The following is a 57,671-nucleotide window of genomic DNA, read 5'->3' as shown; positions in this document are numbered from 1 at the left end:
TAGAGGGTTGAATTGTTTCAATCGGTGTCTGCCATTACTGGCGAAAGAAACTTGATCGCCCGGTCCAAAAGCAGTATGTCCTTGTCGTTTAAATCCACGCCCGCCATTGCTGGCGGACGAACCCCAGCGAAATAACACATCGCGGCGACGTACCAGATGTTTCAATCCACGCCCGCTATTGCTGGCGGACGAACCAGAGGCGGGAAGGTCACTCCCTTGAGCCACAGCAGTTTCAATCCACGCCCGCCATTGCTGGCGGACGAACCGCCTTGCCCGGTGCGTAGGGCCTCGAAGCTGACGCGTTTCAATCCACGCCCGCCATTGCTGGCGGACGAACCCACCGATGGCAACGGCACCACTGGCGGGCATATTGTTTCAATCCACGCCCGCCATTGCTGGCGGACGAACCACTGATGGCTCGGTGGGCACGCGCATGGTTCTGAAGTTTCAATCCACGCCCGCCATTGCTGGCGGACGAACCCGAGAAGCTGACCGAGTACATCAAAGACCTGTACGTTTCAATCCACGCCCGCCATTGCTGGCGGGCGAACCCTTTCAGTCACGACCCGGAACAGTTGGCGCTGTTGGGGTTTCAATCCACGCCCGCCATTGCTGGCGGGCGAACCGATGCGGACTGGATCACCTTTATGCGCCAACTCGGGTTTCAATCCACGCCCGCCATTGCTGGCGGGCGAACCAGCCGAAATGTCCCCTTTTTGATCCCCGAAGGTGGGTTTCAATCCACGCCCGCCATTGCTGGCGGGCGAACCCAGATTGGCAGGTGCCGTTCAGCATCGCTGTATTGGTTTCAATCCACGCCCGCCATTGCTGGCGGGCGAACCACCACCCACACGGGCGTCATCGCGCCCACGGTGTTGTTTCAATCCACGCCCGCCATTGCTGGCGGGCGAACCTTCGGGGTGCCACCTCCAGCGTCTGGCCCGTCAATGTTTCAATCCACGCCCGCCATTGCTGGCGGGCGAACCTTGGTGCCAGCACGCCGCGCCATCCAGTCAAAGGGTTTCAATCCACGCCCGCCATTGCTGGCGGGCGAACCCACGCAAAACGTTACGAACAACACCACTAAAACGGTTTCAATCCACGCCCGCCATTGCTGGCGGGCGAACCGGCGCGGCGCGATGGCGCGGGCCAGCACGGCATAGTTTCAATCCACGCCCGCCATTGCTGGCGGGCGAACCCCGTTGCGCCGTGTTATACATATTGGACTGAGCCGTTTCAATCCACGCCCGCCATTGCTGGCGGGCGAACCTTGGTTGCGCCGACCTTGGAAACCAGGGGGACCGGGTTTCAATCCACGCCCGCCATTGCTGGCGGGCGAACCAGGCTTGTCCGGCACCCTGACGTAACAGGCCCGAGAGTTTCAATCCACGCCCGCCATTGCTGGCGGGCGAACCAATCACCACGGCGCCGCTCCCGGGCTATGCGGTTGTTTCAATCCACGCCCGCCATTGCTGGCGGGCGAACCGCCGCGCCACCCGGCGCCGCCAGCGGCGCGAAGAGGTTTCAATCCACGCCCGCCATTGCTGGCGGGCGAACCCTTTGCGCAGGAACTTGTCGACGCTCAGGTGGGGGTTTCAATCCACGCCCGCCATTGCTGGCGGGCGAACCTGCTGTAGTTTTGGACCGTCAGCCGCACAAATCCGTTTCAATCCACGCCCGCCATTGCTGGCGGGCGAACCCAAGCTCTTTGCACCACCCTTCTGCTGATGGTTGGTTTCAATCCACGCCCGCCATTGCTGGCGGGCGAACCGCCGACAACAACGCGGGCGAATCCTGCGGTTTTGTTTCAATCCACGCCCGCCATTGCTGGCGGGCGAACCGCCAGATCACCGAGACAGCCCCGGCTTGGTGGGTGGTTTCAATCCACGCCCGCCATTGCTGGCGGGCGAACCCGGCCATCAGGCCATAAGTACGCAGTTTCATATCGTTTCAATCCACGCCCGCCATTGCTGGCGGGCGAACCCCCGCGTCCTGGCTGAGCCTGCTGCCTCTCAAGGGGTTTCAATCCACGCCCGCCATTGCTGGCGGGCGAACCCCGGATTTAGCGGCAACGGAATCGACAAACTCCTGTTTCAATCCACGCCCGCCATTGCTGGCGGGCGAACCGAATTTATTAATCAACAAAGCTGCATCAATATACGGTTTCAATCCACGCCCGCCATTGCTGGCGGGCGAACCATCAGCGGAACGCCGTTCGCCTGTACGATTTGTGGTTTCAATCCACGCCCGCCATTGCTGGCGGGCGAACCCGCGCCCTTTTTCCGAGTTTCACTCGAAAGGGCTTGTTTCAATCCACGCCCGCCATTGCTGGCGGGCGAACCCAAGTAAACGCGGCTAAGTTGCCTGATTTTCAAAGTTTCAATCCACGCCCGCCATTGCTGGCGGGCGAACCGGCCACACTCAATGACGTTTTTGCAGGCCACAGTGTTTCAATCCACGCCCGCCATTGCTGGCGGGCGAACCCCCCCAGGTATGGGAACTGCAAGACAGCTACCTGGTTTCAATCCACGCCCGCCATTGCTGGCGGGCGAACCCGTTTTGTGGGTTTGTTACCCATGCTGCCAATTTGTTTCAATCCACGCCCGCCATTGCTGGCGGGCGAACCCACCAAGGTTATACATACGGCACAACACGTAGAGGTTTCAATCCACGCCCGCCATTGCTGGCGGGCGAACCTTCATTGGAGATACCCCCCGATATAGCCCAGGCCGTTTCAATCCACGCCCGCCATTGCTGGCGGGCGAACCATGATCCGTGATTTTTGTTGGACCATCAATAGACGTTTCAATCCACGCCCGCCATTGCTGGCGGGCGAACCGGCTTGCGAGCCACCCGACCAACCAGCTGGCGGAGTTTCAATCCACGCCCGCCATTGCTGGCGGGCGAACCCCCATCAATCGCCCCCTCTCGCACCAAGCAGGATGTTTCAATCCACGCCCGCCATTGCTGGCGGGCGAACCGTTTTGGCTGAAAATGACAGTCGTCAAGATCAATGTTTCAATCCACGCCCGCCATTGCTGGCGGGCGAACCAGCCCTTCACGACCTGCACTGCTACTACCTGGGGGTTTCAATCCACGCCCGCCATTGCTGGCGGGCGAACCGAGAGCGTAGTCGGTCAAGGCTGTTACTCCATCAGTTTCAATCCACGCCCGCCATTGCTGGCGGGCGAACCCCGACAGTCGTCAAGATCAATAAACGTATCGTAAAAGTTTCAATCCACGCCCGCCATTGCTGGCGGGCGAACCCTCAGGCGATTCAGTGGCTGGAGAGCCAACTGAAGTTTCAATCCACGCCCGCCATTGCTGGCGGGCGAACCCACAGTTCTTTTCTCCGGTTTTCCTTTCTACTGGCGTTTCAATCCACGCCCGCCATTGCTGGCGGGCGAACCCTGGCGTGCGCCACTGCTGCGGATCAGTATTAGGCAGTTTCAATCCACGCCCGCCATTGCTGGCGGGCGAACCAGGCCATCACGCCAGCGATGACAGCAAAAACGATGTTTCAATCCACGCCCGCCATTGCTGGCGGGCGAACCTTCGGCGTTGCTCCTGATGCAACTGGCCCGGCAATGTTTCAATCCACGCCCGCCATTGCTGGCGGGCGAACCACCCGAACCTTTACAAACCTTCCCCCCACATCCCGTTTCAATCCACGCCCGCCATTGCTGGCGGGCGAACCACCAAGCCGGGGATTTTGCGTTTCTGCTTGGTGTGTTTCAATCCACGCCCGCCATTGCTGGCGGGCGAACCGCCTGGATCGCAACCGCTGTAGTTCTTTTTCTCAGTTTCAATCCACGCCCGCCATTGCTGGCGGGCGAACCGAGAGCGTAGTCGGTCATGGCCGCTACTCCATCAGTTTCAATCCACGCCCGCCATTGCTGGCGGGCGAACCCCGGCACAGCTGGTAACTGTCCGGGTCGTGACTGTTTCAATCCACGCCCGCCATTGCTGGCGGGCGAACCAAAGCGCAACAGGCCAGAGCATTCACCGAGAGGCTGTTTCAATCCACGCCCGCCATTGCTGGCGGGCGAACCTAAGCAGGACGTCAACGTTGTAGTGCCGGTGCATTGTTTCAATCCACGCCCGCCATTGCTGGCGGGCGAACCTCCCTGATACGTGGGACGTCTCCCTGTTTGAGGTGTTTCAATCCACGCCCGCCATTGCTGGCGGGCGAACCTCAACAGGTTGATCATTTACGACCCCAGGCGCGTGTTTCAATCCACGCCCGCCATTGCTGGCGGGCGAACCACGGCCCGGCAACTTGGCGTTACCGATGAGCTCCAGTTTCAATCCACGCCCGCCATTGCTGGCGGGCGAACCCCGTGACACTGGTTGGCTCGGGCGCCACTGGTATGTTTCAATCCACGCCCGCCATTGCTGGCGGGCGAACCCTCGCGTGCGGGGCTCAAAGCGGATGACGTTTGAGGGTTTCAATCCACGCCCGCCATTGCTGGCGGGCGAACCCGCAAGCGATCTAGACCAGTTTGCATAATCGAGCGTTTCAATCCACGCCCGCCATTGCTGGCGGGCGAACCCTCCAAGCCCATCGAAACACCGACAGCAGTTGCCGTTTCAATCCACGCCCGCCATTGCTGGCGGGCGAACCCGTGTGCCGCACGGTTGAATCCATGGGTCAGCCAGTTTCAATCCACGCCCGCCATTGCTGGCGGGCGAACCCGCGTGCGGGGCTCAAAGCGGATGACGTTTGAGGGTTTCAATCCACGCCCGCCATTGCTGGCGGGCGAACCTCCAGATCGTAATCTTTTTGTTGCTTACGGTGTGTTTCAATCCACGCCCGCCATTGCTGGCGGGCGAACCTTGGCTGCAAAACGCTTGATGATGTGCCAGACGATGTTTCAATCCACGCCCGCCATTGCTGGCGGGCGAACCCCTGATTTGCTGGCGATGGCATCGGTGAGCTCTTGTTTCAATCCACGCCCGCCATTGCTGGCGGGCGAACCTACCTGTTCCATTGGCAACACCATAGCCGCCAAAGGTTTCAATCCACGCCCGCCATTGCTGGCGGGCGAACCGGGGTTTCTGTTTCTATGGCTTCGGTCAAAGACCGGTTTCAATCCACGCCCGCCATTGCTGGCGGGCGAACCCTGCGGGTAGCATGGACCTCGCACAATCCGAATTGTTTCAATCCACGCCCGCCATTGCTGGCGGGCGAACCTACATCACCCCGGATTAACGCCCAGAATTTTGGTCGTTTCAATCCACGCCCGCCATTGCTGGCGGGCGAACCCAGGAGCCGATCAAGAACAGGCCGTTTCTTGATTGTTTCAATCCACGCCCGCCATTGCTGGCGGGCGAACCCCACCACCGTGATAGCTCTTGATGGCGAACGACTGTTTCAATCCACGCCCGCCATTGCTGGCGGGCGAACCTTTTGCTTTTGCAATCAACATTGGTAGATCAATAGTTTCAATCCACGCCCGCCATTGCTGGCGGGCGAACCGCAAACAGTGCGGCCAGTGCGTTACAGATTGATAGTTTCAATCCACGCCCGCCATTGCTGGCGGGCGAACCGACGGCCAACCACCTTTAGACGCCACATCATCAAGTTTCAATCCACGCCCGCCATTGCTGGCGGGCGAACCGGCCGGATGTTTGCGTGAGTCCAATCACCACCAGTAGTTTCAATCCACGCCCGCCATTGCTGGCGGGCGAACCGACATCGGCAAATACCTGACCGGGCGCGCAGAAGTTTCAATCCACGCCCGCCATTGCTGGCGGGCGAACCGCGAACCGCTGCGATCAACGCCGCCATGGGCTACCTGTTTCAATCCACGCCCGCCATTGCTGGCGGGCGAACCCGCCTATGCCGTAGCGGACTTTGGCGTGAAGATGGTTTCAATCCACGCCCGCCATTGCTGGCGGGCGAACCCACGCGCAGCCCGCGACGGCAAGACGCCGACATCGTTTCAATCCACGCCCGCCATTGCTGGCGGGCGAACCTTCCGTTGGTGCCCAAAGTCTCGCGCAGCATGGATGTTTCAATCCACGCCCGCCATTGCTGGCGGGCGAACCAACCATCAACTCAGCCAAGGCCAAGGCGGGTGAGGTTTCAATCCACGCCCGCCATTGCTGGCGGGCGAACCTTCGCAAGGTCTGGGACTGGGTGCTGACCAGCGAGTTTCAATCCACGCCCGCCATTGCTGGCGGGCGAACCTCCGCGCATCCAACGCCTTACTGGTCAACGATTTTTTCGTGCATTTCCGCGGACCTGGCGATGACGACATGTGTCTGCAAAAAATTCAACCTCAAAAAAATCAAAAAACCATTCAAAACAAAGAATTGCAAAGGGCGCGAACCTCTGGGTGACAAAGCCATCACTTGGGGTTCGCGGAGGTAACCATACCATGGCAAAACTGGCATGGGCCCTGGTGAACGGCGCTTAAAGCACCAGCGGCCCGTCAAAATCCACGGCCTTGAAGGTGCCGTGTTCGATCACCTCAAAACCGCGTGTGCCGGGAATGCGGTACAGCCGCAGGCAGTCCATGCTGGGATCGATTTCGGCCAGCAGCTCGCGCTCCAGGGTTTCAAACCTGGCCACGTCCAGTTGGCACTCAAACACCGACTTTTGCACCCGCTGCCCGGTGCTCTCACACACCCGCGCCACGCGGCGCAAACGGCGGCGGCCGGCCTTGGTTTCGGTGCTCACGTCGTAACAAACCAGTACCAGCATGATGGCCCTTTACTTCGCCACAAAGGGCACATAGGGTGCGCCGTCTTCACGCAGGGCGCGAGCCATCAGCCTGGCTTGCACCAGCGGCACCAAACCCAGCGGCACGGATTGCGCCAGCAGCGGGTGGTTGATTTCGTCCTTTTTGCGCTCCTGAAAGGCCACCACCACGGCCTTGCGAGCATCGGGCTGCAGCGACACGCCACCGCCTTCGCGCAGCACAAAATCGTCCGCACTCAACTGGCCCCGGTTGATGAGGGTCAGGGCCAGCCGGTCGGCCCAGGGGCGGAACTCTTCCATCAAGTCCAGCGCCAAAGCGGCGCGGCCTGGCCGCAAAGCGTGCAAGAAGCCCACCTGCGGGTCCAACCCTGCTGCTTCCAGCGCGCTGCGGCAATCGTTCATCCACATGGCGTACATGAACGACAGCATGGCATTGAAGCGATCTCGCGGTGGGCGGCGGCTGCGGCCATCCATGGCAAAGGCAGCGCGTTGGTCAGGGCGCACCAGCAGGTTCAGGCCGCTGAAGTATTGGCGTGCGGCTTCACCTTCGACGCCACGCAAGCTGTCCAGGTTGGTGACCTCGGGCAAGGCGCGCAGGCTGGCGGCCAGATCATCTGCTAAACGTGTCAAGACCTTGGCCTCATCCTCAGACTTCGCTTCGCGGGCACCGCGCTGCAAGACTTGCCGGGTGTTTTTGATCTTGCCCGCCACACTGGCACGGGCCATGTCGAGCGTGAAGGCAGGGTCGGCTACGCGCTGAAACTGGGCCTGGCGCAGCAACACATTGCCACTGACAGCACCTTCTAGACGCGCTTTGAAACGGCCGTTGTCGTCAAGCAGCACCAGTGCCACGCCACTCTCTGCCAACCGGTGCATGAGTGGGGCCGACAAACCAGTGTGGCCAAAACACACCACCGCGCTCAGGTGGTGCAGCGGCACGCGCAGCCGCGTTTCGCGGTCTACCTCCACACGCAGGGTGTCGTTGTCCAGCCGCAGATAGGTGTCGGGCGTGGTGACGTACAGGGTGTTGAGGAGTTGCATGGGTAAAGGCTTTCAGGCCACGCTATGCGTCAGGGTCAAACAAGGCGGCGCGGGCAGAGAGCAAGCCCGCATGGGTGGCTTGCGGCTGGCAACGCTCTTGCAGCGAACACGCCTTGCAGCGTCTGGCGGCTTGCTCACCGCTCAGGGGTGGTGGCAGCGTGCCGCTGGCCAGCATCTGGCGGATGGCCTGCGCGGTTTGTGCCACGTCAGTCTTCAACTGCACGGTGATCGGCACCACCCGGCGGCGCTTAGAGGTGGCGTAGTACAGCGCACCTTCGTTCACCGGTTTGCCGGTCATGGCTTCCAGGCACAGGGCCTGCGCGGCCAGTTGGATGTCGTCACACGCGGCAATGTCGGCGGCTTTATTGCGGCTGCCGTGTTTGTATTCCACTGGGTAGGGCACACCACCGGCCAAAAACTCCACCACGTCTGACTTGCCGATCAGCCCCAGCGCGTCATGCCACAGCGGCAAGGCGCGCTCCACGCGCACACCCTTGGCGGTTTCCACGCCGGGCTGATCCGCCTTGGCATGCACCGCCTGACCACGCAAGGTGTGCACGTTGTCGTCAAACACCTGCTCCAGATGGATCAGACCGCACTGGCGCGGGCAGTAGTGCCAGTGCTGCAGGGCGGACAAGGGAATGGGTTCTGCCGTTTCCATAAGAGATTTGTGCCTCTAGCCCTTGTCTAATCTTGACCTTTAACTATCTTTTTTGCAGTAACTGGTAAGAAGTTCTCGCCGGACACCACGGACTTACCGGTTTGGCTCTCCAACTGGTGACGTGCTTGGCGGGCAATGCGCCCACCCGCTTTGGCAGCCGTCTTGTTTTCTGCCATGCCAATGGCTTCCACACTCTGCGCGATCTGGCGGGTGGACAGTTCGGCCAGCGCGGTGAAGATCAGCTCCGCCTCGCTCATGTGGTCGCGCAGGTTGTGGCTGGTCAGACCCTTCATGCCTTTGTGCTCGGCCACGCTCAAGCCCGCCCATTCCTGGTGAATGATGTTGGTCAGGATGGCAAATTCGCTGCCCTTTTTGATGTCGTGCGCGCTCCAGTAGTCGGTGAGCTTGTTGCGGGTTTCCTGCCCAGTCATGCGCTGCTGAATCCACTTGTCGCTGCGGCCATGCTGCTGCCAGGTCTGGCGGGCGCGGTCGAGCGACAAGGCCGGGTCGGCCAGCTCTTGCATGCGCTCGTAACCCACCTTGGCCAGCCAGAGTTTGATGGGCTCGGCTTTGGGGCTGGGGACAGATTGCACCAAGCGCAGCAGGGTTTCGGCGGTGGCTACGTCGGTCAGACGCTGCTTGCCATCGGCAGCGGGCATTTTCAACTGGTGACAACTTGTCACCAGTTGACTCCCCTCATTGGCAAGCCGCCGTTTGAGCTGGTTCCAATACTTTCTGGCGGTCAGGTCATCCACTTGCTGCGTGAGCACTTGCACCACGTCAATCACCGAAAACCACCAGGTTTCGGTGTCTTCGTCGTACACGCGGCGGATGGACTGACCGTCGAAGTCGGTGGGCAGGATTTTCATGCTCGCTCCAATCAGCAGCGCCGAGTCAAAGTCACGCCAGGCGCAGGTTGAACGGATTGCCCAACCGCCAGACTCTGACCATCAAACGCCACGGCGTATGCGTCAAAGCTACGGGCCACTTCGCCCTCGGACTTGGGTTCTACCTTGAGGCGGTCAAACAAAGCGTGGGCCGGGGCGTTGCCCAGCTCGCTGTCATGCTTGAACACGTAAAGCCCACGGGTGGACATTTCGCCGCGAGCGGCAGAACGGTCATGCTCGAACATTTGCGCCAGGGCCTGGAACACCAGTTCCAAGTCATCCTCACCAAACCCGGTCTGTTTGGCCAGGAACGACGACACAAAACCGTGGGCCACATACACGCCGTAGGGCACGGTGTGCTTGCGGCCCATGGTGCGCTCTTTCTCCAAATCCTTTTCGTTAGTAACGGCCATCCTGGTAATGGAATGCTCCAGAGCAACGATCGGCTCGACTGATCGTGCAAAAGTCAATTGAACCGGTCCACGAACCTGCCCAGCAGTTTTTTTCAACTTGCTTTCTGCATCCTCATCACCGGTACTCATGACGGCACCGAATGTACGCACGTCGAAAAAGTTGTGACACATCCAATCACGAGCGATGTCTTCGTAATGCCTAGGAGGTTTTTGATTCTTTTTCTTATCCTTTTGCCAAGCCTTCCATGCCTCCATTGCAGATTGCACTTCTGGGCTCTTCTCATAAGCACGCTCAATAAGTTGGTTCAATACCGCCTTCTCTTTAATGAAAATATCAAATCCAGTCTGTTCGCCTTTGACGAGCCCAATAAAGTTACGCACCTTGCGTTTGAGCGACACATCGGTCACCAGTCCATGACCTGACTCCGCGTCCAGACGCGGCATGTTGCCTGCATCGGGGTCACCATTGGGGTTTCCGTCCTTCACATCAAAAATCAGAACGAAGTCGTAGCGGTTGGCGAGTGCTTTATCGGTGCTCATGCTGGGGTTCCTTCCTTGGAGGCAGTTGTGATGATGGAGTCGTCAGGTTTTTTGGTAAAAAAGTCTTGTCGCTGGTGGTAGTAGCCCAGCGCAAAGCGGCCCTGGTCTGGGAGTGGTAGCTGTCTTGGGATATCGGGTAGCTCGCTCAGAATCCCCCCAATCAACTTGTCAAACCACTCCTTTTGTGCCCAAGGTAGCTTCTTTAAATGCGAGGTTTTGAGGTTATCCAGCGTTGGAAAAACTATCCCAGGCGAACTAGCCATCGCACCGTAGTATTTATCTCGAATCGTTGAATTCAACTTTCCACCGCCACCTGCGGAGGTCTCTTGCAATCGTTCTAGGACAGCAAACAGCCGACCTAAAAGGTATCCCGGATTGGTATTTGTGAGATCAAGCATGGGTAGGAACTCCTTTTCATGTAAGTGGTCGGGTGCTGAAAGATTTGTTCTGCGTATTTGTCGATTGAGACAAGCTTTAATCACCGCGGCCCGGGCGTATGGGACGTTTTGAGCTTGCGTTCCCTGCTGCGTTTTCTTCGCTTGCTCTGCGCGGCAGCGACCTACCGCCGCGTTAAGCCACAACGCCGGATACGGAGTGTTTTCACTCTCAAAAATAGCGTCCACAATGGCACCGCCCAAGTTCGGGGGAAGCCGGTCAATGTCGCCAAAGGGTTGACTGCTGGTGGCTAGACAAACCGTTTGAAGCAATCGCTTCAAACTTGGATATTGCGGGTCATACGACCCTCGCGCCAGTTCCAAGTCCTTAATGTGCTGAGCGATGCGCTGGCCCAGCTCGCCCAGGGTTACGCAGTGATAAAAGCGGATGCTGATGCGCGCCGCGTTGGGGGCCAGACCCAAGACATAAAAGCGCGTGTTTTCATCAGACGAACCCCATTTGCCACTGTGCACCGCATTCAGCACGGCCTGTACCGCGCGAGTACTTCGGTCTGGGTCGTCCTTGGGTGGGTCACCAAAAATATCAACGACGGTCGTCTCAAAGTCCGAATCACGCTCAGCCCAAAACACCGTGGACGCATCTCCCACCTGAATGCGTTGGGGCGAGTCCTTGCGCAGCAGGTGGTTTAGCGCAGTGGTGTACGCGAAGACAGCAGGTTTCCCAACTGGAAAAATGAAACCTTGATCCTTACCGTATGAAGAATAGGCTTGCGCTTCCTTTGAATTGGCTGCAGCAAGCGCAGTCGGTTTTGAACAGACTCGGTAGATTTTTGGATGCAATCGTGCAATTTCTGCGAGATCACCAGTAACTAGACACATGGCTGACTTTGGTACAACAAAATCTTCAGCATCTTCATCTGCAGTGGCGCTCGTCGAAACAATGTCTCGTACCCATTTTTCATGAAGGATCGGCTCGATTTCACCCACCAGCCGAAACGTCATGTTCGCGCCTGCGATCCTCACAATTTCGACAGCATCAGGCCTAGCAAAGACTTTCTTGTATTCACCACTCGCATAAAACTTTGATATCGAGGCCAACCCCCTCGACTCTGGATATCTCACCAGCAGTGATTGAATGCGCGCAACGAATGCACCAAGCTGCTTTGCCGCCTTCTCATATGAATCTATTGGGTCAATGTCCCCGTTAGGTTTTCGCTTGGGCTCACCCAAAACAAATCCGTAGTGATCCCAAAGTAGATTGGGCTGTGCCCAAGCATTTTTCCCCGATCGAATCTCCGACTGAGGAACCAAAATTTGACTGCCACGTGGATTGGCTTGATCAGCGCGCGATATCACGCTAACCACTTGACCATCAAGATCAAGAACGATAAAGAACGGTATCGCCTTTAATTCCCATCCAGGTGGTGAAAGTTCCGCACGGCGGTAGTAGTCGGTCAAGGCTTGCAAAATCATCCGCGTGACTCCTCAAATGGGGGAACCTGCACCACACCTTTGTCCAGCTTGGCATTGAAAAAGCGGGGCTGCGGGTCAGAGGGGTGAGCGAAGTCCAGGTCATGCAGCATCCAGCCTAGCTCGCGGGTGTCTCCAATCGGCGTAGCGGGGGGCGTATCAGCGGTGACCAAACGGAAGTCCGCAGCAAACTCACGGCAGCCCAGATACGGCTGGTTCACACACTGGCCTTTGCTGGCCCGGCGGGTGAACATCTCGGTGTATTTCATTAAAGGCTCGGTGCAGCCCGGGGCCAGCGACAAATTGGCATGGATGCGGTAGACCACGTCGCGCAGAAAGTAGCCTGCACGTTGCTGGCGTTCGTCTTCGATGTACAGCCCCAGCGTGCCGCTGCCTGCCGTCATGGCATGCTGCACATTGCGGATGGACACCACGGCGCTGACTTCATTGCGCCGCAAGTTGATCCAGCGGATGGGTTTGAGCACCTCAATGCGATGCACCCGCCATCGGATGGCTGGCTTCCACAACACGGACTCAAACACGGCGCGGGCGGCAGACGGGGTCATCACGTCATAAGAGACGCGCTCCACCTTCATCTCCGGGCGGGTAAAACAGGCAAAAGGGCCTGAGACTTCGAGGCAAAAACTGGGCATGGTTTTCCTTCAAATAGCAAAGCCACCGGGGTTGAAAACAGCGTCAATCGGATTCAAACCGAGCATGGGGTCATAAAGATTCTCAGCGTTCACTTGCACATAGAGCCCAGGCATGGGCAAGGTCAAACTACCTTGCACCAGCATCTTGTCTGCCACCCGTTTGTGGATGCTGACGGTGTAACGCTGTAGCTTGCGCATCAGCCAGCGCTGCGGGCCTTCAGCCGCCAATTTCAGAAGTAGCTTTTCAATCTCGTCACCGTGCTCTGCGTAGCGAACGACCACCGTGGCGTTGTCTTGGTCGTCAATCAGGCGAAACGCTTCAGCTGCAGTGCGGAACTGGACACTCAGGGTTTTGCGGTCGTTGATCGTGAGTAGTCTGACTACTCCCTTGGCATCCAAATCCACCGAGTTGTAAAACTCTTTGAAATAGCGATCAAACAAGGTGCGAGCCAGCGGGTCGTGCGCCTGACCGTTCAGAATGGAGATGCAGGCATCGGCACCCTTGCGCAGATGACCCAGGGGCGGCCGCTCTGGTGGCACAAACACCACCACGCGGCCCTTGCCGTTCATGCGCCCTTCGCGGTTGCAGCGGCCAGCCGCCTGGGCGATGGAGTCGAGCCCGGCCAAGGCGCGGTAGACCACCGGGAAGTCAATGTCCACACCGGCTTCCACCAACTGGGTCGAGACGACGCGCAGAGGCCGCTGGTCGCGCCCCTCACGCTTGGCCTTCAGGCGTTCTTTGATCTGGGTGATGACGTCTTTGCGGTGTGCGCCACACATCAAGGCGGACAAATGCAAGGTGTCAACAGGCATCAGTCGCTGCAATTCGCGAGCGGCCTTGCGAGTGTTGACGATGGCCAGCACGCAGTCTTCGGCACTGAGCTGTGTGGCAATGTCGGCCCAGGCGGTGCGGGTGGTCCAGTCAGGTGGCAGCACCACATGGACGCGCTTGAGCGCATCAAACAAGGCGTCGGGGTCGTCGATGATCTCGCGCACGTTTTCCAAGCCACGCAAGTTCTTGCTGGCATCGAAATAGGTGGTGCTGCTCAGCGCGGGCTGGGTGGCGGTGCACAGCACCACGGTCACGCCGTAATGCGCCACCAGCAGATTAAGCACGTCCAGGATCGGCTGCAAGAACTCGGGGGGCAGTTGCTGCGCTTCGTCCAGCACGATGACGCTGCCCACCAGGTTGTGCAGCTTGCGGCAGCGCGAGGTCTTGGCGGCGAACAGAGACTCGAACAACTGCACATTGGTGGTGACCACCAGCGGTGCGTCCCAGTTCTCGCAGGCCAGGCGGCTGCGCATGGTTTCGTCCTTCTCTGCGGCATCGGCCTGGCTATGGTGCTCAATCAACACCTCGTCGCCCAGTGCTTTGAACACGTTGCGAAATACATCTGCCGTCTGCTCAATGATGCTGGTGTAGGGAATGGCGTAAATGATGCGGCGCTTGTCATGGGCTTGGGCGTGCTCCAACGCAAACGCCAGACTGGAAAGCGTCTTGCCACCGCCCGTTGGCACGGTAAGCGAGAAGAAACCCGCTGGCAGTGCCGCCTTGGCACGGCACTGGCGCAGGATGTTGGCGCGCAAAGTGTTGACGGGGGTGTCTACCACCGGCAACGCGGCCATGTGGGCATCAAAGACCAAGCGCATTTGTGCAAGCGTGGGAAAGCCTTCGCGGCGGGCGGGTTTGCCAGCATCAAAGTGCGCTTCGGTGTCCAGAAAGTCAGCATCGACCAGACATGAGAACAGCATGCGCATCCACAAGGCAAAGCCTGCTGCGCCACCGGGTAAGTAACGCAAGTCAGGAATGAAGGTACCAGCACTCAAAATGCTGGCGGGTGGGGTAGCTTTTAGAGCCGTACTTAACTCGGCTTGTGCATCTTCACCTTGCAAACGCCACGCGAGCCCACCACCCTCTCCATCCCAGTTGTCCAACCCCGCATGATGACCCGCAATCAGGTAGGCAAGGACGTTGCCGTAGGGTTTGGGCAATTGCTGCATGGCCCACAGTGCGCCAGCAGCTGAATGGGTCTTCTCGCGCCCACCTACTTTGCCTTCGATGTGCGCATCCGGGTTATCTGCCAGCCGAACATAGCGCTGAAAACCAGGGCGGTATTTGCCAAGGTCATGCCACAAGCCCGCCAGATAAGCCCAGCGTAATGCGGGTTCGGCAGCATCAAATGCCTTGGAAAACTCGGCCGCCAATTCAGCAACCTTTTCCAAATGCATGGCCAACAAGTGCCCACCCGAATGAGCCAATGCGTCTGACACGATGACTTCCCCCGCGAATATTGTTGATTTGCAGCCAGCTTACCCGCCCAAAGGTCCACCAGATGACCCTCTGCTCACCCCCTCAGAAATATTTTTCACCCAGCTTTTTCACCTCCTCCGCGACGACTTTGCGCAGCGAGGGCGGCCCCAGCACTTCGCAGTGGGTGCCGTGTTTGAGGATGTCCATGATCAGCTCGCGGTGGTCGGTGTAGGGCAGGCGCAGCAGGTAGCTGCCGTCGCTCTCGAACTTGCCGCTTTGCTCGGTGTGCCACTGCTCTTGCGCCACCCAGCGGGCGCGCTCGGGGCTAAAGCGCAGGCGGGCCCAGCGCAGCTTGCCGCCTGAAAAAATGCCGTAGCCGGGGCCGAAGGTGGCGCTGAGTTGCGCGGGGCTGACTTCACGCGCAGGCTCGTTGAGCGGCTCCAGCCGGGTGATGGCGTCCAGCGCAAAGTTGCGCAATTGCTGGCGGTAATGGCACCAGGCATCCAGGTACCAGTTGTCGCGGTAGTGCACCAGGCGCTGGGGCGAGATGTCGCGCTCGGTGGTGTGGCCGTTGCCGCGTGCGGTGTAGGCCATGTGCAGGCGCTTGCGCTGGGCCAGGGCGGTGGCGACTTGCTCAAAGTGGCGCGGGCGCACGCCGCGTTGCGCCAGGCGGATGATGCGCACACGCTGGCGCAGCTCGGTAGCCTCGGCATTGCCTTCTGGCCCCAGCAGGGCGTTCAGACGCGCCATCAGCGGGGCGATGTGGCTGGTCAGGAGCCCACCCGGGTCCAGCCCGGCCAGCAGTTGCTGCATGGTCAGCAGGGCGTGGATTTCGGTGGGAGAGAACCACAGCCCGGGCAACTCGTGCGCGTGTTTGTCGGCTGGGTCAGGGGCCGCTAGCTGGTAGCCGCCGCGTTGGCGGTTGTAGACGATGGGGTTGTGCAGGCGGTCGCACAGGTACTTCAGATCACGTTTGAGGGTGGAGCGGGAGGTCTCCAGCGTGGCCAACAACGTGGCAAAGCTGATGACCTTGTTGGCGCGCAGCAATTCGCTGATTTTGTAGAACCGTTCGGTTCGATCCATGGCATCCCCCTGAAGGATGCCGATGGCTTGTTTTTAAATGACGTTGCGGCTGCGTAGGCCAGCAATCTGTGCGGCATCCAGCCCCAATTCTGCCAGCACTTCTTGCGTGTGCTGACCCAAGGTGGGTGGTGCACGGCGCAGCACCGTGGGCGTGGCGCTAAGGCGCATGGGGTTGGCCACGGTGCGCACCTGGGTGGCGGTGCCAGCGGCCGCCGCAGGGGGCAATGCACTTCGAAAAGCTGCGCTATCGGTGGCTTCCAGACGTTTTGGTGACATGCCTAGTGTTTGATTCAGCACCAAACCCCGGGCCAAAATCTGGGGGTCAGCAAAGGCCTGGGCCAGGGTGTTGATCGGGCCGCAGGGCACGGCTTTGTCTTCCAGCAGTCTGGTCCAGTCCGCCGTGCTGCGGGTGCGGGTGACGGGCAGCATCAGGGCCACCAGGGCTTCCCGGTTTTTGACCCGCAGGGTGTTGCTGCGAAAACGTTCGTCCTGCGCCCACCCAGGTTGACCCGCAGCGTCGCAGAAACGCACAAACTGGCCGTCGTTGCCAATCGCCAGCAACATGCTGCCATCCAGGGTGTCGAAGGTCTGGTACGGCGCCAGACTGGGGTGGGTGTTGCCCTGGCGTTGCGGCACCTGGCCGGTGTTCAGGTAACCAGCGGCCTGATTGGCCAGCACCGCCATGCCGACATCAAGCAAGGCCATGTCGATGTGCTGGCCAGCACCCGTTTTGTGGCGTGCTTCGACCGCAGCCAAGATGGCGCTGCAGGCGTAAATGCCGGTCAACACGTCGATCAACGCCACACCCATACGCATCGGGCCGCCGCCGGGTTGCTCATCGGCGTGGCCGGTGATGCTCATGAGGCCACTCATGGCCTGGATCATCAGGTCGTAACCGGCGCGCTCGGCATACGGGCCGGTCTGGCCGAAGCCGGTGACCGAGCAGTAGATCAGGCGTGGGTTGATGGCTTTCAGGCTCTCGTAGTCCAGCCCGTATTGCGCCAGGCCGCCCACCTTGAAGTTCTCGACCAGGATGTCGCTGCCAGCGGCCATCTGGCGGATCAGCGCCTGGCCTTCGGGCTGGGCCATGTCCAGCGTGATGGCGCGTTTGTTGCGGTTGCAGGCGGTGAAGTAGGTGGCTTGCGCCGTGTCGTTGCCGTCGGCATCCTTGAGGAAGGGCGGGCCCCAGTGGCGGGTGTCGTCACCGGCGCCTGGACGCTCCACCTTGATCACATCGGCGCCCAGGTCCGCCAGCATTTGGGTGCACCAGGGGCCGGCCAGCACGCGCGAGAGGTCCAGAACTTTGAGGTGGCTGAGGGCGGCTTGGGTTGTCATGGTTTTGTTGTTGGGTTTGAAGTCAGGGGGTCAGCCGTTGACGGATCGGTGTTTGTGGCTGGCCACGCGGGCTTGGGCAGGGTGCCTCAACGCGCTGCGCTTTGCGAAGTCGGCCCCCTGCCCAAACCCGCATGGCCTGAACGGCGGAAGGGTTCGTCGAGCAGGAAACCAGATGCAGGCGGACTAACGGTGTTGTTTGGCCCTGTCTTAGGGTGTTGGGGTGACGTATACACCGGTGACGCATTGGCTGACTGCCTTGGTATTGAAAGCTCGCACCCTGCAATACATGCAGCAGCGGGCGGGCTGTGGGAACCCGCCGACTTCGCAAAGCGCAGCGCGTTGAGGCGGGGGCCCACAGCCCACCCGCTGCCACCACAGGTGCCCGCGTCCTCACGGTCGGGTGTCTGGCAGTTCCCAAACGGCCGCCCTATTCAGCAAAACGCCTGAATCCCCGTCTGCGCCCGCCCCAGAATCAGGGCGTGGATGTCGTGCGTGCCTTCGTAGGTGTTGACCACCTCCAGATTCACCAGGTGCCGCGCCACACCAAACTCGTCGCTGATGCCGTTGCCACCCATCATGTCGCGCGCCAGACGGGCGATGTCGAGTGCTTTGCCACACGAGTTGCGCTTCAAGATCGAGGTGATCTCGACCGACGCCGTGCCCTCGTCCTTCATGCGGCCTAGGCGCAGGCAGCCCTGCAGGCCCAGCGCAATTTCTGTCTGCATGTCAGCCAGCTTTTTCTGGATCAACTGGTTGGCAGCCAGCGGGCGGCCAAACTGCTGGCGGTCCAGCACGTACTGGCGTGAACGCAGCCAGCAATCCTCGGCCGCACCCAAAACACCCCAGGCAATGCCGTAGCGGGCGCTGTTGAGGCAGGTGAACGGGCCTTTGAGGCCTTGCACCTCGGGGAAAGCGTTTTCTTCGGGGCAGAACACACCGTCCATCACGATCTCGCCAGTGATGCTGGCCCGCAAGCCCACCTTGCCGTGGATGGCCGGGGCGCTCAAGCCTGGTGCGCCCTTGTCCAGCACAAAACCACGGATCGGCCCCACCGTACCGTTCTCCGTCACCTCTTTGGCCCAGACCACAAACACGTCGGCAATCGGGCTGTTGGAAATCCACATCTTGTTGCCGCTGAGCTTGTAGCCGCCGGGCACCTTGACCGCACGGCTCAGCATGCTGGCCGGGTCGCTGCCGTGGTTGGGCTCGGTCAGGCCAAAACAACCAATCCACTCACCAGTAGCCAATTTGGGCAGGTATTTCTGGCGCGTGGCCTCGTTGCCAAACTCAAAAATCGGCACCATCACCAGTGAACTTTGCACGCTCATCATGCTGCGGTAGCCGCTGTCCACGCGCTCGACTTCGCGGGCGATCAGACCGTAGGCCACGTAGTTCAGCGCCGGGCCACCATAAGCCTCGGGGATGGTTGGGCCCAGCATACCGAGTTCACCCATCTCGCGAAAGATGGTGGGGTCGGTCTGCTCGTGGCGAAAGGCCTCGATCACGCGTGGCTGCAATTTGTCCTGGCAATAGGCAGCTGCGGCGTCCTTGACCATGCGCTCATCATCGCTGAGCTGCTGTTCCAGCAAAAAAGGGTCTTGCCAGTTGAAGGACGCTTTGGCCATGGGTGATCTCCTGAAAGGGTGAGCAAAAGTGGATGGCTGCATGCTAACTGGCATGGCAGGGATACAGGTGTCATACAGCCAGCGGCGGATCGCCCGCCAACCCACATGCCCGTGCTAAGCTGGCAGCATTTTCCCAAAAATGACAGGAGCGCTTCCCATGCCAGCCTTGCTTTCCAACATTGACCCCGACGGCCTGCTTGAGTTTTCTGTGGTCTACACCGACCGCGCCTTGAACCACATGTCCAAACGTTTTCAGGGCGTGATGCGTGATATCTCCGCCACGCTCAAAGAGGTCTACCACGCCCAAAGCACGGCGCTGGTGCCCGGCAGCGGCACTTTTGGCATGGAAGCAGTGGCGCGGCAATTTGCCACCGGCAAGAAGGTGCTGGTCATCCGCAACGGCTGGTTCAGCTACCGCTGGACACAGATTTTTGACATGGGCAAGATTCCGTCCGAGTCCATCGTGCTGAAAGCCCGCCGGGTCAATGACAGCCGCCAGTCGCCCTGGATGCCGTGCCCGGTGGACGAGGTGGTGGCCAGCATCCGCGCCAACAAGCCTGACGTGGTGTTTGCCCCGCATGTGGAAACCTCCAGCGGCATGATGCTGCCCGACGCCTACCTGCGTGCCGTGAGCGACGCCGTGCACGAGGTCGGTGGCCTGATGGTGCTGGACTGTGTGGCCTCGGGTGCGATCTGGGTCAACATGGAAGCCACCGGCATCGACGTGCTGGTGACTGCGCCGCAAAAAGGCTGGAGCGGCTCACCCTGCTGCGCCATGGTTGCCTTAAGTGCGCGCGCGCGCGCCGCCATCGATGGCACCACCAGCAGCAGCTACGCCTGCGATCTCAAGAAGTGGCTGCAGATGATGGAAGCCTACGAAGGCGGTGGCCACGCCTACCACGCCACCATGCCCACCGACGCGCTGGTGCGCCTGCGCGACGTGATGCTGGAAACCCGCGCCGACGGCTTTGACAAAGTGTGCGCCCAACAAGCCGAGTTGGGCCAGAAGGTGCGTGCATTGTTTGAGAGCCGGGGCTTGGCCAGCGTGGCGGCCGATGGCTTCAAGGCACCGGGCGTGGTGGTGAGCTACACCACCGACCCGGAAATCCAGAACAGCAAGAAGTTTCTGGCCATCGGCCTGCAAACCGCCGCCGGTGTGCCGCTGCAGTGCGATGAGCCGGCCGATTTCATGACTTTCCGGGTCGGGCTGTTTGGCCTGGACAAGCTGCGCAACGTGGACGACACCGTGGCCACCTTGGCCGGTGCCTTGACCGAGCTGGGTTTGAGCGGGCATCGGTAAAAACCCTATGCCAAAAATTGTCATTGCAACTATTGTCTGACAAATGATTGCATAGGCAAGTATATTTCGGGGTGTGAACACCACCACCCCACCTTCTTCCTTCGACCCCACCGCCCCCGGCGCGGCGGTGGATTTTTACCAGGCAAGTGACTACCGGCCCAGCGAGAGCGTGGGGTTCATGATGCGACGCATCGTGAACCACATCTCACGCGAAGTGGACCGCGAGATGGAGCCGCTGGGCCTGACCAACGCGCAATGGGTGCCGCTGTTCAAGCTGCACCTGGGTTGTGGCTCCACCGTGGCCGAGTTGGCGCGCGAGTCGGATCTGGACGCGGGCTCGATGACGCGCCTGCTTGACCGGCTGGAGGCCAAGCAGCTGTGCCGCCGGGTGCGCTCGCTGGACGACCGGCGCGTGGTCCACATTGAGCTCACCCCCGCGGGCACAGCCGCAGCCAAGCAGATTCCCGCCGTGCTGAGCCGGGTGCAAAACACCCACCTGGCGGGCTTCAGCACGGACGAATGGCGCACCCTCCAAGGCCTGCTGCGCCGCGTTCTCACCACCGCCGAAGCCCTGCGTGACGCCAAAGACCAGCATGCGCCATAACACCCCCTCCTCTTTTGCCGTGCGTCGGGCATCCGCCGGCACACTGGCCGCCACCCTGATCGCGGGCTTGCTGGCAGGCTGCGCCGACTTTTCCGGCATCCAACCGCAGGCGCAGTTGCGCGATGTGGCTTCGTTGGGGCTGACCACAGCCGCCGCGCCGCTGGACGCCCAGTGGTGGCGCGCCTTGGGTGACGACACGCTGAACCAGCTGCAGGCACAAGCGCTGCAGGCCAACCCCAGCCTGAAGCTGGCCCAAGCCCGCATCGCCGCCGCGCAAGCCGCTGCGCAGTTCAGCCAATCAACCACCCGGCCGCAACTCGGCGCGCAGCTCAACGCCACCCGCCAGCGCTACACCGCCAACGGTGCCATCCCGCCACCGCTGGCCGGTGCGGTGGAGAGCGGTGGCACAGCACAACTGGCCGGCAGCTGGGAGCTGGACTTTTTTGGCAAAAACCACGCCGCGTTGCAAGCCGCGCTGGGCAACGCACGCGCCGCCCAAGCCGATGCCCAAGCGGCCCGCGTGTTGCTGACCAGTCAGGTGGCGCACACTTACCTCAGTTGGGTTGGACTCAACGAGCAGCGCAGCCTTGCCAAGCGGATGCTGGCCCAGCGCGAGGAAACCCTGACACTGGTCCAAGCGCGTTTTGACGCCGGACTGGACACCCCGCTGGACCTCCGCCAAGCCCAGGGCGCCCTGCCCGAGGCCAGGCTGCAACTTGAATTGCTGGACGAACAAATCGCCCTGACACACAACGCGCTGGCCGCGCTGGTTGGTGAACCCAATCAACCTCTGGCGCTTGTTTTCAAAGGGCAAGAAGCCTTGCATCCCCTGCCGCTGGAGACGGCCATCCACGCCAACCTGCTGGGCCAGCGTGCCGATGTGGCGGCGGCACGCTGGCGTGTGCAAGCAGCCGAGCACGGCATGGCAAGCGCCAAAGCCCAGTTCTACCCCAACATCAACCTCACCGCGTTTGTCGGCTTTTCCAGCATCGGACTGGGCCAGCTGCTGCAATCGGGCAGCCAGCAGTGGGGCGTGGGCCCGGCGCTGAGCCTGCCGCTGTTTGACAGTGGCCGCCTGCGCGCCAACCTGGGCGCCACCACCGCCGAGCGCGACGCGGCGGTGGAAAGTTACAACGCCACGGTGATCAACGCCATCCACGATGTGGCCGACCAACTGGCGTCGCGCCAGGCCATTGCGCGCCAGCAGGCCGAACAACAGCAAGCCGCCCTGGCCGCGCAAGCCACTTACGCGGCAGCACAGCAGCGCTACCGCAGCGGCCTGCTCAACGCCCTGCAGGTGCTCAATGCCGAGACGGCGATACTGACACAGCGCCGCCAGAACGCTGACCTGGCCACCCGCGCGCTGCACAACCAGGTTGCGCTGGCCCGCGCACTGGGCGGGGGCTTCACCGCCCACACCGCGCCAGACACCCGCGAACTGCCCGCTCCATTGCCCGCTCTTGAATAGCCATGGCCTTGATCCAACCAGCGCCACCGGCCGAACGGCATATGCCACCTACCAGATACCGACAGGACACCACAGCATGACCGACCGCCCATCCACCCCCCCGCACACACCCAGCACCCCCGCCAGCGCCAGCGGCAACCCCAAACGCAAACAGGGGCTGACCATCCTCGCCACCGTGGGGGTGGTTGCAGGCCTGGGTTGGGCCGCCTACGCATGGTTGGTGGCCAGCCACTATGAAGACACCGACAACGCCTATGTACAAGGCGACGTGATCCAGATCACCCCGCAAATCGGCGGCACGGTGCAGGGCATTCTGGCCAACGACACCGACTTCGTCAAAGCCGGGCAAGTGCTGGTGCAGCTGGACCCGGCGGACTCGAAGGTCGCACTTGACCAAGCCCAGGCCGCGCTGGCGCAGGCGGTGCGCCAGGCGCGCACGCTGTACGCCAACAACGCCACGCTGCAGGCCCAGATTGCCCTGCGTGAGGCCGATATCAGCAAAGCCAAGGTCGAGGTCGAGCGCGCCAGCGACGACCTGAAACGCCGCCAGTCGCTCAGCGGCAACGGCGCGGTGTCACAGGAAGAACTGCAACACGCCCAACAGCAGCTGGTCAGTGCCCAGAGCACCCTGGCCGCCGCCCAGGCCGGTGTGGTGACCGCACGTGAACAGCTCAACAGCAATCAAACGCTGACCGAAGGCGCCAGCGTCGAACAGCAACCCAGTGTGCAGTTGGCCGCCGCCCGGTTACGCGAAGCCTTCCTGGCCACCCAACGTACGGCGCTGCTGGCGCCGGTCGACGGTTATGTCGCCAAACGCACGGTGCAACTGGGCCAGCGCGTCGCCGCAGGCGCGCCGCTGATGTCGGTGATTGCGCTCAACAAGGTCTGGGTGGAGGCCAACTTCAAGGAAGTGCAGTTGCGCAACATCCGCATCGGCCAGCCGGTGACGCTGGTGGCCGACCAATACGGCAAAAAAGTCAGTTACAGCGGCACGGTGAGCGGGCTGGGTGCGGGCACGGGTGCGGCGTTTTCGCTGCTGCCCGCGCAAAACGCCACCGGTAACTGGATCAAGGTGGTACAGCGGGTGCCCGTGCGCATTGCGCTGGACGCCAAGGAACTGGCCCAGCATCCACTGCGTGTGGGTTTGTCGATGACGGCCGAGGTGGATGTGCGCCAGACCGATGGCCTGGCGCTGGCCGATGTGCCGCGCGTGGCGGTGGCACCGCCTGCCGCTTTGCCGACGGATGACGCTGCCAATGCGCTGGTGCAGCGGGTGATTGCGGCCCATCTGGGGTCCGCGGGTGGGGCCAAGTCGCATCCCAAACTGTGATTATCACCACCCCATGTCACACGCCACCCCCGCCGCAGACTACCGTCACCCGCCACCTTTGACCGGCTCGGCCCGCTTGTGGGGCACGCTGGCGCTGTCTGCGGCCACGTTCATGAACGTGCTCGACACCTCCATTGCCAACGTGTCGCTGCCCGCCATCGCGGGCGACCTGGGGGTCAGCCCGAACCAGGGCACCTGGGTCATCACCAGCTTTGGCGTGGCCAACGCCATTGCCGTGCCGCTGACCGGCTGGCTGGCGCAGCGATTTGGCCAGGTGCGCCTGTTTGTCACCAGCGTCATCCTGTTTGTGCTGGCCTCCTGGTTATGCGGGCTGGCCCCGAACATGACCACACTGATCATCTTTCGGGTGTTGCAGGGTCTGGTGGCCGGACCCATGATTCCGCTGTCGCAGGCGCTGCTGCTCTCCAGCTACCCGCCCGCGCTGGCCGGGGTGGCGATGGCGCTGTGGTCCATGACCACGCTGATCGCCCCGGTGCTGGGGCCACTGCTGGGCGGCTGGATCACCGACAACATCTCCTGGCCGTGGATTTTTTACATCAACATTCCGGTGGGTGTGGGCGCAGCCTTCATCACCTGGCGCATTTTTCACAAACGCGAAAGCCAGACGCGCAAGCTGCCGATTGACTCGGTGGGTCTGGCGCTGCTGGTGATCTGGGTCGGCTCCTTGCAAATCATGCTCGACAAGGGGCAGGAGCTGGACTGGTTCCATTCGGGCGAGGTGGTGGCCCTGGCCGTGGTGGCGGTGGTGGGGTTTCTGGCGTTTCTGATCTGGGAACTGACCGAGGAACACCCGGTGGTGGACTTGACGCTGTTCAAGCGGCGCAACTTCTGGGCCGGGGTGCTGGCGCTGTCGGTGGGCTACGGGCTGTTTTTTGGCAATGTGGTGTTGCTGCCGCTGTGGCTGCAGCAGTACATGAGCTACACCTCCACCCAGGCCGGCATGATTCTGGCGCCGGTGGGGCTGATGGCGCTGATCTTGTCACCGCTGGTGGGCAAAAACATCGCCAAGTTTGACCCGCGCCACTTTGCCGCCTTTGCCTTCATGGTGTTTGGCCTGGTGCTGTGGATGCGCTCGAACTTCAACACCCAGGCCAACTTTGGCACCATCATGGTTCCGACGCTGATCCAGGGCGTGGCGATGGCGTTTTTCTTCATCCCGCTGATGACCATCACGCTCTCGGGCCTGTCGCCGGACCGGATTGCCGCGGCCTCGGGCTTGTCGAACTTTGTGCGCATCACGGCGGGCAGTTTTGGCACCTCGATCGCCACCACCCTGTGGCAAGACCGTGCCGCGCTGCACCACGCGCAGCTCAGCGACTACGTCAACGCGGGTCGCAGCGCCACGCAAGACGCACTCAGCGGGCTGGCGGCAAGCGGCTACACACCGCAGCAGGCGCTGGCCGTGGTGGACCGGCTGACCAACCAGCAGGCCTATATGTTGGCCGCCAATGACATCTTTTTTGCCTCGGCGCTGACCTTTCTGGCGATGATTCCGCTGGTCTACCTCACGCGCCATGTGCGCGCTGGGGCGGCGGGTGCCAAGGCGGCAGCGGGGGCGCACTGAGCCCACCCCTGGCGTGGCCTGACGGCGCGGCTGACCCAGGCCACAACCCGCGGGTTTGACACCACGGCCACCAGGTTATCGCCACCGCATCACAATCGCAGGCCATGTCTTGCCAAAACACCCCACCCAAACGCCCACGGGACGCGCGCCGTTTTGTCGAAAAAACCAGCTGGCTGCGGCCCTACACGCGCTGGGCCACGCGGGTGTCGCTGAATTCTCCGGGCTGGCTGCCCAGCGCCGTGCGCAACGCCCCTTTGAAACTGTCGTCGCTGATCCTGCGCGGCTACCACCAGGTGCTGAAGTAACCGCACGCCGCCTCGGCGGCACAGCCCGGCGACGGGCGTTTCAGCCTAAAACACCCCGGGCACAAAGCGTTTGCACTGCCGGCAGTACGCAGCGTACTGAGGGTAGTGCTCACGCAAGCCTTGTTCTTCCACCATGGCCTTGGCCAGCAACACGCCAAACAGCGCCAGCCACACCCCCCATGCCAGCCCCTGCGCGCTCACGCAGGCCAAAGCCGCGGCCGCCAGCAACACGGTGCTGTACATCGGGTGGCGCACCCACCGATAGGGCCCGCTGGTGACCAGCACACCGCCGGCCTTGGGCTGCGGGTGCACGTTGAAGTTGCCCAGCCGGTTGTGCAGCAGCGTCCAGCCACCCAGCCCACCCGATAGCCCCAGCAGCAGCCAGCAAGTCAGTCCCACCTGACCCAGCCGCAACAGCGGCAGCGCCAAAAACCCCAACCCGGCAAGCAGCCCGAACTGCAGCAGCACCAGCCCATAGCCGGTGCGCGAGCGCCTGTGCGGTGCAAACAGTGACATGGCAGGCCCCAATCCGTCGCGGTGAAAGTGCGGCATTGTCACCGAGACCGCCTCTCATGGTTAACCCGCGGCCACCCCATTTTCTGGCACGAAACTCGCTTTGAACCCTAGAATAAATTGACCAATTGGTTAGCTTCTTGTGGGCAAGGCCGCTTTTTGGTGCAACTCTCCCTTTATCTGTGCCCATGAACCACCCTGAAGACACGTCCATTCTGTCCAAGCTCCAGCCGCCTGCCGGTGGGCGACTGGCCATCGACATTCGCCAGGCCAGCGTGGTGTATCCCACCGCCGATGCCCCGGTGCATGCGCTGGACAACATCGATCTGAAGATCCACGAGGGTGAATTTGTCTCGCTGATCGGCCCCTCGGGCTGCGGCAAGACCACGCTGATGCGGGTGATTGCCGATCTGGAGCCGATCAGCGCGGGCCAAGTGCTGGTCAACGGCGTCACGCCGCATGAAGCGCGGCTGGCACGCGCTTACGGTTATGTGTTTCAGGCCCCGGCGCTGTTCCCATGGCGCACCGTGCTGGCCAATGTGACGCTGCCGCTGCAGATTCAGGGCCGCCCCCAGGCCGACAGCAAAACCATCGCCATCGAACACCTGGAGCGCGTCGGCCTCAAGGGCTTTGAGAACAAATACCCGTGGCAACTCTCAGGCGGCATGCAGCAGCGGGTGTCGATTGCCCGCGCCTTGTCGTTTGAGCCGAAGATTTTGATGATGGATGAGCCGTTTGGCGCGCTCGATGAAATCACCCGCGACCGGCTCAACGAACAGTTGCAGCAGCTCTGGCAGCGCGAACGCCGCACGGTGGTGTTTGTCACCCACTCGATTGCTGAGGCGGTCTACCTCTCGACCAAGATTGTGGTGATGTCGCCGCGCCCCGGGCGCATCGTCAAGGTGATTGAGTCGCCCTTGCCCAACGAGCGGCACCTGGGCCTGCGCGACACGCCCGAATTCATGGCTGTGGCGCATGAAGTGCGCGAAGCCCTGGCAGACGGTCACCATGACTAAAGTGGTTTCCCCCGGCACCTGGCAACGCCTGCAGCGCGACGTGGTGCCGGTGCTGGTGATCCTGCTGGGCGTGGTGGCGCTGTGGTACGTGGGTGCGGTGTGGATGAATGCGGCGGGCGCGATTGAGCGCGTGTTGCCGTCAGATGCGCCATGGACCTGGCCCCAGCTGGTGGCGGCCACGATGGACATGCAGCGCCCGGTGCTGCCCACGCCGCATCAGGTGGCCAAAGATTTTTGGAGCAGCCTGGTCGACTGGCCGATTGACTCACCGCGCAACCTGCTGTTCCATGTGGCCGTCACGGCTGAATCCACGCTGTGGGGTTTTGTGCTGGGCACGCTGCTGGGGCTGGTGCTGGCGGTGCTGATCGTCCATTCGCGCACGCTGGACCGCGCCTTGCTTCCGTGGATCGTGGCCTCGCAAAGTGTGCCGGTGCTGGCCATTGCGCCGATTGTGTTGGTGATTCTGGGGAGTCTGGGTTTTTCGGGCGTGGCGCCCAAGGCGGTGATTGCCATGTATTTGTGCTTTTTTCCGGTGACGGTGGCGATGGTGCAGGGCCTGCGCTCGCCGCAGAAGATCGAAACCGAAATGCTGCACACCTATGCCGCCAGCAAGTGGCAAGCTTTGTGGCTGTTGCGGCTGCCCGCCTCCCTGCCATTTTTGTTTCCGGCCTTGCGCGTGGGCATTGCCGCTGGGCTGGTTGGCGCCATGGTGGCCGAGCTGCCGACGGGCGCGGTGGCGGGCCTGGGCGCGCGGCTGCTCACCGGCTCGTATTACGGCAACACGGTGCAAATTTGGTCGGCGCTGGTGATGTCGGCGCTGCTCGGTCTGGCACTCACCCTGGCCGTGGCGGGGGTGGAGAAACTGGTGCTGAGCCGCCGTGGAGGTCAGGTTTGAAAGCGCCATTGGTCAAAGCCCTGGTCTTTGCGGTGTGCAGCCTGGCGGGGGCGTGTCTGGTGTTCATCCATCCGGCAGCACAGGGGGCGTTACCTGAGGGCGACTCGCCGGGCTTTCTGTTCTGGGGTGCCACGCTTGTGATCGCCGCGCTGGCCGTGCAGTCGGTACGTCGGCTGGCCGCGCTGGATGGCCGCCGCTGGCTGGGTTTGGCCACGGCGGCGCTGTTTGGCCTGTGGGTCCTCTACTTCTGGCAGTTGCTGGTGGTGGCGTTTGACGTGCCGCGGGTGTTGTTGCCACCGCCGGGCCTGATCCTGCAGTCCCTCGGTGAGCACAGTGAGGTGTTGTGGGGTGACTTTGTGCAGACCGTGCTCAAAGCGGTGCTGATCGGCTGGGGCTTGGGCTCGGGCCTGGGGTTTGCCGTGGCGGTGGCGATTGACCGGCAGCCGTTTTTGCAGCGCGGGCTGCTGCCGCTGGCGTCCCTAACCAGCACCGTGCCGCTGGTGGCGGTGGCGCCAATCGCTGTCATGTGGTTTGGTTTTGAGTGGCCGTCCAAGGCCGCGGTGGTGGTGCTGATGACCTTTTTCCCGATGATGGTCTCGACCCTGGCCGGGCTCAAGGCCTCCGGCAAGCTGGAGCGCGAGCTGATGTACAGCTACGCCGCCAGCTACACCCGCACGCTGCTGGCGCTGCGCCTGCCGTCTGCGCTGCCGTTCATCTTTGGGGCGCTCAAGGTCAATGCCACGCTGGCACTCATTGGGGCCATCGTGGCGGAGTTTTTTGGCTCACCCACGGCCGGGCTGGGGTTCCGGATTTCGACCGAAGCCTCGCGCATGAACATGCCGCTGGTGTGGTCAGCGATTGTGGTGGCTGCGGTGACCGGTTCGCTGGCTTATGCGGTGCTGGTCCAGTTGGAGCGGCGTGCGGCGTTTTGGCACCCCTCGGTTCGAGGCAAGTAGCGTGTCACCCCTTTTGTCACCGGTCTGTTTGTTTGTCCACCAACCCTAAGGAGCTTCCCCCATGACTCGTTCTTTTAAGTTCTCCAGCAGCCTGATGGCTGCCGTGCTGGCGGTCTGTGGCGTCACGGCCAGCATGAGCGCCAGCGCGGCCGACAAGGTCACCGTGCAGCTCAAGTGGCTGCCGCAAGCCCAGTTTGCAGGCTACTACGTGGCGCAAAGCAAGGGCTATTACAAGGCCGAGGGGCTGGACGTGACGATCAAACCCGGTGGCCCCGACATTTCGCCCGTGCAGGTGATTGCCGGCAATGGCGCCGACGTGGTGGTGAACTGGATGCCCGACGCGCTGGCCGCGCGTGAAGCCGGTGTGCCGCTGGTCAACATCGCCCAGGTGTTCAACCAGTCCGGCCTGATGCTGACCTGCAAAAAGGCCAGCGGTGTGAGCAGCCCGAAAGACTTCAAGGGCAAAACGCTGGGTGTCTGGTACGGCGGCAACGAGTACCCGTTCCTGAACTGGATGGCCAAGCTCGGCTACAAACCCGGCACCGACATCAAGATCCTCAAACAAGGCTTCAACGTCGACCCACTGTTGCAAAACCAGGCCGCCTGTATCTCGACCATGATCTACAACGAGTACTGGCAGGTGGTGGACGCAGGTGTCAAAGAAAGCGATCTGGTCACCTTCTTCTATGAAAAAGAAGGCGTGGCCTCACTCGAAGATGGCCTGTATGTGATGGAAGCCAAACTCAAAGACCCCGCTTTTGTCGCCAAGATGGGCAAGTTCCTCAAAGCCACCTTCAAGGGCTGGAACGACGCGGTGAAAAACCCGGCCGAGGCCGCCAAGATTGTGGTGGCCAACGACATGTCGGGCAGCGCCTCTGAAAAAGTGCAGCAACGCCAGATGGAAAACGTGGCCAAGCTGATCACCAACGCCAGCACCGCCAAGATGGGCTACCTGGACCCGGCCGCCTATGAACGCACGGTGAAGGTGCTGCTGGCCGCTGGCAGCTCGCCAGTGATCAAGAAAGACCCGGGCAAAGCCGCCTACAGCCACGTGGTGTGGGAAGCGTCGGCCAAGTAAACGGCCACCCCCAACCCCAAGGGTCTTGTCCTGACGGGTGAGGCCCTTGTTTCATCATGACACCACTCCAACGCAGTCAGCGCACGCCCGAGGTTGACGACGCCAGCAAAGGCCAGATCCGCCAGGCCAACGAGGCGCGCATCCTGGCCGCTGCCGAGCGGGTGTTTGCCGGTGCCGGGTTTGGCGGTGCCACCATGGCCGCCATTGCCGAAGCGGCCGGGCTGCCCAAGGCCAACCTGCACTATTACTTTGGCGCCAAACAGGATTTGTACCGCGCGGTGCTGGCGCAAACCCTGCAAGATTGGCTGGCGCCCACCGATGTCATCACACCCGATGCGGACCCCCAAACAGCCATCGAGGCCTACATCCGCGCCAAGATGGCCCTGTCCATCACGCGCCCACACGCCTCGCGCGTGTTTGCCAACGAACTGCTGCACGGTGCACCGGTGGTCAAAACCCTGCTGGCCACCGACCTGCGCGAGCTGGTACTGGCCAAGGCCGGAGTCGTCGCCCAGTGGGTGGCGCAGGGCCGCATGGCGCCGGTGGACCCGGTGCACCTGTTTTTCACCATCTGGGCCGCCACCCAGACCTACGCTGACTTTGAGGTGCAGGTAGCCGCCGTGTTGGGACACACCGAGTTCACCCCCGCCGACCAGACCCGCGCCACCGACCATGTGGTGTCGCTGTTGCTGCGCGGCTGCGGCTTACAGGGGAACGTCTCGGCGACGGCCTGATTCAAGGCCGGACTGATGCGTTGTCAAGAAAGCCTTATGGACCGGCAGGCAACCGGCAGCCCCATGGCAGAGATGCGACTGTGCTTTTTTCTGGTGTTACTCTTGCCGTGTACCCTTCTTTGACCTTTGAAAGTTGCTTCATGCCAGCCCGGACATCCGTTTCCCTTCGAATGAAAGTCTTGCCGTTGATTGCGGCCATTGTTCTGGTGGCCTTCGCCCTGACCATTGGTTTGCTGACCTACCAGGCCAGCACACTGCAAAAAGCGGTGGTTCTGCGTTACACCGAACAGCTGGCCCGTACCCATGCCAGCCAGACCTCGGCGCGCATCGAGATGGCCCTGGATTCGGCCCGCGCCATGGCGCATGCCCTGCGCGGTATCAAATCGGTCGGTTTGACCGACCGGACGGCCACCGAGGCCATGCTCAAAAGTGTGCTGGAGGGAAATACGAATTTTCTGGGCGTCTGGACCTGCTGGGAACCCGACGCGTTTGACGGCAAAGATGCCGACTTTGCCGGCGCGCCCGGCCATGATGCCACCGGCCGGTTCATCCCCTACTGGAACCGGGGCGCGGGCAACCTTGCCATCGAACCCCTGGTGGACTACGAGAAGCCGGGTGTGGGTGACTACTACCTGCTGGCCAAACAATCCGGCGATGAGACCCTGATCGAACCCTATGCCTACAAGATCGCGGGCAAGGACGTGCTCATGACCTCGGTGGTGGTGCCGATCCAGGTGGACGGCAAGTTTGTTGGTGTGGTTGGCGTCGACCTGCCGCTGGACGGTTTCCAGGCTGAGGTGCGCAAGATTCGTCCTTATGACACCGGCTTTGCCTCGCTGATCTCCAACAGCGGCCTGTATGTCGCTGATGTGGACGACAAAAATGTCGGCAAAGACTTGGGAACAACGGCCACCGACCTGGCCACCAAAGCGGCCATCCAGGCGGGTGAAACCCACGAGTTGCACTTTTTCGACGACCAACTGCAAACCGACATGACCCGCTTTTATGTGCCGGTGAAGGTGGGGGCCACCAAGACCTCCTGGTCATTTGCCGCCACCGTGCCGGACGACAAAGCGCTGGCCGGGGTGCACCAGCTGCGCTACATTGCTGCCGGCTTGGGCTTGCTCAGCGTGCTGGTGGTGACCCTGGGGCTCAATGTGCTGATCAACCGGCTGGTGCTGCGCCCGCTGGGGGGCGAGCCATCGTCTGCCGCCGACATCGCCGCACGGGTCGCTGACGGCCATCTGGACACACCCATCGCCCTGGCCGCCCACGACACCAGCAGCCTGATGGCGCAACTCAAACACATGCAAGAGAACCTGGCTCGCGTCGTGACCAAGGTGCGCGCAGGCTCACACAGCGTGGCCACCGCCAGTGCAGAAATCGCCCAAGGCAACCACGACCTGTCCTCGCGCACCGAAAGCCAGGCCAGCGCGCTGCAGCAGACGGCGGCCTCCATGGAGCAGCTCAGCGGCACCGTCAAACAAAACGCCGACAGTGCGCGCCAGGCCAACCAGTTGGCCCTGAACGCCTCGACGGTCGCTGTCCAAGGCGGTGAAGTGATGCACCAGGTGATCACCACCATGAAGGACATCAACGATGCCTCGCGCAAGATCTCGGACATCATCGGCGTGATTGACGGCATCGCGTTTCAAACCAACATCCTGGCCCTGAACGCCGCCGTGGAAGCCGCCCGCGCCGGGGAACAGGGTCGTGGTTTTGCGGTGGTGGCCAGTGAAGTGCGCAGCCTGGCCGGACGCTCGGCCGAGGCGGCCAAAGAGATCAAGCGGCTGATTGGCGCCAGCGAACAGCGGGTCGATGAGGGCTCGGCGCTGGTGGATCAGGCGGGCAGCACCATGCTTGAGGTGGTCAACGCCATCAAGCGGGTGACCGACATCATGGGCGAGATCAGCGCCGCCAGCAGCGAACAGGCCCTGGGTGTCAACCAGGTGAACCAAGCGGTTTCGCAGATGGACCAAGTGACCCAGCAAAACGCCGCCCTGGTGGAACAAATGGCTGCCGCTGCCAGCAGCTTGCAAAGTCAGGCCGACGAATTGGTCAACACCATGGCCGTGTTCCATCTGGACAACAACGCACCCATGGCCGATGCCCAACTTGCGGCGCCCGCAGCCGCGCCGGTGCGCTTGCTGACGCGCCGCTGAACACCAGCTGGCCACGTTGCAACGTGCGCCAGAGCGTCCGCCGATGGGGGAGCGGACAACCAAGTTGGGCCATCCACCCGGCCGACAGGCCTCCGTCCAGGCGGGCGGAAGGCTCAGACGCCCCTAGAGCCAACCCGGCTGCAAGCCGGGTGGCGGTGGGCTTTGCCATCTCCGCGCCAGGTGTTGTAGCGTCTGTCAGGCCTTGAGCGCTTTGGCGACGCCGGTTGCTTGCCTCGGACCGTCTCCAGCGCGTTTTGTACCAAACAGTACAAACCCTCAATACGTACGTTAATCGCTCATTGACGTTCGATTAACGCGCAAAACACGCAATTTTGGGTTCTCAAAACCAGGCCCGCTCGCTAAAGTCGCCACCGATACCGCAGAAACACGGATTCGCAGACGCCCCGTTGCGCGACCGGCCACAGCCTTTTAGCCGAAAAGGCACCCACCCCTGGAGACACCATGCAAGCACTGATTTCCCACCAATTGGTCAAATACCTCGAAGACCGCGGCGTTGAACATCTGTTTGGCTTGTGCGGCCACACCAACATTGCGGTGCTGACCGCGCTGGAAGGCAGCAGCATCCGGTTCATCAACACCCGCCATGAACAAGTCGCCGCCCACGCGGCCGACGGCTACGCCCGCGCCAAAAAAACCACCGCCGTGGTGCTGAGCCACCTCGGCCCCGGGCTGACCAACGCCGCCACCGGTGTGGCCAACGCGGCGCTCGACTCGATCCCGATGGTGGTGATTGCCGGTGACGTGCCCAGCCATTACTACGGCAAGCATCCGCACCAGGAAGTGAACCTGCACAGCGACGCCTCACAAAGCGAGATTTATCGCCCGTTCTGCAAACGCGTCTGGCGGGTCGAGCGGCCCGACCTGTTCCCGGAAATCATTGAAAAAGCCTTCCAGCTGGCCGAGACAGGTCGCCCCGGCCCGGTGCTGTTGTCGGTGCCGATGGACATCTTCTCCAAAGAAGTGGATGTGGAACTTTTCGCCAAGCTCAAGGCGCACACCAAAAAGCTGCATACCCCGAGCATCGACGATGACGTCGCGACGCAAATCATTGAAGCGCTGGTGGCCGCCAAAAGACCGCAGCTGCATGTCGGCGGCGGCATTGTGCTGGCCGATGCCACCGCTGAGCTGCAGGAATTTGTTGACCACATGAGCCTGCCGGTGTCACACAGCCTGATGGGCAAGGGTGTGCTGCCGGACGACCACCCCTTTGTTCTGGGCATGACCGGCTTCTGGGGCACCAAGTTCATCAACGACAAATGCCTGAACGCCGACCTGGTGCTGGGCCTGGGCACGCGGTTTGCCGAAGCCGACTGCAGCTCCTGGGAAAAGGACTACACCTTTGACTTCAGCCAGACCAAGCTGATCCACATCGACATCGACCCCAGCGAAATTGGCCGCAATTACCCGGTGCAGATCGGCGCCGTGGCGGATTTGAAGCAGGCGCTCAAGGTCTTGAACCGTGTCGCCAAGAAGCTCTACCCAGAAGGTTTCAAAAACGAGACGCTGAAGCTTGAGATGGCGGCCAACCGCACCGCGTTCAAAGCAAAACTGGTGGCTGCCCAACAAAGCGACGCCTTCCCGATGCGCCCCGAGCGCATCCTGGCCGACGCGCGCGCCGTGTTGCCGCGCGACGTGATCATCACCACCGATGTGGGCTGGAACAAAAACGGCGTCGGCCAACAGTTTGACATCTTCACCCCCGGCAGCATCCTCACCCCGGGCGGCTTTGCCACCATGGGGTTTGGCGCCCCGGCGGCCATCGGCGCCAAGCTGGCCTGCCCCAACCGGGTGGTGGTGTCCCTGGTGGGTGACGGCGGTTTCGGCCAGAACCCGGCCATGCTCGCCACCGCGGTCGAGAGCAACGTGCCGGTGATCTGGGTGATCATGAACAACTGCGCCTTTGGCACCATTGCCGGGCTGCAACTGGCGCACTTCGGCACCACCACCGGCACGCTGTTCATGAAAGACGGCGCACCGTTCCAGGCCGACTTTGCGGCCATTGCCCGGGCTTACGGCGCCGAAGGCGTGCGCGTCACCAGCGCGGCTGAATTCAAACCCGCGCTGGAACAAGCCATGGCGGCCAACCGCCCGTTTGTCATCGACGTGGCGATGCAAAACGCCCCGGTGGAAACCGCGGGCCACTGGAACATCATGGACATCTACTCGCCCGGCAAAAAGGTCCACCACGCCGACACCAGCGCACTGCAAAACAGAGCCTGAAGCGTCACCAACAAGAGGGCCAGAACATGAAACACCTGTATTCCCTGGCGCATTTAAGCGCCATCAGCCTGCCGCCGGTGGACCTGATCGAGGTGGCCGCGCGCACCGGTTACGACTATGTGGGCCTGCGCCTGACCCGCGTGACTGACACCGAGCCGCTGTACCCCATCATCACCAGCACTGCGGCCATGCAGGCCACCAAAGCGGCACTGGCCCAAACCGGTGTGCGTGTGTGGGACGTGGAACTGGCTCGCATGGACCCCGCCCACACGCCCGAGATGTACCAGCCGCTGCTGGACGCCACCGCCGAGCTGGGCGCACGCCACATCATCGCCCAGCTGCCCGACCCCGACCGCGCGCGCGCCCACGACCGCTTTGCCCGCCTGTGTGAACTGGCCGCGCCGCTGGGCATCACGGTGAATCTGGAGTTCCCGTGGTGGACCGACACCGGCAACCTGGCCACCGCCACCGCCGTACTCGAAGCCGCCCAGGCGCCCAACGCGGGGATGTTGGTGGACATGCTGCACTTTGTCCGCTCGCGCTCCAGCCTGGCTGACCTGGCCGCGCTGCCGCGCCAGTGGTTCAACTACGCCCACCTGTGTGATGGCCCGGCGGCCATGCCCGCTGACCTGGCCGCGACACTCTTTGAAGCCCGCAGCTGCCGCGTGGCGCCGGGTGAAGGCGACTTTGGTGTGGCCAACATCCTGGCCGCCATGCCGCAGGATTTGACCTACGTGCTGGAGATTCCCAACGACCCGGTCTGCGCCGAAATCGGTTTTGAAGGCTGGGCGCGCCACATCCTGCAAACCGCCCAACAGCATCTGGATACCGACCCCGCCACCAACACCACCACTGACACCAACACCCGCCAGGAGACAACCGCATGAACCCCACCCCGCCCGAACTCCAAAAGACCGAGATCAATGCCGAGCAACGCGAAGAGCTGGATGCCGCCTTTGCCAAGGCCCGCGCCGCGCTGGCCATCATCGAAACCTATGACCAGGCGCGGGTGGACCGCCTGTGCCAGGCCGTGGCCTGGGCCGTGTCGAACAAAAAAACCTTCACCCGCCTGGTAGCACAAGGCATTGCCGAAAGCCGCCTGGGCGACCCGGACAGCCGCATGGGCAAACGCATGAAAATTCGCGGCATTTTGCGAGACGCACTGCGCCAGAAAAGCGTGGGCATCATCGAAGAAATCCCGGAAAAAGGCCTCGTCAAATACGGCAAACCCGCCGGTGTGGTGGCTTGTATCGTGCCCACCACCAACCCCGACCTGACGCCCGCTGGCAACGCCATTTACGCCATCAAGGCGCGTGACGCGGTCATCTTTTCGCCGCACCCGCGCGCCAAGAAAACCAGTTTTGAGACGGTTCGCCTGATGCGCGAAGCGCTGGAAAAAGAAGGCGCACCACCCGACCTGCTGCAGTGCCTAACCAAGGTCAACATCCCGATGTCGCAAGCGCTGATGGCCCAGGCCGACCTGGTGATCGCCACCGGCGGCCAGCCGATGGTGCGCGCCGCCTACAGCTCGGGCACCCCGGCTTACGGCGTGGGCGCGGGCAACTCGACGATGGTGATCGACGAAACCGCCAACATCGAAGAAGCGGCTTTGAACACCCGTCTGAGCAAGACCAGCGACTTTGGCTCGGGCTGCTCGGCCGACGGCAACCTGATCATTCAGGAAGGCATTTTTGACGCGCTGCTGGCGCAACTGGTCAAGGAAGGCGGCTACATCGCCAACGACGCGGAAAAAGCCGCGCTGCGCCAAGCCATGTGGGACGACGAAGGCCACCGCCTGGCCGACACCGTGGCCGTGGCGCCGCAAAAACTGGCCGAAGCGGCGGGCTTCAGCATCCCCGCAGACCGCCAATTCATCATCGTGCACGGCGACGGCATTGGCAAAGACCACCCGTTCTCGCGTGAAAAACTCACCACGCTGCTGGCGGTTTACAAGTACGGCACATTTGACGACGCCTTGACCATGATGCGCGCCGTGTACGAGGTGGGCGGCAAAGGCCACTCCTGCGGCATCTACTCGTTCAACCCCGAGCACATCCACCAGCTGGCTTTGGCCGCGCCGGTGAGCCGCATGATGGTGCGCCAGCCGCAAAGCAAGGCCAACGCCGGTGCCTTCAACAACGGCATGCCCATGACCAGCAGCCTGGGCTGCGGCACCTGGGGCGGCAACATCATCAGCGAAAACGTCAGCCTGAAGCACTACATGAACACCACCTGGGTGTCGGTACCGATCAAGGAGGACAAACCCTCCGACCAGGAACTGTTTGGCGACTTTTACGACCCGGCGCTGGAAGAAGGCAGCTTCACCGCGGATGACATGGCCAGCGCCTGCTAAAACGACACCCAACATGGCGTAAAGTGCCTGCTATGCGCCCCAAGGCGCTGGCAGGTTTTTTTATTTGGAACTCTCACCATGCAAACCCCCAAAACGATCGATCTCCATGGCCAACCCATCGCGGGTGGCAAATTCCCGCTGATCTGCACCCCGCTGGTGGGCCGCACGTTGGACAAGCTGCTGGCCGAGCTGGACGTGGTGCTGCCCAAACAGCCCGACGTGCTGGAGTGGCGGGTCGATTTTTTTGAGCAGATCGGTGACGCTGGCGCCGTCATGGCAGCCGCACGTGCCATCAAGGCCCGAGCCGGCAGCATCCCGGTGCTGTTCACCCGCCGATCCACCCTGGAAGGTGGTGAGAAGATTGCATTGAACGAAGGCCAGGTATTGAGCCTGTATGAGGCGGTGTGCGCCAGCCAAAGCATCGACCTGATCGACTACGAAATGGCCAACGACCCGGCCAACATCGTGCGCGTGCGCAGCGCCGCCAGGTCGCACGGCATCAAGCTGGTGCTGTCGTTCCACAACTTCTCCTACACGCCCAGTCTGGAAAGCCTGGTGGGCAAGTTCCTGAGCGCCGACCAGCTGGGCGCCGACGTGGCCAAGGTGGCGGTGATGCCGCGCGACATGGACGACGTGCTGACCCTGCTGACCGCCACCCGGGAGGCGAGCAAAAAGCTGCGCATTCCGCTGATCAGCATGTCCATGGGCCCGCTGGGCGCCATCACCCGCATGATTGGCGGCGCGTTTGGCTCCAGCTTGAGCTTTGCCGTGGGCGCCGCCGCTTCGGCCCCGGGTCAGGTGCCCATCGAAGAGCTCAACACCGTGCTGGCCATTGTCAACCAGGCCATGGGTGTGAAGTAGGTTTCTGCGGCAGCTGCGCCGTCAAATCAGATTGCGCAGCGCGCGAGCCGTCTCCATCAACACGGGCAACACGCGGGCCACCGCGTCTTCGGTGCTCTCGTGGCCCATGGGCATGGTCACGTTCAAAGCGCCCACCAGGTCGCCGCGGTGGTTGATCAGCGGCACAGCCACACCGCGGTAAGTCAGCTCCAACTGCTGCTCCGACACCGCCCAGCCGCGCTGGCGGATGCGTGCCAGTTCCTGGCGCAGCTGCGCCTTGTTGTTGATGGTGTGGCTGGTGTAGGCCTTGAGCTCATGGTGCGCCAGCCAGTTGTCCAGCCACTCGGGGTCGCGCAGGGCCAGCATCAGCTGGCCCGCGGCGGTCACCTGCGCCTGCACCCGCGAGCCCAGCACGATGCCGGTGTTCATGGCCCGGGATGAGCCGTTGCGGGCGATGTAGACCACGTCGTCGCCGTCCATCACACTCATGTAGGCGATCTCCTGCGTGCCGGAGGTGATGCGCTGCAAAAACGGCTGCACGATGCGCGGCAGCCGGGCCGATTCCAGGTAACTCTGCCCCAGCCGCAACACGCGCGGGGTGAGCCAGAACAGCTTGCCGTCGGTGGCCACATAACCCAGATAGGTCAGCGTCAGCAGGTAGCGCCGCGCGGCGGTGCGCGTCAAACCGCAGCGCACGCCAGCCTGGCTGGCGGTCATACGCGGGTTGGCGTCGTCAAAGGCTTCGATGATCGACAGGCCTTTTTCAAGACCGGCGATCCAGTCGCGCTTGTCAAGGGTGGGGCTGGTGACGCTGGGCTGACGTGGGCTGGTGGCAGGGGGCATGGTGGCAACTCCGGTGCGGGTGGGTCACATAAACCGTTCAATCATCGCTTGTTTGCGTACGCTCAGCGCACACAACGCGGCAAAATCGCATCAGATGGGCAGACCGCCTCGGCATAATCGCTGTGAATCATTCGTGAAGGACGCCATCATGGTTGCAGTCAGTACCTCGTCACCCGCCTCTGGGGCCGACCGCGAGGCCATTCCCGATGCACCCAACCCGATCGGGCTGGACGGCATCGAGTTCATCGAATACGCCACCGCCAAACCGCAGGCGCTGGGCCAGGTGCTGGAAAACATGGGCTTCAAACTGGTGGCGCGGCACCGCTCACGCGAGGTGCTGCTGTACCGCCAGGGCGCCATCAACCTCATCATCAACGCCCATGCCAAAGGCACGCCGCTGCCTGACAAACCGGTCATCAGCGCCATTGCGCTGCGCGTGCGCGACGCTGCTGCCGCCTACCACCGGGCGCTCGATCTGGGCGCCTGGGGCGTGGCCACGCAAGTCGAGGTGATGGAGCTGAACATTCCCGCCGTGCATGGCGTGGGCACCAGCCGCATTTATTTTGTCGATCGGCACAAGGTGTTTTCGATTTACGACGTGGATTTCACGCCGATTCCGGGGGTGGATCAGCAGCCGCCCGCCACCGCCGGTTTGCACTTTTTTGGCGTGGTGCAGTACATCGGCAATGACCGCACCGAGGACTGGACCGAGTTTTACCGCGAACTGTTTGGTTTTACCGACCTGCCGCCCGAGCAGCGTTTTGGCATCCTGCCCAAGGGCCGTATTATGCGCAGCCCGTGCCCGAGCGCGTCGCGCTTTTACATCCAGCTGATCGAGCCTGAGGCCAGCGTGCTGGACGTGGAGGACGACGAAGGTCTGCACCGCATTGGCTTGGGGTCAGCCGACGTGCTGGCCACCGTGGCCGAACTCTCGCAGCGAGGCGTGGAGTTTGTCGAATCCGGCAGCGTGCACACCGAAGCGCGCGGCGCGTTGACCAAGACCCTGATGGGCAGCGTCAGCTTCGAGATCGTCCACAACCAGCAGGCCTGACCCCCATGAGCCCCTTCAGTGTCAACATGGACGACTTTGGGCTGGACAGCGGCGCGCTGGCGGGCTCGCTCGCCGGGCGCCTGGCCGCTGCGCGCGAGGCTGGCTTCAACCAGATCACGCTGCACGCCAGCGACCTGAGCCACCACGCGCACGGTGTGGATGCCGCCGTGGCCGAGGTGCTGGGCAGCGGCCTGCGGGTGAGCGCGTTTGATGCCTTGAACGACTTTGAGGGCTTGAGCGGCCCCTTGCACGCCTGCAAACTTGACGTGGCCAAAACCCTGCTGGAGATGTGCCAGGCCGTGCACTGCCACCAACTGGTGCTCAACGCCAGTACCCTGCCGGGTGCTGCCAGCGACAACGCCACCCTGGTGCGCCACCTGCGCCAGTTGGCCATGCTGGCGATTCCCAAAAACATCCGCATCGCCTACCGGGCGCACGCCGGCGCCCACAGCATCCGTGACTTTGGCCAGGCCTGGGACCTCGTTTGTATGGCTGACATGCCGAATCTGGGCCTGTGCCTGGACGCCACCCAAACCCTGGCCAGCCCCTGCACCGACAACGACCTGGAAATGCTGGACGCCGAAAAACTGTTTCTGGTGCAACTGGCCGACAGCCTGGACCTGGCCGACCCGCAGGCGCGCCTGTTCCCCGGCGAAGGGGTGCGCCGCACCGAGCTGGCCCGTTTTGTCAGCACGCTGCACACGCTGGGTTACCGGGGCGACTACAGCCTGGGCCTGAGCAATACCGACTACCAGAGCCTGCCCGCGCCCGGCGTGGCAGACCGGGCCTGGCGCGCCGCGCTGTGGCTGGGGCAGGACGTGCTGCAACGCTCGGTGCCGCTGCCCAACCAGATCCGGCTGAGAAGGGTGCTGACGCACTAGCCACTGTGTCCGATATCCTGGGGATCACCGGCCCGATTTATCTGGCCATTGCGTTGGGCTACGTCTGCACCCGCCTGGGCTGGTTCAGCAAGGCCGACATGCGGGTGCTGGGCCAGTTTGTGGTCAAGGTGGCGCTGCCGGCCTTGCTGTTCAACGCGGTGGCCTCGCGCAACCTGGCCGAGATCCTCAACACCACCTATTTGCTGGCCTACACCCTCGGCTCGCTGCTGGTGATCGCTCTGGGCTTGTGGTGGGGCAAGCGCCAGCAGCTGCCCTTCATCGACAACGTGATGGCGGTGATGGGCATGAGCTGCTCCAACAGCGGTTACATGGGCTACCCGATCCTGCTGCTGACGCTGGCGCCGGTGGCAGCGGTGTCGCTGGCGCTGAACATGATGGTGGAAAACCTGGTGGTGATCCCGCTGCTGCTGGTGCTGGCCGAGCGCGGCCTGGGCCACGGCGGCCACGGGCGGGAGGTGCTGGTGCGCACCGTGCGGCAGCTGGCCAAAAACCCGCTCATCGTGGCCCTGGCCGCGGGTTTGCTGGTGGCCTTGATGCGCTGGGAGCTGCCCGCGCCGCTGTTGCGCAGTGTCAACCTGTTTGCCGCGGCCAGCGCCGGGCTGTCGCTGTTTGTGATTGGCGGCACGCTGTTTGGTTTGCCGCTGCAAGGCATGGGCCGACGCATCGCCCCGATTGTGGTGGGAAAACTGCTGGTGTTCCCGGCAGCGGTGGCCCTGGCCACGCTGGCCCTGCCGCTGCTGGGGCTGCCACCCCTGGAGCCGTCACTGCAACTGGCTGCGGTGATGATGGCGGCCATGCCGATGATGGGCATCTACCCGATCCTGGCGCAGTCTTATGGCAAGCAGGAGCTGGGCGCCGCCGCGCTACTGGTGACCACCGTGGTGTCGTTTTTCACTTTGAGCGCGCTGCTGTGGCTGACCCGTTGACGGGGATGGCCGACATAACGCGGTGAAGAGAGGCTGACCGGCCCGGTGCCACGCGGGCAACGGTCTCCATCCTGCCGAATTTTTTAACGGTGCTCACTGCGCCGCTGTTCGCGTGGCGGCAAAGCGCCGCTCCATCTCGCGGCGCATTTCTTTGCGCATGATGGCTGCGCTGTAGCGACGTTTCTCATCCGGTGTGGCGGGCTCCAGTGGCGGCACCGGCGCGGGCTTGCGCTCGTCGTCCATCGCCACCATGGTGAAAAAACAGCTGTTGACATGGCGCACCACGCGGTCCTGGATGTTTTCGGCAATCACCTTGATGCCCACCTCCATCGACGATGAGCCGGTGTGGTTCACTGACGACAAAAACGTGACCAGTTCACCCACGTGGATCGGCTGGCGAAACATCACCTGGTCCACACTGAGCGTGACCACATAGCGCCCGGCGTAACGGCTGGCGCAGGCGTAGGCCACCTGGTCGAGCAGTTTCAGGATGTTGCCGCCGTGGACGTTGCCAGAAAAATTGGCGGTGTCGGGGGTCATCAACACGGTCATGGAAAGTTGGTGCAAGGGAAGGTCCACAGTGATCCTTTGTGACATGGGGCAATCGGGTCAAACAAACGCAGGCGGCGCACGGGGTGCAAGCCGTCCTGCGGCCGAATCTACCCTAGCCGCAGGCCGCGCTCAACGGCGCTCGCCCAGGCGCCCGTCCCGAAAGTCACTCAAGGCCTGGTAAATCTCTTCTTGGGTGTTCATCACAAACGGGCCGTACTGAACAATCGGCTCTTTGAGCGGCTTGCCAGCAACGATCAGCAGTTTGGCATCGCTTCCAGCCTCGATCACCACGCCGTCGGCTCCAGGCTCATTGGCCAAGATCGCCATGCGCTGCTGCGGCACCGCTTGACCGGCGATGGCCACCTCACCCCGGTAAACGTAGACAAAGGCGTTGTGACCGGGCGCCAAGGCTTGCGCAAACCGCGCGCCAGCGGGCAGATGCACGTCCAGGTACAGCGGCTGGGTGCCGCCGCGCGTCACCGCACCGGTCACGCCATGGCTCTCACCGGCGATCACCGTCACCGCCACACCGGCGTCGGTCAGGTACTTTGGCAGATCGGCGTTTTTGAAATCGCGGTACCAGGGGGCGTTCATCTTGTCTTGCCGGGGCAGGTTCAACCAGAGTTGAAAACCTTCCATCAACCCTTCTTCCTGCTGCGGAATTTCGGAGTGGATCACGCCGCGCCCGGCGGTCATCCACTGCACGCCGCCGTTTTCCAGCAGACCCTCATGGCCAGCGCTGTCGCGGTGCAACATGCGCCCGGCAACCATGTAGGTGATGGTCTCAAAACCACGGTGCGGGTGGTCCGGGAACCCGGCGATGTAGTCGTCGGCCTGGTCGCTGCCAAAGGCATCCAGCATCAAAAACGGGTCCAGCCGGTGCTGCAGGTTTTGCGTCAGCACGCGGGTCAGCTTGACGCCCGCGCCATCGGACGTGGCCTGGCCGGTGATCAGCCGCTCCACCGTGCGTGCGTGTTCAACGCTGGGGGTGCTGTCGGGCTGGGTTGGCTGTTGAACTGAGGTGGCCATGGTGGATTCCTTTCAAAGAAGTGGCAAACACGCTGTCGTGTGCTGGTTGAACTGTATTCCCCTGTAATCGCTTTGAAAATCCCTTGATCTGGATATGATTGTTGTCCAGATGGAACAATTATTCACCCCTACCGCGGTTGACCCCAACGATCTGCTGATCTTTGCCCGGGTCGCCGAGCTCGGCAGCTTCAGCCGCGCGGCTGAGCGCCTGGGCTTGCCCAAATCCACCGTGTCACGCCGACTGGCCAGCCTGGAGCAGCAGCTCGGCGAAAAGCTGTTGCTGCGCACCACCCGACGCCAGACCCTGACCGAGTTCGGCCTGCAGTTGCTGGAGCACGCGCGTCAGGTGGTGGCCGAGGTCGAGGCCGTCACCGCCCTGCGTGAGCGTCGTCAGGCCACCCCGAGCGGGCGCCTGCGCGTGTCCATGCCGAGTGATTTTGCAACCCTGATCCTGGCCGACACGCTGGCGGCGTTTGTGGCGCTGTACCCGGCGATCCAGCTGGAGCTGGACTTGTCGCCGCGCCGGGTCGATCTGCTGGGCGAAGGGTTTGATGTGGCGGTGCGCATGGGCCACCTGCCCGACGACGCCTCGCTGGCGGCACGGCGGCTGGCGGTGTTTTCTTTTGGCCTGTACGCCTCGCCCAACTACCTGGCCGAACACGGCGAACCGGCGGAGCCCGATGATCTGGTGCAGCACGAGGCTATCCGGATGCTCAAAACCAATGGCGAGGTCACCCGCTGGAACCTGGCCCAAGGTGAACAACACTGGCAAGGTGTGCCACCCGGGCGAGCCAGCGCCAATTCGCCTGAACTGCTGATCAAGCTGGCCTGTGCCGGCGCGGGCATTGCCGCCGTGCCCGACTACTTTGCCGCCTCCGAAGTGCGCCGCGGCGCCCTGCGCCGGGTGCTGCCGCTGTGGTGCCTGCCCAGCCACGTGGCGTGGGCGGTGTTTCCCGAGCGCAAGCTGATGCCGATCAAAACCCGCGTCTTCATCGACATGCTGCAAACGGCGCTGGCCCAGGTGCCTGCGTAACACCCAGTCATCATGTTGGCTGTGGTCGATAGGCAGACGCTTGGGCGGGTTCTGGGTCTGATTGTTCTGAATCTGGAACAGTATTTCCCGATAAGGCCAGCTTATCAAGACATCACGCCAAAAATAGAATCAATCCATGGTCAACGCAGCCCGTGTTGACTTCCCACATCACCGAGAACATCACCATGAAATTACTGCACGTTGACTCCAGCATCCTGGGCACCTACTCTTCTTCGCGCCAGCTCACCGCCGAGGTGGTGGCGCAGTGGCTCAAGGGGCACCCCGACACCACAGTCGAGTACCTGGATGTGGCGGCCAACCCGATTGGCCATTTCGGCGCCGATGCGCTGGCGATCAAAGGTGTGGCCCAAGCGGAGCCTACCGAGGCACAACGCGCCGAGAACGCGCTGTCCGAGAAGCTGGTGAGCCAGTTCCTGGCGGCGGACGTGATTGTGGTGGGCGCACCGTTTTACAACTTTTCGATCCCGACCCAGCTCAAGGCCTGGATTGACCGTCTGGCCCAGCCAGGTCGCACCTTCGCCTACACCGACAAAGGTCCGACCGGTCTGGCCACCGGCAAGACGGTGATCGTGGCCTCGACACGCGGTGGCGCTTATTCCACCAGCGATGGCGGTCAGGCCATGGAGCACCAGGAGAGTTACCTGAAGGTGGTGTTCGGCTTCTTTGGCATCACCGACGTGCGCATTGTTCGCGCCGAAGGTCTGGCCATGGGTGACGCCGCCAAGGCCGCCGCGATGAGCGCCGCGCAAACTGAGATCAGCTGCGCAGCTGTCTGAGCGGCCCGGCGCCGGTCAAACCCAGCCCTTGGGCAGCCCGGCCAGTGGGGTCATGCCGTAAAGCGGCTCCCCTGGCAAACCCGCTTGCAGCGGCGCGCGTGCGGCGATGAGCATGTCGATGTCGACACCGGTTGCAATGCCCATGGCCTCAAACATGAACACCAGGTCTTCCGTGACGACGTTGCCCGAGGCACCGGGCGCGTACGGGCAGCCGCCCAGGCCGCCGAGCGAACTGTCAAACGTGCGCACGCCCACGTCGTAGGCAGCCAGGCAGTTGGCCAGACCTAACCCGCGCGTGTTGTGCATGTGCGCGGCACCAGTTTTGTCGCCAATGGCGGCGCGCACCTTGTGAAAGAGGCGGCGCACCTGAGCCGGGTTGGCCATGCCGGTGGTATCGGACAGGCCCGCTTCATCTGCGCCCGCCCCGACGACCTGCTCGGCCATCCAGACCACGTCGTCATCGCTGACGATGCCCTGAAGGGTGCAGCCAAAGGCGGTGGACAAACCGGCTTCGATCTTCACACCCGGGGCGATGTCGTTGCGCAGACGCACGATGGCGCGCACTTCTTCGACCATCTCTTGGCGGCTCTTGCGCACATTGGCCAGTGAATGCGCCTCGCTGGCGCTGCACGGAATGGTGATCTTGTGCACCCCTGAGCGCAACGCGGCCTCGGCCCCACGCAGATTGGGCACCAGCGCCATGATGGTCACGCCGGGGTGGGTGAGCGCATGGCGCACCACCTCAGCCGCATCGGCCATCTGCGGCAGCAGCTTGGGCGGCACAAACGAGCCCACCTCGATCTCGCGCAGACCAGCGGCCACCAGTGCGTCAATCCAGCGCAATTTGTCGGCCGTGGGCATGGTGGCCTTGACGGACTGCAGGCCGTCACGCGGGCCCACTTCGCTGATGAGAACTTCTGCTGGTTTCATGGACATACTCCGACTGGGTTGGCAAAAAGCGCCGCTTGGATCAGGGGTAACGGGCACGGTTTTGGCGGTCATCCCGGCCACGGATCAAGTCCGGGGTTTCAGCACGCGGGATCGATGCCTCGGCGCCCTGGGTTGCGGGTCGTGGCAGCGGATGCGCTTCACACGTTATGGGCCGCCGCGCGCAATTCTTCGGGCGTGGGCACGGGGTAGCCGAAATACTCCAGATACGCCGGAATCTGCTCGTACAACATGTCCGAGCCGATCTGGATGCGGCAGCCGCGTGCCTGCGCAGCTTTCAAAAAGGCGGTCATGTCGGTTTTCATGACCACTTCGCCCACAAACGTCGTGGCGTCCACGCGGTCCATGTCCACCGGCAGCGGGTCGCCGTCTTTCATGCCCATGGGCGTGGCGTTGACCAGCAGGTCCACCTCGGCCGGGTCGTTGCTGCCGGTCTGGATGCGCATGTCCGGGTAATGCTGCAACAGGCGGTTGGCCAGGCCTTGGGCTGCGGCGTTGTTCACGTCATACAGGCCCATCTCCAGCACACCCGCCGCCGCCAGTGACGCGGCAATGGCACAGCCGACACCGCCTGCCCCCACCACCAGCGCGCGCCGACCCTTTGGCTCAAAGCCCTTGCGCCGGATGCCGCGCACAAAGCCTTCGCCGTCAAACATGTCGCCCTGCAAACGGCCATCGGCCAGGCGGCGCACCGCGTTGCAGCTGCCAGCGATGGCCGCAGTAGGCAACACCTCGTCGAGCAGGCCCACCGTGCTCACCTTGTGCGGCATGGTGATGAGTGCGCCGCGCAGGTTGCCCAGGTGAAACAGCGAGCGCAAAAACCGCGGAAAGGGCTCCACCTGGCACGACATGGGCACCACGATGGCATTGATACCGACGGTCTCGAACCAGGGGTTGTAGATCAGCGGCGCCTTGAACGCATGGGTGGGAAAGCCGATGTGGGCGATGATCTCGGTGTTGCCGTCGATTTGCATGATTTTGTCAACCAGAATGGGCTCTAGCCCAGATGAAACAATGACCTGCAGCTATTATTTTTATCAAAGAACGCAACCCGGCCAAGCGCTGCGCTTGGCCCCGCTGCCGGGGTCGATGCCACGCGGCCGGTGACAGCGGGCCCGGCGCGGCCAGCGGTCACCCGGGCGCCACTTATTTGCGCATCTTGGCCAGCTCGGCCATCACATCGTTGACCGTCTCGTCACCCACGCTGGCGCTGAACTGGGCGATCACCGGCTTCATCTTGTCGCGCAGCTTGGCCACTTCCGTGGCGCTGAGTTCGGTGACGGTCATGCCCCCTTTTTTCAGCACGTCCATGTTGACGGCCACGGCGGCACGCGCTTGCTGGCGCTGGTACTTGGTGGCTTCGTCAGCCGCTTCATCAACAATCTTCTTTTCTGCCGGGCTCAGGCTGTCCCAGACCTTCTTGCTGAAGATCACCGACTGCGGGTTGTACTGGTGGTTGGTCAGCGTCATGTACTTCTGCACTTCATAAAACTTGCTGGTGGCAATCACCGACACCGGGTTTTCCTGGCCGTCAATGGCTTTTTGCTCCAGCGCGGCGTACACCTCGGGGAACGGCAGCGGGGTCGGGTTGGCGCCCAGCGCCTTGACCCAGGCGACGTTGATCGGGTTCGGGATCACGCGCAGCTTCAGGCCTTCCGCGTCTTCCACCTTGACGATGGGGCGCTTGCTGTTGGTGATGTGGCGGTAGCCGAGTTCCCAGTACGACAGGCCAATCAGGCCCTTGGCTTCGAGCTTTTGGTGCAAACGCTTGCCCACCGGGCCGTCCACCAGCGCGTCAGACTCTTTTTCGTTGGCAAACAGGAACGGGAAGTCAAAAATCGCCATTTCCTTGGCCACGCTGGCCAGAATGCCGGTGTTCATCACCGCCATATCCAGCGTGCCACCCTGAATGGCCGACACATTGGCCTGGTCGCTGCCCAAAATGCCGCCGGTGAACATCTTGACCTGCATCTTGCCGCCAGATTTGGCTGCCAGCAGTTCAGAAAACTTCTTCATGCCGGCCACCGACGGGTGCTCGCCCGCGCCGTTGGTGGCGAACTTGAAGGTGTGCTCTTTGATATCTTGCGCACCAGCCATGCCGAAAGCGGCCAGCGCCACGGCGGCGACGAGGGATTTGAGGACCAAGCGTTTCATGTGTGTCTCCATCTACGGTGCAATCGGGACGCCGTTGAAAACGGTTGATGTGGCGGCGTGCCCAGCACCCCATCAACCCGAGAAAAATCAGTTGTAGAAGAACTGCAGCGGCACCAGCACAAGCGCCGGGAAAGCCACCAGCAGCGCCAGCACAATCAAATCGGCAATCATGAAGGGGATGACCCCGCGCGCCACCTGGTCCATCTTCATGTGGCCCACACCCGCCACCACGTTGAGCACCGTGCCCACCGGCGGTGTCACCAGGCCAATCACGCCGACCAGCACAAACAACACACCAAAATACACCGGGTCAATACCCGCGGCCTTGACCACCGGAACCATCACCGGCGCCAAAATCAAAATGGTGGGCGTCAGGTCCATCACCATGCCAACCAGCAGCAGCACCAGCATCAGGAGGCACAACAAGGTGGTCGGGCTTTGCATGAAGGGTTCCAGCACGGCGATCAGTTGACCGGGCAGGTCGGCCACCGCAATCAGCCAGGCACTCACCGAAGCGGCTGCCACCATGAACATGATGATCGACGTGGTTTTGGCCGACGCCGCAAACACCTCGTACAACTGTTTGAGCGACAGTTCACGGTACACCACGGTGGCCACAAAAAACGCATACATGGCCGCCACCACGGCGGCCTCAGTGGGCGTGAACACACCAAACTTCAAGCCGAACAGCACGATGAACGGCAACACCAGCGCCCACGACGATTCACGCAGCGCCTTGAGCACATCGGCGCGGGTGGCACGCGGCGGCGTCACCACAGCTTCCGTGCGGGCGGTGATCCACCAGGCGATGGCGCAGGCGATGCCCATCATCAACCCCGGCACGATCCCGGCCATGAACAGCTTGCCAATCGACACGTTGGCGGTCACCCCAAACACCACAAACGGAATGGATGGCGGAATGATCGGCGCAATGATGCCGGCCGAGGCGATCAGACCGCCCGAGCGCGCCTTCTGGTGACCGGCCCGCACCATCATCGGCAGCAGCAGCGCGGTCAGCGCGGCGGTATCTGCCACCGCCGAGCCCGAGAGCGACGCCATCAAACAGGCGGCGACGATGGTCACATAACCCAAGCCGCCGCGCACATGGCCGACCAGGGCAATGGCCAGGTCCACAATGCGGCGCGACAAGCCACCCGCGTTCATGATTTCACCGGCCAGCATGAAGAACGGCACGGCCAGCAGCGGGAAGCTGTTGGCGCCCTCCAACACGTTTTGCGCCAGAATTTGCGCGTCAAAGTTGCCCAGGTGCACCATCAGCGCGACGCCCGAGAGCAGCAGGGAATAGGCAATCGGAATGCCCAGCGCCACTGCCCCCATCAGCGCTGCGATAAAAATCAGGATCGTCATGTTGGGGGCCCGGGTTATTTGGCGCTGGTGTTGCGGATGTCGGCTTGCGCAGCCTCGGTCGAGGCACGCTCCATCTCGGCACGCTCCAAGGCATGGCGGGCCTTGCGGATTTGGGTCGGGGTCATCTGACCGCGCAGCGTGTACCACAGGTCACTGAGCAGCATCAGCCCGGTGCCCACGGCAAACACCACCCCGGTGCTGTAGACCCAGGCCATCGACCATTCCGTGACCGGCGCCTGCACCTCCCAGTTGATGGCAGTCTGCGCCCAACTGCCTTTGAGAATCAAAAAGGTGGCCCACAACATCAACAACTGACCGATCACCACGCCCACCTTCTGCAGCTTGGGCGGCAATTTTTCCATCACCATGTCGCTGCCCATGTGGGTTTGCTCATGCACCGCCACGCTGGCGCCCAAAAAGATCAGCCACAAGAACAACCAGCGCGACAACTCCTCGGAGACCGTGATGCCTGAGTTGAACGCGTAACGCATCACCACGTTGCCAAACACCATGAACACCATCAGCGCCAAGCAGATGACGATGATCGCCGTCAGCAACTGGCAATACCTGCCGATCAACTTTTGCACCATGCCGTGTCTCCAACTTAGTTGCGCTTTAATGTACGAACTGGTTAGTTTTAAAAAATCGGTATTTACCCTTGGTCATCTGAGCCAAGGCATCCGCACCGCCATGCACGGTTCAGCGCAACAGGAACCGCACCACCATCTCGGTGATGTTGGCGCGCCGGGTTGCCAGGGCGGCTTCGCCTTGGGCGGCGTCCTTGAAAATCAAGCCGAAGGTGTGCTGGTTGGAGACGTTGAAAAACGTCAACGCCGAGATCGACGCGTGGATGTCGGTGGCGTCCAGCCCGGGACGGAACACCCCCTGCGCCACACCGCGGTCATACAGCGCCTGGATGGCCGCAATGGCGGGCACATTGAGCTCCTGGATACTTTTGCTTTGCGCCAGATAAGCACCGCGCTCGATGTTTTCGTTCATCACCAGACGGATGTAATCCGGGTTGCCCCAATGGTGGTCGAAGGTGAACTCCACCAGCCGTTTCAGCGCTGCCACGGGCTCCAGGTTTTCCAGGTGCAGCGCGGCCTCGATCTCGCGCATGCGGCGGTAAGAATCCTCCAGCACCGCCACATACAAGCCTTCTTTGCTTCCAAAGTAGTAGTAAATCATGCGCTTGCTGGTGCGCGTGGCAGCCGCAATGGCATCGATGCGGGCGCCACTCAAGCCCTTTTCGGCAAACTCTTTGGTGGCCACTTCCAGAATGCCGGCCATGGTGCGCTCGGGATCGTTGGTGCGGGTGGTGGTTTTGCCGGGTGCCGTGTTTTCCAAATGGACCAGATCGTTCATTTTCAAAGTATAGGTACAAGCCCCTGGGGGCGAGCGACTTTTTTTCATGGGTGGCTGCGTCATGGCCGCAGCCTTCGGCCGGGCTCAGACCAGCGGCACGGTCAGGAGATGCCGCACGGCCTGGGTGTCGGGACGCACGCCGCGCCACCATGCAAAGGCCTCAGCCGCCTGTTCGGTGAGAAGGCCCACACCGTCCGCCAGTGCTGGCACGCCCTCGCTGAGGGCCAGCCGCAAAAACGGGGTCAAGCCTTTGCCGTAGCTCAAGTCGTAGGCCAGGTGGCAGCGCGCAAACACGTTGGCAGGCACGGGCGGCAGTTCGCCACGCATGCTGGCCGACGTGGCGTTGACCACCACGTCATAGGTGCGGCCGACCAGCTCGGCGTAGCTGCTGGAGCGCACATGCCCCCACTGCGCGCCGATACTGGCGATGTCACAGGCCTTTTGCAGCGTGCGGTTGGCAATCACCAGCTCATAGGGCTGTTGCGCCAGAAGCGGCAGCAACACCCCCCGGCAGGCCCCCCCGGCACCCAGCATTAGCACGCGCTGGCCTTTGAGCGACTGGTTCAGGTTGTAGGTGACATCGCGCACCAGGCCGATGCCGTCAAAGTTCTCCGCCAGCACCCGGTTGCCTTCAAACTTCAGGGCATTGGCAGCGCCGGAAAACTTGACCCGTGCCGAGGCCTCGGTGGCATAGGCGGCGGCGTCGAGCTTGAACGGTGTGGTGATGTTCAGCCCGCGGCCGCCAGCCGCCCGAAAGGCGTCCACCGCCGCCGCAAAGCCGCCCGGCGGCGCTTCCAGCCTGGCGTAGGTCATGTCTTGCGCGGTGGCACGGGCGAACAGCTCGTGAATCAGGGGTGACTTGCTTTGCGCAATGGGGTTGCCGATGACGGCGTAGCGGTCGGTCATGGTGAGTTCCTGTTCAGCGCCGCCTTGGGGTGTTTGGATGCCAACGTGCGTCTTGCCTCACACCCGGGGTGCGCCCAACAAGCCGCGCTCGATCCCTTTGAGGCAAGCCACCAGCGCCTGATTCACCGGCGTGGGCACGCCGCACAAGGCGCCCTGGCGCACCACAGCACCGTTGACAAAATCGACCTCGGTCACCGAGCCTTTTTCCAGGCTTTGCAGCATCGATGCCTTGAACTCGAACGGCATGCCGACAGCGGCCTTGGCCCAGGCTTGCGGCGCATCGGTGGTTTGCAGCGTGATGCCGCTGGCCGCAGCCACCGCCATGGCCTCGGCCACGGCGGCCACACCGCAGGCCTGGACGGCAGGCACCTGGTACAACTCGCCGTAGGGCAGGCGGGTGATGGCGCTCAGGGCACCGGTAGCGACGTTGACCAGCAGCTTGTCCCACATGGCGCCCAGAATGTTCTGGCTGGCATGGGTCAGCAGTCCGGCGGCGTTGAAAACGTCGGCGATGCGCTGCACCCGCTCACTCAAGCTGCCATCAAGCTCGCCAATCAGGGTTTCCTTGCCCGCCACACCGGCGATGATGTGCCCCGGCGCCAGCAGCACCCCGCCCACATAGGTTTTGCCAGCCAGCACTTTGTGCCGCCCCACCACCTCGGCCAGCACGTCCTCGTGGCCCAGGCCATTTTGCAGCGACAGCACCGCCGTGTGCTCTCCCACCACCGGCAGCGCGGCGGCGATGGCCTCGCGGGTGTGAAAGGACTTGACCAGCACGATCACCAGGTCCATGGTGCCGCTGCTGGCCAGGATGTCGGCATAGTCCGTGGTGGCGCGCACCGGCACCACCCGGTCAACGCCGTCAACCCGGAGATGCAATCCATGCGCGCGCAGGGCATTCACCGGCGCCAGCCCCCGGTTGACCAGCCACACCTCGTGGCCCGCCTCGGTCAACAAACCACCCAGGGCACACCCCAGCGCCCCGGCGCCTACCAGACAAATTTTCAAAAAATACTCCTTGTTCGGGCACCAACCGGCCCGGTGGACGCGCATGGTAGAGGCATGTGCCCAGGCTGTAAACAGCCAGCACAGACGCCAACGCAGTTTTTGATCTGCCTGACCGATGCGAACGCCATCACCTCGCTGGCCAGCGCGCGCCACCCGCGCATCCCGGTTGCAACGCGCCCGCCGGCCCCCGTGCGGGATAAGATGCCCGTCTGAGAACACTTGGCAGGACCGGGCAAACTGAGCGCCTGGCTTGCACCCATTTTTAAAGGTCGTTGTGATATCTGCCGCCATCGAGCTGGTCTTCAACATCGCCATCCTGGTGGCGTTGACCCTGATCTCGGGCTTCATCCGCCAGCGAGAGGACAGCACCACGCGTGAGGCCGTGATGCAGGGCCTGCTGTTTGGTCTGGCCGCGGTGATTGGCATGTACCGCCCGATGGTGCTCGGGCCAGGGCTGATCTTTGATGGCCGCTCGGTCATGATCAGCGTATGCGCCCTGTATTTCGGGCCGCTGGCGGCGCTGGTCTCGGCGGCCGTGTCACTGCCCTACCGGCTGCATGTGGGTGGTGCGGGCGTTTTGATGGGCATGTTGACGATTGTGTTGTCAGCCATGTGGGGCCTGTACTGGCGCCAGCGCTGGCAGCGCCGCGCCCAACCCATCACCACCCGGGGCCTGCTCACGCTGGGGCTGTGTGTGCATGCCACCTGGCCGCTGCTGACCGTCACCTTGCCGGAACAAGCCGCGCGTGACACGCTGCACAACGTGGCGCTGCCGATGCTGCTCACCTTCCCGCTGATCACGGTGTTGATCGGCAAGATCCTGTCCAGCCAGGCGCAGGCGCTGCAAACCGTACAGGCCCTGCGCGACAGTGAGTGGCGTCACCGCATGTTGGCCGACAACGTCTCTGACGTGATCTGGACCCTCACGCCTGACGGCCGCTTCAGCTACGTCAGCCCCTCGGTGGAAAAGCTGCTTGGCTTCAGCGCCACAGAGATGATGCAGCAAACCATGGCCGACTCCTTGTGTCCAGACTCACTGAAACTTGCCCAACGGCACTTGCAAGATGCCGTGAACATGCAGGTGCGGAACCGCCCGGGTCTGCGCCTGGAGCTGGAGCAGCAGTGCAAAGACGGCGGCACCGTCTGGACCGAGGCCACCATCACCGACCTGCGCGATGCCAGCGGCAAGCTCACCGGCGCTTTGGGCGTGAGCCGCGACATCAGTGCGCGCCGTCGGGCCCAGCAGAGCCTGGGCGAGGCCAAGGAGCTGACCGACGCCATCATCGAAAACGTGCCGATGATGGTGTTCTTGAAAGAGGCCCAAGACCTGCGCTTCGTGCTGTTCAACCGCGCGGGTGAAGAGCTGCTGGGTTATCAGCGCCAGGCTCTGCTGGGCAAGAGCGACCTGGACTTTTTCCCGCCCGAGCAGGCTGCCCACTTCATCGCCCGTGACCGCGAGGTGCTGCAAGCGCTGGGCGTGGTCGAAACGCCTGAGGAACCGATCCAGACCGCGCACCAGGGCCAGCGCCTGCTGCACACCCGCAAGGTCAGCATCCGCGGTGCGGATGGACAGCCCAAATACCTGCTGGGCATCTCCGAAGACATCACCGAGCGCCGCGCCGACGAAGACAAGCTGCTGCTGACCGCCAGCGTGTTCACCCATGCGCGCGAGGGCATCACCATCACCGACGCACGCGGTGTGATTCTGGACGTGAATGGCGCCTTCACCCGCATCACCGGCTACAGCCGCGACGAGGTGCTGGGCAAAACACCCAACCTGCTCAGCTCGGGGCGCCACCCGCCCGGCTTTTACAAGGACATGTGGCGCGAGCTGCTGGCCAACGGCCAGTGGTACGGCGAGGTCTGGAACCGCCGCAAGAGCGGCGAGGTGTTTGCCGAGATGCTCAACATCTCCGCCGTGCGCGATGCGCAGGGCAAGACGCGCAATTACGTGGCGCTGTTTTCCGACATCACCGCCCTCAAGCAACACCAGAGCGAGCTGGAGCACATCGCCCATTTTGATGTGCTCACCGGTCTGCCCAACCGGGTGCTGCTGGGCGACCGCATGCACCAGGCCATGGCCCTGGCCACCCGCCAGCAGCAGCAGCTGGGGGTGGTGTACCTGGACCTCGACGGATTCAAAGCCGTGAACGACCGCTACGGCCACGAGGTGGGTGACCAGCTGCTGGTGACCGTGGCCACCCGCATGAAAGCCGCGCTGCGCGACTGCGACACGCTGGGGCGCATCGGCGGCGACGAATTTGTCGCCGTGCTGCTGGACCTGGCAGACAGCCACAGCTGCATGGCGCTGCTGCAGCGCCTGCTGGACGCGGCCTCGGAACCGGTGCAGCACGGCGAGCTGGTGCTGCAAATCTCGGCCAGCCTGGGTGTCACCTTGTATCCGCAGGCTGAAGATCTGGAAGCCGACCAGCTGCTGCGCCAGGCCGACCAGGCCATGTACCAGGCCAAGCTCGCGGGCAAGAACCGCTACCACTTTTTTGACGACGCGCAAGACCGCCAGGCGCGTGACCAGCACGAAACCCTGGCCAACATCCGCCAGGCGCTGGCGCGGCGTGAGTTTGTGCTGTTTTACCAGCCCAAGGTCAACATGCGCAGCGGCGCACTGATCGGCGTGGAGGCCTTGATCCGCTGGCAGCACCCGCAACAGGGCCTGCTGGCCCCGGCGTGCTTTTTGCCCGCCGTTGAAGGCCACCCGCTGGCGGTGGACGTGGGTGAATGGGTGCTGGCCAGCGCGCTGGCACAGATGGCCCAGTGGCGGGCCGCCGGGCTGGTCCTGCCGGTCAGCGTCAACGTGGGGGCGCGCCAGTTGCAGCAGCCCAACTTTGTCGCGCGGCTGCGTGCGCTGCTGGTGGCGCAGCCCACCGTGCCCCCGGGTCAGCTGGAGATCGAGGTGCTGGAAACCAGCGCGCTGGAGGACATTCAGGGCGTGTCACGGGTGATCCAGGACTGCAGCGACATGGGCGTGCGCTTTGCGCTGGACGACTTTGGCACCGGGTATTCGTCACTCACCTACCTCAAGCGCCTGCCGGTGGCAGTGCTCAAAATCGACCAGAGTTTTGTGCGCGACATGCTGGTGGACGCCGACGACCTGGCCATTTTGCAGGGCATCATCGGCCTGGCGGGCGCCTTCCGCCGCGAGGTGATTGCCGAGGGTGTGGAGACCGCCGCCCACGGCCAGCGCCTGCTGCAACTGGGCTGCGAACTGGGCCAAGGCTACGGCATCGCCCGCCCCATGCCCGCAGGCGAGGTGATGGCCTGGGCGGCGCGCTGGCAAGCCAATCCGGTGTGGGCTGCGCCGGTGGATTCGGTGCTTTAGTTTGCTCTTGAACCGATAGCTATCCGCCCTTTTCAGATCAGGGCGTTTAAACACCATTTTTTTTAGCCCTGTGCGCTTGCGGTGTGCCAATCAACGTGTTGGGCTGACATGGACTGCATCCACGCACAGCAGGGCGACTGGGTTAGGCGCATGCGGTTGGGTGTCACCGAAGAACAGCCCACATCTTTCACGTTAACCCCTAGAGACAGCGTGGCACGTGGCTTGCTAGCATGAATTTGAACTTGACCAAACGGTCAGATTTACCCAAAAGGAGTTGCCCGCGTGTCCTTGTCCCTTGCCCCTGATCTGCGTCCCGGTCGGCTCGACGCTGCTGAATACGCCAAGCGTTTTGCCGACGCCACGCCGCGTCTGACCCATGCACAAGCCGTGCTGGAAGCCGAGCGCTGCCTGTACTGTTATGACGCCCCGTGCGCCAACGCCTGCCCGACGCAGATTGACGTGCCATCGTTCATCCAACGCATCAGCAACGACAACCTGCGTGGCGCCGCGCGTGCCATTCTGGAAGCCAACCCGCTGGGCGGCATGTGCGCCCGCGTCTGCCCCACCGAGAACCTGTGCGAAGCCGTGTGTGTGCGCACCACCCAAGAGGGCAAGCCAGTGGCGATTGGCCGCCTGCAGCGCCACGCGGTCGATGCGTTGATGGAGAGCGCCCAGCCGCAGCTCTTCAGCCGCGCCGCGCCCACTGGCAAAAAAATCGCCATCGTCGGCGCCGGCCCGGCCGGGCTGGCCTGCGCGCACACGCTGGCCAAACTGGGCCACAGCGTGGTGGTGTTTGACGCCAAGCCCAAGGCCGGCGGTCTGAACGAATACGGCCTGGCCAGCTACAAAACCCCCAACAACTTTGCCCAGGCCGAGGTGCAGTGGTTGTTGTCCATCGGCGGTATTGAGCTTCGGCACAGTTGGCGGCTCGACGGCCTGGCGCAGCTCGACGCACTGCGGCGCGACTTCGACGCCCTGTTTCTGGGCATGGGGCTGCCCAACACGCACCAGC

At 62.6% G+C, this 57,671-nt stretch carries 46 protein-coding genes and 1 CRISPR repeat array (1 of these 47 only partly in view); of the genes, 23 read left to right on the top strand and 23 right to left on the bottom strand.

Annotated elements, in window-relative coordinates; genetic code table 11:
* Positions 1–14: 14 nt before the first annotated feature.
* Positions 15–6,193: a CRISPR direct-repeat array (repeat unit 37 nt; unit sequence GTTTCAATCCACGCCCGCCATTGCTGGCGGGCGAACC).
* 225 nt (positions 6,194–6,418) lie between these two features.
* From cas2 to LHU53_RS10715, 11 genes are all read right to left on the bottom strand, one after another.
* Positions 6,419–6,709, bottom strand: coding sequence for a CRISPR-associated endonuclease Cas2 (gene cas2 / locus LHU53_RS10765; protein ID WP_227332656.1), 291 nt, complete (start codon positions 6,707–6,709; stop codon positions 6,419–6,421).
* Between the two features lie 9 nt (positions 6,710–6,718).
* Complete coding sequence (gene cas1c / locus LHU53_RS10760; protein ID WP_227332655.1) at positions 6,719–7,747, bottom strand: type I-C CRISPR-associated endonuclease Cas1c; 1,029 nt, start codon at positions 7,745–7,747, stop codon at positions 6,719–6,721.
* A gap of 22 nt (positions 7,748–7,769) precedes the next feature.
* Entirely contained in the window at positions 7,770–8,408 is a 639-nt protein-coding gene (cas4, locus tag LHU53_RS10755) for a CRISPR-associated protein Cas4 (RefSeq protein WP_227332654.1), read from the bottom strand.
* A 26-nt stretch (positions 8,409–8,434) separates the two neighbouring features.
* A complete protein-coding gene (locus LHU53_RS10750) occupies positions 8,435–9,277 on the bottom strand; it encodes a BRO family protein (RefSeq protein ID WP_227332653.1) in 843 nt (280 codons plus the stop codon).
* Positions 9,278–9,288: 11 nt separating this feature from the next.
* Positions 9,289–10,248 carry a type I-C CRISPR-associated protein Cas7/Csd2 gene (gene cas7c / locus LHU53_RS10745; RefSeq protein WP_227332652.1) on the bottom strand — a complete coding sequence of 320 codons (960 nt, stop codon included), beginning with the start codon at positions 10,246–10,248 and terminating at the stop codon, positions 9,289–9,291.
* Positions 10,245–12,116, bottom strand: coding sequence for a type I-C CRISPR-associated protein Cas8c/Csd1 (gene cas8c / locus LHU53_RS10740; protein ID WP_227332651.1), 1,872 nt, complete (start codon positions 12,114–12,116; stop codon positions 10,245–10,247). Before cas8c ends, cas7c begins: the two co-directional genes overlap by 4 nt.
* Positions 12,113–12,766 (bottom strand): type I-C CRISPR-associated protein Cas5c, encoded by a 654-nt coding sequence (cas5c, locus tag LHU53_RS10735; RefSeq protein ID WP_227332650.1) that lies wholly within the window; start codon positions 12,764–12,766, stop codon positions 12,113–12,115. Before cas5c ends, cas8c begins: the two co-directional genes overlap by 4 nt.
* A gap of 9 nt (positions 12,767–12,775) precedes the next feature.
* Positions 12,776–14,995 (bottom strand): CRISPR-associated helicase Cas3', encoded by a 2,220-nt coding sequence (gene cas3 / locus LHU53_RS10730; protein ID WP_227332649.1) that lies wholly within the window; start codon positions 14,993–14,995, stop codon positions 12,776–12,778.
* Between the two features lie 124 nt (positions 14,996–15,119).
* Positions 15,120–16,100 (bottom strand): YafY family protein, encoded by a 981-nt coding sequence (locus LHU53_RS10725; RefSeq protein WP_227332648.1) that lies wholly within the window; start codon positions 16,098–16,100, stop codon positions 15,120–15,122.
* A gap of 33 nt (positions 16,101–16,133) precedes the next feature.
* On the bottom strand, positions 16,134–17,435 hold the full coding sequence (locus LHU53_RS10720; RefSeq protein WP_227332647.1) for a CaiB/BaiF CoA-transferase family protein: 1,302 nt from the start codon (positions 17,433–17,435) through the stop codon (positions 16,134–16,136).
* 431 nt (positions 17,436–17,866) lie between these two features.
* A complete protein-coding gene (locus LHU53_RS10715) occupies positions 17,867–19,060 on the bottom strand; it encodes an acyl-CoA dehydrogenase (RefSeq protein WP_227332646.1) in 1,194 nt (397 codons plus the stop codon).
* Positions 19,061–19,217: 157 nt separating this feature from the next.
* Between LHU53_RS10715 and LHU53_RS10710 the strand changes: the two genes are divergently transcribed.
* The 6 genes from LHU53_RS10710 (at position 19,218) to LHU53_RS10685 (ending at position 25,652) form a co-directional block, all read left to right on the top strand.
* Positions 19,218–20,360: an aminotransferase class V-fold PLP-dependent enzyme gene (locus LHU53_RS10710; RefSeq protein WP_227332645.1), complete on the top strand. Its 1,143-nt coding sequence runs from the start codon at positions 19,218–19,220 to the stop codon at positions 20,358–20,360.
* A gap of 73 nt (positions 20,361–20,433) precedes the next feature.
* On the top strand, positions 20,434–20,964 hold the full coding sequence (locus tag LHU53_RS10705) for a MarR family transcriptional regulator (RefSeq protein WP_227332644.1): 531 nt from the start codon (positions 20,434–20,436) through the stop codon (positions 20,962–20,964).
* Entirely contained in the window at positions 20,954–22,432 is a 1,479-nt protein-coding gene (locus tag LHU53_RS10700; protein ID WP_227332643.1) for an efflux transporter outer membrane subunit, read from the top strand. Before LHU53_RS10705 ends, LHU53_RS10700 begins: the two co-directional genes overlap by 11 nt.
* 76 nt (positions 22,433–22,508) lie before the next feature.
* Positions 22,509–23,762 (top strand): efflux RND transporter periplasmic adaptor subunit, encoded by a 1,254-nt coding sequence (locus LHU53_RS10695; protein ID WP_227332642.1) that lies wholly within the window; start codon positions 22,509–22,511, stop codon positions 23,760–23,762.
* A 13-nt stretch (positions 23,763–23,775) separates the two neighbouring features.
* A complete protein-coding gene (locus LHU53_RS10690) occupies positions 23,776–25,347 on the top strand; it encodes a DHA2 family efflux MFS transporter permease subunit (protein WP_227332641.1) in 1,572 nt (523 codons plus the stop codon).
* 104 nt (positions 25,348–25,451) lie between these two features.
* Positions 25,452–25,652, top strand: coding sequence for a hypothetical protein (locus tag LHU53_RS10685; RefSeq protein ID WP_227332640.1), 201 nt, complete (start codon positions 25,452–25,454; stop codon positions 25,650–25,652).
* Between the two features lie 45 nt (positions 25,653–25,697).
* On the opposite strand, the gene LHU53_RS10680 is transcribed toward LHU53_RS10685, so the two are convergent.
* Positions 25,698–26,168, bottom strand: a complete 471-nt coding sequence (locus LHU53_RS10680) for an isoprenylcysteine carboxylmethyltransferase family protein (protein ID WP_227332639.1) — start codon at positions 26,166–26,168, stop codon at positions 25,698–25,700.
* A 185-nt stretch (positions 26,169–26,353) separates the two neighbouring features.
* On the opposite strand from LHU53_RS10680, the gene LHU53_RS10675 reads away from it, so the two are divergent.
* The 10 genes from LHU53_RS10675 to aroD all read left to right on the top strand — a co-directional run bounded on the left by LHU53_RS10675 (position 26,354) and on the right by aroD (position 38,461).
* Entirely contained in the window at positions 26,354–27,181 is an 828-nt protein-coding gene (locus tag LHU53_RS10675) for an ABC transporter ATP-binding protein (RefSeq protein ID WP_227332638.1), read from the top strand.
* A complete protein-coding gene (locus tag LHU53_RS10670; protein WP_227332637.1) occupies positions 27,174–28,076 on the top strand; it encodes an ABC transporter permease in 903 nt (300 codons plus the stop codon). The genes LHU53_RS10675 and LHU53_RS10670 overlap by 8 nt, the downstream gene beginning before the upstream one ends.
* On the top strand, positions 28,073–29,032 hold the full coding sequence (locus LHU53_RS10665) for an ABC transporter permease (RefSeq protein ID WP_227332636.1): 960 nt from the start codon (positions 28,073–28,075) through the stop codon (positions 29,030–29,032). Before LHU53_RS10670 ends, LHU53_RS10665 begins: the two co-directional genes overlap by 4 nt.
* 61 nt (positions 29,033–29,093) lie before the next feature.
* Positions 29,094–30,110, top strand: coding sequence for an ABC transporter substrate-binding protein (locus tag LHU53_RS10660; RefSeq protein WP_227332635.1), 1,017 nt, complete (start codon positions 29,094–29,096; stop codon positions 30,108–30,110).
* Between the two features lie 56 nt (positions 30,111–30,166).
* The gene (locus LHU53_RS10655; protein ID WP_227332634.1) at positions 30,167–30,844 is read left to right on the top strand and encodes a TetR family transcriptional regulator C-terminal domain-containing protein; all 678 of its coding nucleotides are present in this window, start codon (positions 30,167–30,169) and stop codon (positions 30,842–30,844) included.
* 140 nt (positions 30,845–30,984) lie between these two features.
* Complete coding sequence (locus LHU53_RS19820) at positions 30,985–33,006, top strand: methyl-accepting chemotaxis protein (RefSeq protein WP_304621933.1); 2,022 nt, start codon at positions 30,985–30,987, stop codon at positions 33,004–33,006.
* A 462-nt stretch (positions 33,007–33,468) separates the two neighbouring features.
* Positions 33,469–35,247 (top strand): thiamine pyrophosphate-binding protein, encoded by a 1,779-nt coding sequence (locus tag LHU53_RS10640; RefSeq protein WP_227332633.1) that lies wholly within the window; start codon positions 33,469–33,471, stop codon positions 35,245–35,247.
* Positions 35,248–35,273: 26 nt separating this feature from the next.
* The gene (locus LHU53_RS10635) at positions 35,274–36,134 is read left to right on the top strand and encodes a sugar phosphate isomerase/epimerase (protein ID WP_227332632.1); all 861 of its coding nucleotides are present in this window, start codon (positions 35,274–35,276) and stop codon (positions 36,132–36,134) included.
* On the top strand, positions 36,131–37,600 hold the full coding sequence (locus LHU53_RS10630) for an aldehyde dehydrogenase family protein (RefSeq protein ID WP_227332631.1): 1,470 nt from the start codon (positions 36,131–36,133) through the stop codon (positions 37,598–37,600). The genes LHU53_RS10635 and LHU53_RS10630 overlap by 4 nt, the downstream gene beginning before the upstream one ends.
* A gap of 78 nt (positions 37,601–37,678) precedes the next feature.
* Positions 37,679–38,461 carry a type I 3-dehydroquinate dehydratase gene (aroD, locus tag LHU53_RS10625; protein WP_227332630.1) on the top strand — a complete coding sequence of 261 codons (783 nt, stop codon included), beginning with the start codon at positions 37,679–37,681 and terminating at the stop codon, positions 38,459–38,461.
* A gap of 21 nt (positions 38,462–38,482) precedes the next feature.
* On the opposite strand, the gene LHU53_RS10620 is transcribed toward aroD, so the two are convergent.
* The gene (locus LHU53_RS10620; RefSeq protein ID WP_227332629.1) at positions 38,483–39,283 is read right to left on the bottom strand and encodes an IclR family transcriptional regulator C-terminal domain-containing protein; all 801 of its coding nucleotides are present in this window, start codon (positions 39,281–39,283) and stop codon (positions 38,483–38,485) included.
* A gap of 148 nt (positions 39,284–39,431) precedes the next feature.
* Between LHU53_RS10620 and LHU53_RS10615 the strand changes: the two genes are divergently transcribed.
* From LHU53_RS10615 to LHU53_RS10605, 3 genes are read left to right on the top strand one after another with little or no spacing between them, the layout of a single operon-like run.
* Entirely contained in the window at positions 39,432–40,334 is a 903-nt protein-coding gene (locus LHU53_RS10615) for a 4-hydroxyphenylpyruvate dioxygenase (protein WP_227332628.1), read from the top strand.
* A gap of 5 nt (positions 40,335–40,339) precedes the next feature.
* Positions 40,340–41,215: a sugar phosphate isomerase/epimerase gene (locus LHU53_RS10610; protein WP_227332627.1), complete on the top strand. Its 876-nt coding sequence runs from the start codon at positions 40,340–40,342 to the stop codon at positions 41,213–41,215.
* Positions 41,216–41,220: 5 nt separating this feature from the next.
* A complete protein-coding gene (locus LHU53_RS10605) occupies positions 41,221–42,162 on the top strand; it encodes an AEC family transporter (protein ID WP_227332626.1) in 942 nt (313 codons plus the stop codon).
* 93 nt (positions 42,163–42,255) lie between these two features.
* Here LHU53_RS10605 and LHU53_RS10600 read toward each other — a convergent pair whose 3' ends face one another.
* Positions 42,256–42,741, bottom strand: coding sequence for an acyl-CoA thioesterase (locus LHU53_RS10600; RefSeq protein ID WP_227332625.1), 486 nt, complete (start codon positions 42,739–42,741; stop codon positions 42,256–42,258).
* A gap of 102 nt (positions 42,742–42,843) precedes the next feature.
* Positions 42,844–43,743, bottom strand: a complete 900-nt coding sequence (locus LHU53_RS10595) for a pirin family protein (protein ID WP_227332624.1) — start codon at positions 43,741–43,743, stop codon at positions 42,844–42,846.
* A 109-nt stretch (positions 43,744–43,852) separates the two neighbouring features.
* Here LHU53_RS10595 and LHU53_RS10590 point away from each other — a divergent pair, with 109 nt between their 5' ends.
* Together LHU53_RS10590 and LHU53_RS10585 are read left to right on the top strand one after the other, a co-directional pair.
* Positions 43,853–44,776 (top strand): LysR family transcriptional regulator, encoded by a 924-nt coding sequence (locus tag LHU53_RS10590; RefSeq protein ID WP_227332623.1) that lies wholly within the window; start codon positions 43,853–43,855, stop codon positions 44,774–44,776.
* 185 nt (positions 44,777–44,961) lie between these two features.
* On the top strand, positions 44,962–45,573 hold the full coding sequence (locus tag LHU53_RS10585; RefSeq protein ID WP_227332622.1) for an FMN-dependent NADH-azoreductase: 612 nt from the start codon (positions 44,962–44,964) through the stop codon (positions 45,571–45,573).
* Positions 45,574–45,588: 15 nt separating this feature from the next.
* Here the strand turns inward: LHU53_RS10585 and LHU53_RS10580 are convergent, their stop codons facing one another.
* The 8 genes from LHU53_RS10580 to LHU53_RS10545 form a co-directional block, all read right to left on the bottom strand.
* Positions 45,589–46,503 carry a hydroxymethylglutaryl-CoA lyase gene (locus tag LHU53_RS10580; RefSeq protein WP_227332621.1) on the bottom strand — a complete coding sequence of 305 codons (915 nt, stop codon included), beginning with the start codon at positions 46,501–46,503 and terminating at the stop codon, positions 45,589–45,591.
* A 158-nt stretch (positions 46,504–46,661) separates the two neighbouring features.
* Positions 46,662–47,495, bottom strand: coding sequence for a shikimate dehydrogenase (locus tag LHU53_RS10575; protein WP_227332620.1), 834 nt, complete (start codon positions 47,493–47,495; stop codon positions 46,662–46,664).
* A 172-nt stretch (positions 47,496–47,667) separates the two neighbouring features.
* Positions 47,668–48,675: a TRAP transporter substrate-binding protein gene (locus LHU53_RS10570; protein ID WP_227332619.1), complete on the bottom strand. Its 1,008-nt coding sequence runs from the start codon at positions 48,673–48,675 to the stop codon at positions 47,668–47,670.
* A gap of 87 nt (positions 48,676–48,762) precedes the next feature.
* A complete protein-coding gene (locus LHU53_RS10565) occupies positions 48,763–50,043 on the bottom strand; it encodes a TRAP transporter large permease (protein WP_227332618.1) in 1,281 nt (426 codons plus the stop codon).
* Between the two features lie 14 nt (positions 50,044–50,057).
* The gene (locus tag LHU53_RS10560; protein WP_227332617.1) at positions 50,058–50,633 is read right to left on the bottom strand and encodes a TRAP transporter small permease; all 576 of its coding nucleotides are present in this window, start codon (positions 50,631–50,633) and stop codon (positions 50,058–50,060) included.
* A gap of 109 nt (positions 50,634–50,742) precedes the next feature.
* The gene (locus LHU53_RS10555; RefSeq protein WP_227332616.1) at positions 50,743–51,408 is read right to left on the bottom strand and encodes a TetR/AcrR family transcriptional regulator; all 666 of its coding nucleotides are present in this window, start codon (positions 51,406–51,408) and stop codon (positions 50,743–50,745) included.
* 84 nt (positions 51,409–51,492) lie between these two features.
* Positions 51,493–52,314, bottom strand: a complete 822-nt coding sequence (aroE, locus tag LHU53_RS10550; RefSeq protein ID WP_227332615.1) for a shikimate dehydrogenase — start codon at positions 52,312–52,314, stop codon at positions 51,493–51,495.
* A 57-nt stretch (positions 52,315–52,371) separates the two neighbouring features.
* A complete protein-coding gene (locus LHU53_RS10545) occupies positions 52,372–53,322 on the bottom strand; it encodes a ketopantoate reductase family protein (RefSeq protein WP_227332614.1) in 951 nt (316 codons plus the stop codon).
* Between the two features lie 250 nt (positions 53,323–53,572).
* Here LHU53_RS10545 and LHU53_RS10540 point away from each other — a divergent pair, with 250 nt between their 5' ends.
* Both LHU53_RS10540 and LHU53_RS10535 read left to right on the top strand, forming a co-directional pair.
* Positions 53,573–56,659, top strand: coding sequence for an EAL domain-containing protein (locus LHU53_RS10540; RefSeq protein WP_227332613.1), 3,087 nt, complete (start codon positions 53,573–53,575; stop codon positions 56,657–56,659).
* 282 nt (positions 56,660–56,941) lie between these two features.
* Positions 56,942–57,671, top strand: the 5' portion of a protein-coding gene (locus LHU53_RS10535; RefSeq protein WP_227332612.1) for an NAD(P)-dependent oxidoreductase. 626 nt of this gene lie beyond the right edge of the window; only the first 730 of its 1,356 coding nucleotides appear in the window; its start codon is at positions 56,942–56,944; the stop codon falls past the right edge of the window.

This window comes from Rhodoferax sp. U2-2l (assembly GCF_020594515.1).
GTDB lineage: Bacteria > Pseudomonadota > Gammaproteobacteria > Burkholderiales > Burkholderiaceae_C > Rhodoferax.
Note: the sequence above shows the minus strand (reverse complement) of the source record. Positions and strands in the feature narration are given on the sequence as shown.

Excerpts from the sequence above, each read along its gene's own strand:
- LHU53_RS10685 (WP_227332640.1), top strand. The coding sequence starts at position 25,452 with ATGTCTTGCCAAAACACCCCACCCAAACGCCCACGGGACGCGCGCCGT.
- LHU53_RS10610 (WP_227332627.1), top strand. The coding sequence starts at position 40,340 with ATGAGCCCCTTCAGTGTCAACATGGACGACTTTGGGCTGGACAGCGGC.
- cas8c (WP_227332651.1), bottom strand. The coding sequence starts at position 12,116 with ATGATTTTGCAAGCCTTGACCGACTACTACCGCCGTGCGGAACTTTCA.
- LHU53_RS10680 (WP_227332639.1), bottom strand. The coding sequence starts at position 26,168 with ATGTCACTGTTTGCACCGCACAGGCGCTCGCGCACCGGCTATGGGCTG.
- LHU53_RS10590 (WP_227332623.1), top strand. The coding sequence starts at position 43,853 with ATGGAACAATTATTCACCCCTACCGCGGTTGACCCCAACGATCTGCTG.
- LHU53_RS10615 (WP_227332628.1), top strand. The coding sequence starts at position 39,432 with ATGGTTGCAGTCAGTACCTCGTCACCCGCCTCTGGGGCCGACCGCGAG.
- LHU53_RS10710 (WP_227332645.1), top strand. The coding sequence starts at position 19,218 with ATGCCAGCCTTGCTTTCCAACATTGACCCCGACGGCCTGCTTGAGTTT.
- LHU53_RS10715 (WP_227332646.1), bottom strand. The coding sequence starts at position 19,060 with ATGGCCAAAGCGTCCTTCAACTGGCAAGACCCTTTTTTGCTGGAACAG.
- LHU53_RS10670 (WP_227332637.1), top strand. The coding sequence starts at position 27,174 with ATGACTAAAGTGGTTTCCCCCGGCACCTGGCAACGCCTGCAGCGCGAC.
- LHU53_RS10750 (WP_227332653.1), bottom strand. The coding sequence starts at position 9,277 with ATGAAAATCCTGCCCACCGACTTCGACGGTCAGTCCATCCGCCGCGTG.
- LHU53_RS10660 (WP_227332635.1), top strand. The coding sequence starts at position 29,094 with ATGACTCGTTCTTTTAAGTTCTCCAGCAGCCTGATGGCTGCCGTGCTG.
- LHU53_RS10580 (WP_227332621.1), bottom strand. The coding sequence starts at position 46,503 with ATGAAACCAGCAGAAGTTCTCATCAGCGAAGTGGGCCCGCGTGACGGC.
- LHU53_RS10585 (WP_227332622.1), top strand. The coding sequence starts at position 44,962 with ATGAAATTACTGCACGTTGACTCCAGCATCCTGGGCACCTACTCTTCT.
- LHU53_RS10570 (WP_227332619.1), bottom strand. The coding sequence starts at position 48,675 with ATGAAACGCTTGGTCCTCAAATCCCTCGTCGCCGCCGTGGCGCTGGCC.
- LHU53_RS10720 (WP_227332647.1), bottom strand. The coding sequence starts at position 17,435 with ATGACAACCCAAGCCGCCCTCAGCCACCTCAAAGTTCTGGACCTCTCG.
- cas2 (WP_227332656.1), bottom strand. The coding sequence starts at position 6,709 with ATGCTGGTACTGGTTTGTTACGACGTGAGCACCGAAACCAAGGCCGGC.
- LHU53_RS10655 (WP_227332634.1), top strand. The coding sequence starts at position 30,167 with ATGACACCACTCCAACGCAGTCAGCGCACGCCCGAGGTTGACGACGCC.
- LHU53_RS10630 (WP_227332631.1), top strand. The coding sequence starts at position 36,131 with ATGAACCCCACCCCGCCCGAACTCCAAAAGACCGAGATCAATGCCGAG.
- LHU53_RS19820 (WP_304621933.1), top strand. The coding sequence starts at position 30,985 with ATGCCAGCCCGGACATCCGTTTCCCTTCGAATGAAAGTCTTGCCGTTG.
- aroE (WP_227332615.1), bottom strand. The coding sequence starts at position 52,314 with ATGACCGACCGCTACGCCGTCATCGGCAACCCCATTGCGCAAAGCAAG.
- LHU53_RS10695 (WP_227332642.1), top strand. The coding sequence starts at position 22,509 with ATGACCGACCGCCCATCCACCCCCCCGCACACACCCAGCACCCCCGCC.
- LHU53_RS10725 (WP_227332648.1), bottom strand. The coding sequence starts at position 16,100 with ATGGATCGAACCGAACGGTTCTACAAAATCAGCGAATTGCTGCGCGCC.
- LHU53_RS10575 (WP_227332620.1), bottom strand. The coding sequence starts at position 47,495 with ATGCAAATCGACGGCAACACCGAGATCATCGCCCACATCGGCTTTCCC.
- LHU53_RS10595 (WP_227332624.1), bottom strand. The coding sequence starts at position 43,743 with ATGGCCACCTCAGTTCAACAGCCAACCCAGCCCGACAGCACCCCCAGC.
- cas5c (WP_227332650.1), bottom strand. The coding sequence starts at position 12,766 with ATGCCCAGTTTTTGCCTCGAAGTCTCAGGCCCTTTTGCCTGTTTTACC.
- LHU53_RS10560 (WP_227332617.1), bottom strand. The coding sequence starts at position 50,633 with ATGGTGCAAAAGTTGATCGGCAGGTATTGCCAGTTGCTGACGGCGATC.
- LHU53_RS10640 (WP_227332633.1), top strand. The coding sequence starts at position 33,469 with ATGCAAGCACTGATTTCCCACCAATTGGTCAAATACCTCGAAGACCGC.
- cas1c (WP_227332655.1), bottom strand. The coding sequence starts at position 7,747 with ATGCAACTCCTCAACACCCTGTACGTCACCACGCCCGACACCTATCTG.
- aroD (WP_227332630.1), top strand. The coding sequence starts at position 37,679 with ATGCAAACCCCCAAAACGATCGATCTCCATGGCCAACCCATCGCGGGT.
- LHU53_RS10565 (WP_227332618.1), bottom strand. The coding sequence starts at position 50,043 with ATGACGATCCTGATTTTTATCGCAGCGCTGATGGGGGCAGTGGCGCTG.
- LHU53_RS10700 (WP_227332643.1), top strand. The coding sequence starts at position 20,954 with ATGCGCCATAACACCCCCTCCTCTTTTGCCGTGCGTCGGGCATCCGCC.
- LHU53_RS10675 (WP_227332638.1), top strand. The coding sequence starts at position 26,354 with ATGAACCACCCTGAAGACACGTCCATTCTGTCCAAGCTCCAGCCGCCT.
- LHU53_RS10635 (WP_227332632.1), top strand. The coding sequence starts at position 35,274 with ATGAAACACCTGTATTCCCTGGCGCATTTAAGCGCCATCAGCCTGCCG.
- LHU53_RS10620 (WP_227332629.1), bottom strand. The coding sequence starts at position 39,283 with ATGCCCCCTGCCACCAGCCCACGTCAGCCCAGCGTCACCAGCCCCACC.
- cas7c (WP_227332652.1), bottom strand. The coding sequence starts at position 10,248 with ATGAGCACCGATAAAGCACTCGCCAACCGCTACGACTTCGTTCTGATT.
- LHU53_RS10555 (WP_227332616.1), bottom strand. The coding sequence starts at position 51,408 with ATGAACGATCTGGTCCATTTGGAAAACACGGCACCCGGCAAAACCACC.
- LHU53_RS10690 (WP_227332641.1), top strand. The coding sequence starts at position 23,776 with ATGTCACACGCCACCCCCGCCGCAGACTACCGTCACCCGCCACCTTTG.
- cas4 (WP_227332654.1), bottom strand. The coding sequence starts at position 8,408 with ATGGAAACGGCAGAACCCATTCCCTTGTCCGCCCTGCAGCACTGGCAC.
- cas3 (WP_227332649.1), bottom strand. The coding sequence starts at position 14,995 with ATGCATTTGGAAAAGGTTGCTGAATTGGCGGCCGAGTTTTCCAAGGCA.